This is a genomic window from Streptomyces sp. NPDC045470 (assembly GCF_040646595.1).
Lineage (GTDB): Bacteria > Actinomycetota > Actinomycetes > Streptomycetales > Streptomycetaceae > Streptomyces.
Window position 1 is genome coordinate 1 of record NZ_JBEZAN010000025.1, and the last position, 57,671, is coordinate 57,671.

A 57,671-nucleotide genomic window follows, 5' to 3' on the forward strand; every position below is an offset into this window, starting at 1 on the left:
CACCCGCTACGACAAGACCGCCGAATCCTACCAGGCAGCCGTCACCCTCGCATCGCTCCTGATGTGGGCCTGACATTTGAAGACAACTCCTAGGGGCATACGCGGGCGACTACTCCGCGTCCCCGTCTTCGTCGGACCGCCTGTCCTGCCGTCGGCCTCACTTCGGGGTCGGCTCAGCCGATGCCTGTGGCTGCTTGCCTGCTGGATACGGCGGTCAGGGCACAACCGGGTCTGCCGCGCCGAAGACGGCCCGGTGCGGGCAGCGCAGACGTCGCGCGTCGCGCAACGGATCGTGTTCCTGCGTGCGTTTGAGGGATTCCCAGAGGGTTTCGTCCAGGCCTTCCCACAGTTCGCCCGCCCCGGGCGCCCGGGCTCTCGTGTGTCGCATTGGCCGTATTCGAGGGTGGGGTCTAGAGGTCTCCTGACTGCGCGCCGGGGTGGGTGATCAGTACTGTCGGGTCCGGGCCTGGGGCAGTGGTGGGCGAGCGGGGGGCGCGTGGTGGGTGGCGTCGCTGTGGCCGGCCGGTGCGGTTCGGGCTGGAGGGCTTCGTCGGCCGGTGGATGCCGGGGCGGAGCGGCACCGATGAATCTGGAGTCAGTTGTGCGCATCAGCGTCTGTATCCTGCCCGACCGTCCGTTCCGGGAGGCGGCCGCGACCTGGAGGCGCGCCGAGGAGCTGGGCTTTCACGCCGCCTACAGTTACGACCACATCACCTGGGCGGGGTTGCCGGACAGTGCCTGGTACGGCGCGATGCCCACGTTGGCGGCCGCGGCCGGAGTCACTTCGCGGATCAGGCTCGGCACGTTGGTGACGTCGCCGAACTACCGGCACCCGGTGCCGCTCGCGCACGACGTCATCACGCTGGACGCCATCAGTGAGGGCCGGTTCGTGCTCGGTTTCGGTGCGGGTTCGCCCGATGCCGATGCCTCTGTGCTCGGCCAGGGCGAGCGGGGCAAGGGCTGGTCGGTGCAGGAGCGCGGGGGCCGATACCGCGAGTCGGTGGAGTTGCTGGACCGGCTGCTGACGGGGGCTCCCGACGGGCGCAAGCACACCACCTATCTCGGCCGCTACTACGAGGCGGTCGACGCGCGGCTGGAGCCGGGGTGCGTACAGCGGCCCCGGGTGCCTTTCGCGCTGGCGGCGAACGGTCCGCTGGGGATGCGGACCGTTGCGCGCCACGGCGCGTCGTGGGTCGTCACCGACCAGGGGGACGTGCCGCGGCAGGAGCGGACCGCGGCCTGGACGTGGTCGGTGCTCGCCCGTCGGATGGAGCAGCTCGATGCGGCGTGCGCGCGTGAGGGGCGTGACCCCAAGACCCTGGGGCGGACGCTGCTGACCGGGTTCTCGCTGCTTCCGACGATGGAGTCGGCGCAGGCTTTCGAAGAGGTCGCGGGCCGGTGCGCGGAGCTGGGCTTCACCGAGGTCGTGGTGCATTACCCGCGTGAGTCCGGGTTCTTCGCCACCGGGCGGCATGTCATCGAGGAGATCGCGCCCGCGCGGAGCTGAGAGCCGGCTGCCTCGACGCTGCCCTCGGCACTGTTCGGCCCCGTCCGCAGTTGGCTGTGGACGGGGCCGTCTGTGGCAGGTTCCGCGGGTTCAGAGAAGGTCGTGCAGCTTCAGGTCGGCGACGCACTTGGTGAGGAATTCGGGTGAGAGCGACGGTACGGTTCCCCGGCCCACGCCCAGCCTGCCGACCGCCGCGGTGAACCGCTCGGCCGGTACCGCCGAGCCCGGCCGCGGCTCCCCCGGCCGGGCGTACGCCTGCATCAACGGGAGGAGGGACAGGCGCCGTTGGTGGTCGGGCAGGCCGCGCAGGGCCGCCTCGGTGCGCAGGTGCCACTGGCGGTGGTCGTCGAACCGGGTGATCGGGTGCCCCGCGGCGATCAGCCAGTCCACGAACTCGTCCAGGGAGACGCCGTCGTCGTGGGTGTTGACCGTGTTGTAGGTGAGGTGGTCGTGCGCGTTGTCGGCGGCGAGGGAGGTGATCGCCGCGGCGGTGAAGTCCACCGGCAGGCCGCTGTAGTGCGCCCGTCCGCGGCGGCCGTCCGGGTCGAGCCGGTAGAAGGAGTACGGCGCCATGCCGGTGGTGAGGACGCTGAGCAGCAGCCGGGTGAAGCGGTCGGTCAGGTTCAGCTGGCCGGGCAGACGGCTGTGGGCCAGGATCATGTCCGGCCGCAGGACGGTGACCGGCAGGCCCGTCGCCTCGTGTGCCTGGCGCAGCAGGACTTCGCCGGCCCACTTGCTCGTGGCGTACCCGTTCGCGTCGGAGTCGTCCAGTGGCCGGACGGGGCACACCGTACGGACATCGGCGGTCTCGTCGAGGAACGAGCCGTCGGGCAGCATCGCCGCGGCCACCGTCGAGACGTAGGCGAACCGTTTGACACGGCGGGTGAGCGCCAGCTCGATGAGCTGCGCCGTGGCGGTGACGTTGGGGGTGAACAGCCGGTGGTACGGCAGGACATGGTTGACCAGTGCGGCGGCGTGCACGATCTGGTCGGTCTCGTCAGCCAGTGTCTGCCAGACCGGCTCCCTCAGGCCCAGTCGCGGCGCCGACACGTCAGCGGCCAGGACCGTCAGGTGCCGTGGGGCGACGTCGTCGAACCAGTCGGGCTGGTCGGCCGCCGCGGCGCGCAGGCACTCCAGTACGCGCTGATGTGCGGCGTCGTCGTCGGCGGCCCGGACGAGGCAGGTCAGCCGCCCGCCCGTCGCGGCGACGCGCCGCAGCCATTCGACGGCCAGGAAGCGTCCCAGGTAGCCGGTCGCTCCGGTGAGCAGGACGTTGTGGGCGGGGGCGGTGGCAGTGGTGCTGCCGGGCGCTGCCTGCGGTGCCGCCCGGGTCAGGAGCCGCCGGTCCATGAAGTGGTCGAGTGCCAGGTCGCGGGCCGCGACCTCGCGGGCGTCGCGGCCGTGCACGGAGGCGAAGGTGGGGCGCGATTCCTGGGCGATGTGCGCCGGACCGAGGTGGTCGGCGATGCGCGCCAGCGTCGAGGAGGGCTGGAGGACGACCTGGATGGGCACCTCCACGTCGGTCATCTGTTCCAGGACGGTCGAGAAGGTGTGGGCCGACAGGGAGTCACCTCCCAGGTCGGTGAAGGCGGTCTCGGCCCGGATCAGCGAGGAGGGGCAACCGAGGGTGATCTGGGCCGCGGTGAGCACCGCCTGGAGGGGCGTGACCTGTGAGCCGGCCGCTCTGAGTGCCGCGACCTGGCCGGCCCGTCCGGTCGCGATGTCCGTGTAGAGCTGTTCCAGCCGGGGCCCGTAGTGTTCCTTGAGGGCGGGGCGCAGGTGTTTGCCGGCTCCCGACAGCAGGCCGTTGGCGACGGTGAACGGCTCCCGTTCGACGATGACGTCGTGCGGGATCTCCCAGGCGTGCAGGCCCGCGCCGTGTGCGAGTTCGCGCATCGAGTCCAGGACGCGGCCGCGTACGGTGGCCTCGTCGGCCTGGTGCAGGCGCTCGGCGTCGGGGACCACCACGGCCAGCAGGAACGCCTGCTCGCTGCTGCCGTACACATAGATCTGCGCGATGTCCGGGCTGGTCGCGTACAACGCCTCCAGCGCGGCGACGGTGACGAACTCGCCCTGGGAGAGCTTGACGACGTTGTTGATGCGGTCGACGTAGACCAGGCGGCCGGGGGCGGTCTCGGCGAAGACGTCACCGGTGCGGTAGTAGCCGTCCTCGTCGAAGGCGCGGGCGGTGACCTCGGGCTGTCTGTAGTACCCGGGGAAGAGCCCGATCGACTTGACCCGCAGCTCGCCGCGGGGGTGCGGCTTGTCGGTGGTGAAGTACCCCAGTTCGGGTACGTCGGCCAGCCGGTAGTCGGTCACCGGCGGGCGGCGGACGTGCTGGTCGACGACGATGGCCCGGGTCGTCTCCGTCGACCCGTAGCAGTCGACGATCGGGGTGCCGAGGAGGGCGGCGGTGAAGGTGCGCATCGCCTCGGACAGCGGGGCGCTGCCGCACAGTGCGGTGACGATCCGGCCGCCGAGCATGCCGTCGCGGACCTGGGCGGACGCGGCTGCCTCCGCCTCGGGGCGCGGGACGCCGGTCCGGCCGATGCGGTCGGCTTCGAGCAGATGGCGCTGGTGGACCATGTCGCAGATCCTCGGTACGAGGCTCAGCGCCGTGGGCCGTGCCAGGCGGATGTCGTCGAACAGGGTCGACATGTCGCTGCGGGCGGTGAAGTAGCCGGTGCCGCCGCAGGAGAGGCCGTTGATCAGCCAGGCGCGGCCGTTGACGTGGCTCATCGGCATGTAGTGCACCACGAACACCGGAGTGCCGGCGGCGCCACCGGCGTTGAGACCGCCGCGCGCGTTGTGCCACATCCTCGTGAGCATGGCGGCGGTGTAGATCGCGCCCTTGGGCGTGCCGGTGCTGCCGGAGGTGTAGATCAGGCTGACCAGCCGGTCCGGGTCGTCGTCCTCGTACGGCCGCGCGGGCGGCAGCTCGGCGCCCCGGTCCACGTCGTCCTGGAGCAGGGCCACTTCGGCCCGGCCGGTCAGCGCGGCACCGGCCGCCTCGAAAGCCTCCCGGTGGCCGTCCTCGCGTACGTCGCAGTCGAAGACCACCAGCCGCTCGATGGAGTCGCAGGCCAGGACGGCGCCCACGGCGGCCTCGATCGAGCCGATGTCGGCGGCGAGGACGCGCGGCAGTGTCTCGTCGAGGACCGGTGCCAGCCGTACGGCGGACGCGCCGGTGGGCAGCGGCACCGACACCGCTCCCAGGTGCATGCAGGCCAGGTCGATGGTGGTGTAGTCCATGCCGGTGAAGCCCAGGGTGGCGACGAAGTCTCCGGGGCGCAGGGTGCCGGGGCGGGCGGAGGGACCGGTACCGCTGGTGCCCGAGGCGCTGGTGCCGCCGGTGCCGTCGGTCCAGGCCGTCGCGATGTGGCCGACCCGCTGCCACAGTTCGGCGTAGGACACCGTCTCGAAGGCGGGCAGGAGTTCGCGGGTGCGGCGGCCGGTGGCGGGGTCACGGACGAGGTGTCCGGCCCGGCGGGCGAGGGCCGGGCGGTCCGCGTATCCGTGCATGGCGGCCGCGATGGCGCCGGTGAGGCTGTCGTGTCGGCTGATGGCGTCGGCGACGTCAGGGTCGGGGGCGGCCCGGGCGAACTGGGGGTCGTTCGCGTACAGCGCCGCGATCCTGGACGCGACGTCGTGGTCTGCCTGAGGCTCCGGCATGAGTACTCCGATGTGGGAAGAGTGCGCAGAAGCGGGAAAGCGGAGGAGCGGGAGAAGGAGGGAAGGAAGGAACGGGGCGGCTGAGGCGCGGGGAAGTCGAGCAAGGGGGAAGTTGAGGCACGGGGAAACGGTGCAGCGCTGACTGGCGGCGAGGGCCCGTCAGACAGCGCTGGTGGCCGCAGGCCGGCCGCTCTGCCCGTCAGGCGGCGCCGGTGGGCCGGGCCGGACTGCCGCGCCCGTCAGCCGATGTCTGCGGGCCCGGACCGGCCGGCGTACCCGTCAGCCGGCGTCAGCGGCCTTCGCCCGGCCGCCGCACCCGTCACCCGGTCCCGGCGGGCAGGGCCCGGCCGCCGAGGACCGCGGCCAAGGCCATCAGTACGTAGACGGCGACCAGCGCGATCGCCGGGGCGGTGATGCCGGTCGCGGCCGGGAGGCCGGCGAGCAGGGCGACGCCGATCAGGGAGCCGGTGGAGCGGCCCGCCGACATCAGTCCGGAGGCGATGGCCGAGTGGTGCGCCGGCGCCGCCGCCATGGTCAGGGTGATCTGCGGCACGGTCATCAGGCCGAAGCCCAGGCCGATGAAGACCAGTCCGACGCACGTGCCAAGGGGGGCGTGGCTGCCGATGACGGCCAGCAGCACCCCGCCGAGCAGGGACAGGGCGATTCCGGCGCCCAGGACCGTCCGGGGGCCGAGCTTGGTGCCGAAGCGTCCGGCGAGCAGGGGCATGAAGGTGATGGGCAGGGCGGAGGCCAGGAAGCACAGCCCCACGGTCACCGGGTCGTAGCCGCGTACCTGCTGGAGGAAGACGCTCAGGGTGAACATCAGCCCGTTGTAGCCGACGAAGAGCAGCAGGCCGACCGCCACATAGCTGCGGAAGCCGGGGGCGCGGAACAGGTCTCCCGGGATCATGGGGTAGGCGTAACTGCGCTGCCGGGCGACGAAGACGGCGAAAGCGATCAGGGCGGTCACCGCGGCCGCCACGGGCAGCGGCCGGGTCCAGCCCAGGTCCTGGCCTTCGGCGAGCGCCAGTGCCAGGCCGCCGAGGAAGACGACGGACAGCAACTGGCCCGGGATGTCCTGCGGCTCCCTGTGCGCGGGCTGTTCGTGCCGGGGCATGTGCCGTGCCGAGAGCCACAGGACGGTCAGGGCGACGGGCACGTTGATCAGGAAGATGCTGCGCCAGCCCACCGTCTCCACGAGGGCGCCGCCGAGGGTGGGCCCGAAGGCGACCGGGCTGCCCGCGACCATCGACCATATGGAGACCGCTTTGGCGCGTTGGCCGGGGTCGCGGTAGGTGTCGGTGAGCATCACCAGGGTGGCGGGCATGACCAGCACCGCTCCCAGTCCTTGCGCGGCCCGCATGGCGACGAGCACGGCGCCGTTGGGGGCCAGGCCGCACAGCGCGGACGTCGCCCCGAACAGCACCACGCCGAGCCGGAACATCGGCACCGCGCCGTACCGTTTGACCGCCGCGGCGCCGGCCAGCATCAGGCCGGCGATGACGACCACGTAGGACGTGACGACGAACTGCATCGTCGGCAGGCTCGCGCGGAGGCTGTCCCGGATCGCCGGGATGGCGACGTGGACGATGCTGGTGTCGATGACGATCATGCCGTGTGCCAGGCAGGCCAGCGTCAGAACGCGGCCGGGCCGCAGGGTCGCCCTGCCCCCGTCCGACGTGCGGTGGTCGAGACTGGTGGATTCGGCCATGGCCTGCCATTTCACATGAGGCGGAGAATTGTTTCCGGGCAATACAGCGGAATTCTAGTGCCGAAACGCGCAGCGTCAACAGGTGAGCACACCGGGCAGCCTCGGTGTCCGAATTATCCGATTCCAGGGTCAGGTATAGAGGACGGTCTACTTCCCTGCGGGTCCTGACGCTCCGTAGTCTTCGGGGCGCTGAGAAACGCGATAGAGCGCAGCCTGGAAGTGCAAGGGGGATTACCATTGACTTTTTCCCGAGAGTCTTGGGAAACATTGCAACGTCCGTCGTCCATGCCGTTCCACCGTTATGCGCGGGACGCTGCGGCTCCCACTTCAGGCTGGTCACGGCGGTGGCCGGACAGTACGCTCGATCGCAGTCCGATCTGGGCCTCGGTTGATCTGCGCGACGGCAACCAGGCGCTGGCCGATCCCATGGACACGCGCCGCAAGCAGCGGATGTTCGATCTGCTGGTGGCCACCGGTTTCAAAGACATAGAAATCGGCTATCCGGCGGCCAGCGCGCACGACTTCGATTTCGTACGGAAACTGGTCGTCAAGGAAGGAATTCCGGACGATGTGACGGTGTCGGTTTTCACGCCGGCCCGCGCTGATCTCATCGAGCGGACCTTCGAGGCGATTCGCGGAGCCGAACGCGCCGTGGTGCATTTGTGTCACGCGACGGCGTGCCTGTGGCGCGAGGTCGTGTTCGGCATGTCGGCGCGTGAGGTGGTGGGCATGGCCGTCGAGGGTGCCCGGCACCTGGTGCGGCTGGCGGAGCGCGAACCCGGGAGCGACATCAGGTTCGAGTACTCGCCGGAGACCTTCAACCTGACCGAACCGGAACTCGCGCTGGAGATCGCCAACCGGGTGACGGAGGTCGTCGGCGCCACGGCCGAGCGGCCGCTGGTGCTGAACCTGCCGACGACCGTGGAGACCCACTCGCCGCACGTTTTCGCCGACCAGGTGGAGTGGATGCACCGCAACCTGGACCGGCGTGAGGCCATCGTGCTGTCCGTGCACCCGCACAACGACCGGGGCACCGCCGTCGCGTCGGCGGAGCTGGCCCTGCTGGCCGGGGCCGACCGGGTCGAGGGAACCTTGTTCGGCAACGGTGAACGCACCGGCAACGTCTGCCTGGTGACGCTGGCGCTGAACATGTTCAGCAGCGGCGTCGATCCCCAACTGGACCTGTCCGACATCGACACCGTCCGCGAGATCGTCGAGGACTGCAACCGGCTGCCGGTGCACCCCCGCCACCCGTACGCCGGTGACCTGGTGTACACCGCCTTCTCCGGCACGCACCAGGACGCCATCGCCAAGGGCCTGGCGGCGCTGGCCGACCGGGCCGAACGCGAGGGCAAGGACGTCGGCGAACTGCCCTGGCAGGTTCCGTACCTGCCCATCGACCCGAAGGACGTGGGCCGCGACTACCAGGCGATCATCCGGGTCAACGGCCAGTCCGGCAAGGGCGGCATCAACTATGTGCTCAAGGCCGGCTGGGGCGTCGACCTGCCGGTCGAGCTGCGGCGGGACTTCGCGGCAGTGGTCCAGGCGGCCGCCGACGCCCTGGGGCGGGAGCTGGAGCCGCCGGAGATCTGGCGGCTGCTGCGGGAGACCTACGGCCTCGACGACTCGCCGGCGCTGCCCGCCGGCTCCGACGAGAACGCGGTCCTCGGGCAGCTCGGCGCCGCGCACGGCGTGGCGTTCACCCGGGTGCACTTCACGGGCACGCCCGCGGCGACCGGCGCGCCGGCGACCTGCCTGGTGGCACTGGAGGCGGGCGGCCGGACGCTCTGGGGACTCGGCCAGGCGGCCACCACCGCCGACGCGGCACACCGATCGGCCCGTTCCGCCCTGCGCAGGGCGGGCCTGCACGAAGGAGCACGGTGAAGAACAACTCATTTCTCGCGGTCAGTCCCGGTATCTACCGGGAGGACAGCGGCATGGTCTACGAGGACTACGTCCCCGGCGAGGTCGTCGAGCACCGTCCGGGCCGCACCATCACCATGACCGACAACGTGTGGAGCTCGCTGCTCTGCCTGAACCAGCATCCGCTGCACATCGACGCGGTCTACGCCGAGCAGACCTCGTTCGGCAAGATCGTCGTCTCCAGCCTGGTCACCTTCGGGATCGTCAACGGGATGACCGTCTCCACCATCAGCGCCAAATGCGTCGCCAACCTCGGCTGGGACAAGGTGCGTCTGACCGCTCCGGTGTTCGTGGGCGACACGCTCTACGCGCAGACCCGGATCGTCTCCCGGCGGGGGTCCGAGACGCGGCCCGAGCAGGGCATCGTGACCGTCCACACCACCGGCCGCAATCAGGACGACGTGCCGGTCATCGCATTCGAGCGGACGATTCTCGTCCCCAAGCAGGGAGCAGAGCAATGATTCCGGTCATCGACCTGGAGCCGGGCCGCCCCGACCTGGAGCGCAAGATCGCCGAGGAGATCTCCGAGGCGTGCCGGAACACCGGTTTCTTCGTCGTACGCGGACACGGCATCGCCTCCGAGGTCTTCGACGACGCCTACGCCGCCTCGCTGCGGTTCTTCGCCCTCACGCCGGAGACCAAGGACACGTTCGCGATGCGCACCTCCAACGCGCGGGGCGAGAGCGACTACAGCCCGTACGGCTACAGCGCCCTGCTGTCCGAGAACGCCTTCGCCTACACCGGCAAGCCGGGCATGCCCTCGGACTACGTCGAGAAGTTCAGCGTCGGGCGGCTGATCCTGCACGACGACGAGGAGCTGCCTTTCCCGGCGGACGAGCTGGGGGCGCGGCTGCGCGCGGCGCTGAAACGGTACTTCGCGGCCTGCGAGACGGTGGCGGGCCAGATCGCCGAACTGCTGGCGTTGGCCCTGGACCTGCCCCGGGACTTCTTCGCCACCCGCACGGACACCTCCAACGACTCGCTGCGCTCGCACCTGTACCCCGGCGTCGATCCGCAGTTCCTCAACGACCAGGGCATGGGGCAGCACACCGACGGCACGCTGATCACGCTGCTCACCCAGGACGGCCCCGGGTTGCAGTTGCAGGACCGCTCCGGGCGCTGGCTGGACATCGACGTGCAGGAGCGCGACAGCTTCATCGTCAACATCGGTGACCTGATGGCCCGCTGGTCGAACGACGAGTACGTCTCGACGCCGCACCGGGTGCGGCTCGCCGACCGGCAGCGCCAGTCCATCGTCTTCTTCAAGCTGGCGAACGACGACACCGTCATCGAGTGCTTCCCCAAGTTCGCCGCCGACCGCCCCGCGAAGTACGCACCGATCCGCTACGAGGACTTCTCGCTCCAGAAGATGAACCTGCTGTTCGGGAGGGAAGAGGCGCGATGAAAGCCTACGCGAGCCTGCTCTACACCCCGGCGCTGCTGCTGGCGTCGGTCGCCCGGCCGGGCCGGGTCAAGGCCGACATGCTGGTCCTGGACCTGGAGGACTCCACACATCCGGCCAAGAAGGCCGAGGCCCGCGCCCTGCTGGCGCAGGCCGACCTCACCGGGGCCGGCCTGCCCGCCCTGGGCCTGCGGGTGAACACGATCGCCACACCCGACGGTCTGAAGGACCTCCAGGCGCTGATCGAGATGGACGCCACGATCGGCGGCGTCCCGCTCGACGTGATCTTCATCCCCAAGATCTCCGGCCCCGGCGACGTGGCGGTCTACCGGTCGCTGCTGTCGCACACCTCCAGGCCGCCGCAGATCTGCAGCTTCATCGAGACCGTCGACTCGGTGGAGAACGCCGCCGGCATCGCCGCGGTCAGCGACGGCCTGTGCTTCGGACAGGCCGATCTGACGGCCGAGCTGTACGCCGAGAACGCGTTCTACCTCGATCACGCGCGGGCCCGGCTGTGCGCCGCGGCGGCCAAGTACCGGGTGCCCGCCATCGACACCAACTCCTTCGAGCTGCACGACCTCGACGTGGTCGCGGCGCAGTGCCGGGCGGCCCGGGACGCCGGGTTCACCGGCAAGGCGGCCATCCACCCGCGCCAGGTGGAGGTCATCGCCGAGACGTTCACCGTCGGTCCGGAAGAGATCGCCGACTACCGCAGCGTGGTCGAGGACTACCACTCCACGCCGTACGGCTTCGCGGTCGAGGAAGGCCGGGTGCTCGCCCCGCCGTTCGTGCTGCGGGCCCAGCGCATGCTCCAGCTCCACGCGCCCGAAGCCGCGGCAGCGGCCGCGGCCGCCGTTGTCCACGCCACCGCCACCGAGTAACCAGGAGTTTGTCCCGTGAAGACCCTTCCGCAGCACGTGATGATCGATGTCTCCGCCTACGACAGCGAGCTGGTCGACGGCCGGCTCCAGGCCGCCGACGACCGCCTGGTGTCCGAACTGGTACGTCTGGTGACCGGAGGCGACGGTGTCGCCGTCTGCCACGGTGTCGCCAGGACGCTGACGCGCCACGGCCTGGACGTGGGCAAGGAGCAGGACGCCGCGATCGCCCGCGACTACCTCGAATCGCTGTTCCGCGGCTTCGGCGAGCGGGTGGACGTCGACCGGTTCAGCCCGGTGGCGATGGACTACGACCGTATCGCCGGCATGGACGTCGACGGCTACAACAAGAACACGCACTTCACCCCGAACGGGGACCACACCACCGAGCGCGAGTTCCTGACGACCAAGTGCGTGCACTTCGACGCCGCCACGCCGTTCATCGGCAACATCTACGGTCCGAACACCAACATCGCCGGCGGCACCCCGATGGTCTGCGACACCCGCGCCTACTGCCAGGAGCGGGGCGTCGCCCCGGCCGACCTGCTCGAACTGATGCCGCACAGCTTCAACGTCGCGGTCAAGGAGGAGCACGCCGAGCCGGTGCTGACCGGTTACGCGGCCGCGGTCGACGCCGACCTGTCCGCCGACCTGGTCATGGTCGTCCTGCTCAACGAGGTGGACGGCGGGCTCGCGCACGCCGGTTCCGAGCCCCGTCCGGCCGACCCGGCGCGGCCCGCGCGGCGCCCGATCCGGCACCTGGAGTACCAGTTCGCCGAGGACGTCGAGCTGGCCAAGTGGTACCGGCACTACGAGCTGGCGATCCCCCAGCCCAGCCTGCAGGTGCCGGACGAGGCCGCGCGCGAGCGCTACCACCGCGGCATCGACCCGGTCGGGGCGGGCCAGTGACGACCTCCGCGCAGTACGACGTGCCGCTGATGTCCGACGGCGACCGTGAGGAGCTCGACCGGCTGCTCACGGCCCTCGCCGCGGACGAGTGGCCGGAGGACATCGGTGAGGCCCGGAAGTTCTACGACGCGTGGGGCGTGCCGGTCGCCGACGACATCACGGTCGAGGAGCGGCCCGGCGGCCACCTGCTGACGCCGCCGGAGACCGACGGCTCGCTGACCGGGCTCTACCTGCACGGCGGCGGCTACGTCTACGGCTCGCTGCGCAGCCACGGCCACATGGTCGGGGAGATCGCCCGGGCGGCCCGCTGCCGGATGTTCTTCGCCGACTACCGGCGGGCCCCCGAGCACCCCTACCCCGCGGCACTCGACGACGCGGTGGCCGCTTACCACAGCCTGCTCGCCGAGGGCCGGTCCGCCCGTGAGGTGGTTCTCGTCGGCGACTCGGCGGGCGGCGGCCTGGTGCTCGCGACGCTGCTGAAGCTGCGGAACGCGGGGACGGCGCTCCCGGCCGCCGCGGCCTGCATCTCGCCGTGGACCGACCTGACGGGCAGCGGGGAGACCTACCGCACCCTGGAGCACGAGGACCCCATGCTCACCAAGCCGGTCGTGGAGCTGGTGTCCGCCTCCTACCGGGCGGGCACCCCGGCGAGGGACCCCTACATCTCCCCGCTGTTCGGTGACCTCGCGGGCCTGCCGCCGGTGTTCATGCAGGTCGGCAGCCGCGAGATCCTGCTCAGCGACGCCCAGCGGTTCATCGACGGCGTACGGAGCGCCGGGGGCACCGGGGAGCTGGAGGTCTGGCCCGGCATGGTGCACGTGTGGCACCTGCACCACTCCCGGCTGTCCAAGGCCCGCGAGGCCGTGACCCGGCTCGGGGGCTGGCTGAACGACCAGGCGGCGGGTGCGCGATGAGCGAGGACGTCACGGGGCCCCACCGCTACCGCAACAACCGCAAGATGGTGCCGGCCAGCGAGGCGGCCTGGGGGCTGTCCGTCAAGCACGGGATGCTCGGCCTGGTGGTCGAGGCCGTCGACGGCCAGAACCGGTTGCGCGACGTGCGGACGGGGCACGAGTTCACCAACCTCTCCTCCTGCTCGTACCTGGGCCTCAACAGCCACCCCACGGTGGTCGAGGCCGGGCGCGCCGCCCTGGAGCAGGAGCAGATCACCGGGCTGTCCATGGGCGAGTTCCGCATCCGGCTGGGCATCATGGAGCAACTGGAGCAGGAGCTCTCGGACCACTTCGGCGCCCATGTGCTGCCGTCGGTGTCCTGCGGGGTGCTCAGCGCGGCGATCCTGCCGCTGCTGGCCTCCGGGCATCTGACCGACGGCGAGCCGCTGGTCGTGGTCTTCGACCGGTTCGCGCACTTCTCCATGAACTTCCTCAAGCCCGTCCTGGCCGACGAGACGCTGGTGCTGACCTGTCCGCACAACGACATGGAGTACCTGGAGGACCTCTGCAAGCGCTATCCGCGGGTGGCCTACGTCGGTGAAGGCGTCTACTCCACCGGCGGGCAGGCGGACCTGGAGGGGATCAAGGCCCTCCAGGACCGTTACGGGATGTTCGTCTACCTCGACGACTCGCACGCGCTGTCGGCCGTCGGCGCACGCGGCGAGGGCTACGCGCGCACCGTCTTCGACTCCCTCGACGCCCGGACGATCGTCGTCGCCTCGACCGCCAAGGCGTTCGGCGCCACCGGCGGCATCGCCATGGTCGGTGACCGCGGCGTCTTCGACTTCCTCTACCGGTCCGGGCCGCTGGCCTGGTCCCAGGGGCTGCGGACGGCCGCCATCGGCACCGCGCTGGGCGCCTTGGAGGTCCACCGCGGCCCGGAGCTGGGCCGGCGTCAGCGACAGCTCGCCCGCAACATCGAGCTGTTCGACGAGCGGCTGGACGGACACGGCCTGCGCGGTGCCGGGTCGCACATCAAGTTCGTCACGGTCGGCGACAACGACCGGGCGGTGCGGCTGTCGACCGAGCTGTACCGGCGCGGTTACTACTGCTCCGCGATGTTCTTCCCGATCGTGGCGCAGGGTCAGGCGGGCGTACGGATGATGCTGCGCGGCGACATGCCCACGGAGCTGACCGAACGCTTCGCGGCGGACCTGCTCGACGTGCTGGCGGACCTCGGATGACGGTCATCGGCAAGGAGCACGGGGTGGCCGACGTGACGGCCGTGGCCGCGCTGATGCGAAAGAGCCTGCGCAGCGGCGCGGTGGGCCGGATGAGTGTGCCGCTGCGGCAGGTCGTCGACGAGGGCCACGGCACCAGGTTCCTGTCCATGCCCGCCGTCAGCACCGATCTCGCGCTGTGCGTCAACAAGACCGCCACCATCACCGACGGCCCCGGGCCGACCGTGACCTCCGTGGTCACGGTGTTCTCGGCCAGGACCGGGGACCTGGTGGGGGTGCTGGACGGCGCGGCCGTCACCAATCTCAAGTGCGCGGCCGTCACGGCGCTGGTCACCGACCGCTGCGCGGCCCGTGCCGCCGGTGTGCTGGCGATCGTCGGTTCGGGTGTCCAGGCGTGGCAGCAGTTCCTGGGGGTCTCGGCGGTGCGCGACATCACCGAGGTACGGGTCCACTCCCGTTCCCGGGAGCACGCCGAGGCGCTGTGCGAACGCATCCGGCGGGCGAACGGAACCGTACGGACCGAGGTCAGCGCTACGGCCCGGGAGGCCACCGAGGCGGCGGACGTGATCTCCACGGCGACCACGTCCGTACAGCCGCTGCCGATCGCACCGGAGCTTCCGGAGCACGTGCACATCAACTGCATGGGGGCGCACACCACCGAGTCGCGGGAGCTGTCCCGCTCGCTGCTGGCCGCCGCCACACTCGTCGTCGAGGACATCGAGATCGCCGTGGCCGAGGCGGGCGACATCCACCGCACCGCGATCGGCCTGGAGTCCCTGGAGAGCGGCCGGCACACCGGACTCGAAGACCGCCCGACCGTCTTCAGCTCCACCGGGCACGCCTCGCTGGACCTCATCACCTGTGCCCATCTGGTGGCACAGGAGCACCACTGACCGCAGGGGAAGGAACGACCGTACGTGGCACACGCCGGCACGGAGGAGACAACCGGGCCCCGGGACACCGGGGACCCGCACCACGCGGAAGCGGACCGGGAGTTCGCCGCCGCCCTGGCGGCCCGGGGCATCGAGATGCCGCCGGACCTGGCGCCCGGCGTCCTGGCCGGGCACCGCTCGCTGCGCACGATGAGCCGGCTGCTGCGGGAGGTGGAGTTCAGCGATGACTGACATCGATCTCGCCGGTCCCGGCGCCCTGACCGAGCTGTCCGTCGCCCGGGCCGGAGCGCTGCTGCGCACCGGAGCGCTGACGTCGCTGGAGCTGGTGGAGCACGCGCTGCGGCTGATCGACGCCCACGACGCCGATCTGCACGCGTTCGTGCTCGTCACCCGCGAGGACGCGCTGCGGCGGGCCGCGCGGGCCGACCAGGAGCTGCGCGAGGGCGTCGACCGCGGACCGCTGCACGGCATCCCCTACGCGCTCAAGGACATCCTGGACGCCGAAGGCCTGCCCACCACCAACCATTCGCGGCTGACGCTGGACGCCGTCGCCACGGAGGACAGCGCTGTCGAGGCCCGGCTGCGGGCGGGTGGCGGGGTGCTGCTGGGCAAGCTGGCCACCTACGAGTTCGCCTTCGGCGGGCCGAGCACGGACCTGCCGTTCCCGCCGGCCGGGAATCCCTGGCACCGTGAGCACATTCCCAGCGGGTCCTCCTCGGGAGCGGGGGCCGCGGTGGCGGCCGGGTTCCTGCGCGTCGCCTTCGGCTCCGACACCGCCGGTTCGCTGCGCGGTCCGGCCTTCCACTGCGGGGCCGTCGGGCTGAAGCCGACCTACGGCAGCGTCTCCGGCCACGGGGCCACTCCGCTGGCACCCACCATGGACCACTTCGGGCCGCTGACCTGGACGGTGGCCGACGCCGCCGCCGCGCTCCAGGTCGTCGCGGGGCCCGACCCCCGCGACGCCCGCACCCGTGCGGCTCCGGCGCCCGACTTCCTCGGCTCGCTGACCGGGGACGTGCGGGGACTGCGGGTGGGCTACTCGCGGTCCTGGTACGCCTCGGACCCGGGCACCCTGCCGGAGATCACCGAGGCCATCGACCGGGCTCTGGTCCATCTGGAGGAGCGCGGTGCGGTCGTCGAGGAGTGCGCGCTGCCGCCGTACGAGGTCTTCGACGCCTGCGGCCGGATCATCCTGATCGCGGAGGGCTTCGCCGTGCACGAGGAGAACCTGCGCCGCGCGCCCCGGTCGTTCGGCCGCTACACCTACCAGAAGCTGATGCCCGGCGCGGGGATCACCCCGGACGACCTGACGCGTGCGTACCAGGTGCGTACGGAGCTCGCCGCGGCGCTGGACCGGCGGGTCTTCGCCGGCCACGACGTGCTGATCACGGCGTGCGGCCAGACCACCGCGGCCCGCGTCGACGCCTTCGGCACGGACTGGCCGCCGCCGCGGCTGGCCAACGACATGCAGACCATCCCGTTCGCGGTCACCGGGCACCCGGCCATGTCCCTGCCCCTGGGGTTCGCCGGCAACGGGCTGCCCATCGGGGTGCAGCTCGTGGGGCGCAAGTTCGGCGAGGCGAGCCTGTTCCGGGCCGGACTGGCCCTGGAGGCCGCGTTCGGCCGACGGGAGACGCGGCCCGTACTGCCGTGAGACGGCGTACAAGCCCTGGGCCGCCGGAGTCGGATCCGGCCGGCCCGGGGCCGTGCACGGCGCCCTCGCGCCGCGGCAGCAAGCGGGCGGCGGCCGCCGTCCGCACCAGCCTCCAGCAGGAGTGAAAGATCATGGAACAGACCTCGACGGCGGCGCGGGTGACGGCCGCACGCGGGCCGTACGCGACGGACTCCCGCCACCTGCTCAACGCCTTCGACCACCAGTTCAGGGGCTTCCGGACCTTCTGGTTCGACCGGATCGCCCCCGCCGGGCCCGTCGTACGGCCCGCGGCCCAGGGCGCCGACCTGGAACAGGCGAGCGTCCGCCTGGCCGGACTGCTGCGGCGGGCGGTGCAGGGCCTGGGCGGGGACTCCCTGAGCCGGCACCGCGCCCTGGGGCTCGACGAACGGCTGTCGGAGTTCTACGGGGACGAGGCGTTCGAGAACGCCTACGCGACGCTGATGGGCCGGCCGGACGTCATCTGGACCGCGTCCGGGTGGAAGTTCATCGAGTTCAACTTCTGCTCGTCCACCGGCGGTCAGGTCTACGCCCACCTGCTCAACGAGGTGTGGCGGCAGTTGCTGCCGGGCCCGGCCCTGGACACCCTCACGCTCGCCGACCCTCTCAGGGACCGCAACGACGTACTGCGCACCGTCCTCGACGACCTCGGCCTGGATCCCCGGGTGGCGCTCGTCGGCTATCTCCCGGACGTCTTCCTGTCCGACTCCGGGGGCAGCCGCAGGTATTACGAGATCGAGGTCGAGGCGCTGCGGAAGGCGGGTATCGAGGCGCAGTACTTCGACACGGACGAATTCCTCGAAACGCTCGCCTCCCGAGGCAACGCCTTTCCGATGGTGCTGGAGCGGACGGTGCCGCAGGAGTGGCTCGATGCGGGCCGGGACATCGGGCCGCTGCTGCGCATCAGGAAATGCGGTGCGGCCGTGCTGACGCCGCAGAGTTCCTACCAGGCGGCCAACAAGCAGCTCTTCGCCCTGCTGTCCGCCGGGCAGGACTGGATGACCGAGGACGACCGGGATTTCGTGGCGCGCTACCTCCCCTGGTCGCGCGGGACGTGGGAGGAGGACGTCGAATTCCAGGGCGAGAAATGGAAGCTGCCGGAACTGCTGAGGAAGCGGCGCGCGGATTTCGTCGTGAAGCGTTCCGACGGCGACCAGAATGCCGACGTGCACATCGGCGCCCGGACCGAGGAGTCGGCGTGGGAGGACGTCATCGCCGAAGCGGGCCGGGCCGGAACCTGGATAGCGCAGGAGGCCGCCCACAGCGCCGAGTTCGATGCCGAGGTCTTCGACCGCGACCTGGGCGCGTACCGCGGCATCTCGACGCGTGGGGTGTTCGGTCCGCTGTTCATGGGCGGGCGGATGACCGGCTGTGTGGTGCGTCACGACGTTCCGGCGCCCGGTGACGCGGCCGGGCAGGCCCCCGGGTCGAGCATCCTGGGTACCGTCGGCTGGCAGACGGACTGACCGGTCGGCCAGGCCCGGCCGCGCGGCCGGGCCGGAGTGGCCGGATGACTGGCGGGACGGTGGGCGGCCGCCGTCACCGGCGCGCCAGGTGCCCGTCCTTCTGGACGAGCGCCATCAGCTGGACGCGGGAACGCACTTCGAGCTTGCGGTAGATGCGGGTCAGGGCCGCCTCCACGGTCTTGACGCTGACGTACAGGGTGGCCGCGATGTCGCGGTTGCCGCGCCCCTGGGTGACCAGTTCGGCGACCAGTTGCTCGGCGTCGGTCAATCCGGCCAGCCAGGGCTGTGCCTGGTCCCCCTGCGGCCGGGCCGGCTCCCACAGCGGCGCGCCCGACTTGCGGAAGACCGCCTCGGCCGCGGCCTGCGCCTCGTTGGCGCGGGCCGGGCGCCTGCGGCGATGTTCCAGGCAGGAGCGGGCCAGCAGCACCCGGCCGCGCTGCAACGGGAATCCGAGCCGTTCGAAGGTCCGCGCGGCCCGGTTGAGCAGCTCCTCGGCCGGGCCGAACTCGCCGGCTGCCGCGTGGCACAGCGCCTGGGCCCGGTCGAGCGAGGCCAGTACGCCGCGCCGCCCCAGGTCCTGGGCCCGGCGCCGCGCGCCGGCGAGCGTGTGCCGGGCGGCCGGCAGGTCCCCGGCGGCGACCAGCGCCTCGGCGAGGTCGGCGTCGTAACGGATCTGCGCGGGATCCGCGATGCCCAGCTCCTGCACCAGGTCCTGGACCCTGAGCAGGTCGGCCAGGGCCGCGCCGGTGTCGCGCAGCAGCAGGCGCGTCATGCCCGACACGTGCAGGCAGTGGGCGGCGTAGACGGTGTCCGCGTCCTCCTGCGAGGCCGTCAGGCCCAGGTCCGCGTACATCAGGGCCTGTTCGAGGGTGCCGCCGGCCAGTTCGGCGGCCGCCGCCGCGTACCACGGTGGGCCTGGGGAGGCCCCCAGATCGCGGGTGAGGTCCAGCAGGAGGTGGGCCTTTTCGCGGGCGACCGCCCCCTCGCCGCGGTGGGCGTGGAGGTGGACGGAGTCGGCGAGCAGCCAGAGCCGGTCGGCGGGGCAGGACGCCGGGCCCAGCTCGTCCAGCAGCCGCTCGGCCTGCTCCAGGCCGTCCTCCAGCAGCGCGAAGTGGACGGCGGTACGGCCCGGGTGCCCGGGCATCCGGGCGGCGTCGTCGGCCGTGCCCGTCGCCAGAGCGCGCCGGAGCAGCGCGGTGCGGCCCGGGGAGCCCCGGCCCTGCTCGATCTCCGCGGTCAGGGCCAGCGCCGCCGCGTGGGTCGTGGCGTCACCTGCGCGCTCGGCCCACTCCTCGGCCGCCTGGGCGTGGGCCAGGGCCTCGGCGTGGCATCCCCGGCTGACCCGCAGGCCGTGGGCGAGCCGCAGATGCGCCGCCGAGATCAGGGCCGGCTCGTCGGCGGCGGTGGCCTCGGCCAGGGCCTGCGCCGCCACGTCCGCGACCAAGGCGGCGCCGCGCCCGGCGGCGTCGACGACGGCGAGCCGCGCCTGGGCGCGGGCGGCGGGCACGGCCCGGCTGCGGTCCAGTTGGTCCAGGGCCGTGCAGGCCAGGTCGAAGCGCCCGGCCGCCTCGGCGTCCCGGGCCGCCGCGACCAGCAGGTCGTGGCGGGGGCCGCCGGTCCGGCCGCCGGCCAGCAGGGCGAACTCGGCGGCCCGGGTGTGCTCGCCCCTCTCACGCGCGGCGGTGGCGGCGTCGGCCAGCGCCGGGATGAGATGTGCGGGCAGCTCGGCCGGGGCGAGGGCGCACGCCTCGTGCCACAGGCGGTCGTCGGCCCCGTGAGCCGCCGTGGCCAGGGTCAGATGGGCCTGCCGTACCGCCTCGCCACTGGCCTGGGCGAGGATGCCCTCCTGGATGACCGGGGCCGCGAAGGCCACGGTGGCGGCCACCTTGACGAGTCCGGCGGCCTCGGCGTCGGTCAGGGCCGCGTCGGCGGACGGTCCCGCCGCGCGGCGTACGACGTCGAGCGACGGGTCGGCCGTGAGCGCGGCCAGCAGCAGCACCCAGTGCACCGGTGCGGCCAGTCCGGCCAGCCAGGTGCGCAGGGCCTTGCGCGCATGCGGGGCCAGCGGCTGGGCGTCCAGGACCGCCGGCGGCCCGGTACGGGCCAGGGCGGCGGCGATGTCCCAGACCAGCCGGGGGTTGCCGCCGGTGGCCGTGTGGATGCGCGCGGCGGTGCGCTGCGGGATGTTGAAGGTGCGCACCACGGCTGCCGACTCCTGCGCGCTGAGCGTGGGGAGCGCGATCTCCACGGCGTCGCCGCCCAGGACGTCGTGTGCCAGGGGGCCGTCGGGCCGCAGCGCCGCCAGCAGCGAGACACTCCCGCGGCTGCGGCGTGCGGCGAAGCCGAAGACGTCCAGGCTGTCCGGCCCCCACCAGTGCATGTCGTCGGCGGCCAGCAGCAGCCGGGCCCGGCGCCCCCACGCCTGAAGGCAGGATAGGACGGTCACGCGCAGGAGGGCGGGGTCGGGTTCGGGTCCGGTGACGCGGCGCAGCACCCAGTCGACCGTCGCCCGCTGGATGTCGGAGAGTTCGCCGCTGACGTCCGCCGGGCACACCGTGAACAGGTCCACGAGCGGGACGTAGGGCAGATGGGCGTCGGCGGGTGTCGAGCTGAGTCTGACCACGGGGTCCCCGCCGGACTGCCACTGCGTGCACACCGCGTCCAGCACCGCGGTCTTGCCGAACCCGGTGGGACCGACCACCGCCACCGCGCCGGCCTGTCGGAGCTGTCCGTGGACCTGGTCGACCAGCAGGCTGCGCGCTCTCACAGCAACGCTTCCATCCACGCCTCGACCTCGTCGGCGCCGCGCGGCAGGCCGGACGACAGACACTCGGCGCCGTCGGCGGTGATGACGAAGTCGTCCTCGATGCGCACGCCGATGCCGCGCAGTTCCCGCGGGACCGTCAGGTCGTCGGGCTGGAAGTACAGGCCGGGCTCGACGGTGAGCACATGGCCGGGCCGGAGGATGCCGTCGGTGTACTGCTCGTTGCGGGCGGCGGCGCAGTCGTGGCAGTCCAGGCCGAGCATGTGGCCCGTACCGCAGACGGTGTACCTGCGGTACAGGTCGGCGCTGTGCTCCATGCCCGGGCCCGCGGGCCGCAGGCCCCAGGAGTCGAGACCTTCGGCGATGACACGCGTCGCGGCCTCGTGGAAGTCGCTGTAGCGTGCGCCGGGCCGCAGCGCGGCGATGCCCGCCGCCTGGGCGGCGTGTACCAGGTCGTAGACGCGGCGCTGGACGTCGCTGAAGCGTCCGCCGACCGGCAGGGTACGGGTGATGTCGGCGGTGTAGAAGGAGTCGGCCTCGATACCCGCGTCCAGCAGGAGCAGGTCCCCGTCGCGTACCGGGCCGTCGTTCCGCATCCAGTGCAGCACACACGCGTGGGCGCCGGCCGCGGCGATGGTCTCGAAGCCCAGGCCGTTGCCTTCCAGCCGGGCGCGCCGGTTGAAGGTGCCCTCGATCCAGCGTTCGCCGCGCGCCAGGCGGGTGGCGTGCGGCAGTTCGCCGACGACGTCGCCGAAGGCGGTGACGGTGTGGCCCACGGCAGCGCGTAGCTGGTCGACCTCCCACTCATCCTTGACCAGCCGCAGCTCCGAGAGGAAGGCGAGCAGTTCGGCGTCGGCCGGCGCCGACGGTGCCACCAGCGCGTCGACGAGGGCGTCCTGGCCGCGTACCGTCCGGGTCGGTACGCCGGTGGTCAGGGCGCTTTCGAGGCGGTCGCGGGCGGCCGTCCGGAGGCCGAGGGCGTCGGCGGTCTCGGCGAGCGTACGGCGGCGGCCGACCCAGAACTCGCCGTGCCGCCGGTCGCTGTAGAAGTGCGCGCCGTCCGGCCCGGCGTCGCGCGGCGAGCGCGGCCGGGTGAACAGGGTGACCTCGTGCCCGCTCCCGGTGGGTTCAAAGACCAGCACGCTGTCGGGTACCGCCTGGGTGCCCTGCTCGGCGGTGAGGTGGACGAAGGCGGAGTGCGGGCGGAAGAGGTAGTCGAAGTCGTTGCTGCGGACCTTGAACCCGCCCGACGGGACGACGATCCGTTCGCCGGGAAACCGCTCGGAGAGCGCCGCGCGCCGCTTGGCCGCGCACGCGGCTCCCGAGACGGGCGGCAGTTGCCGGGTCGTGTCGGCCCATCCGTGCCGGAAGGCCTCGGCCACCGCGTCCGGTACCCGGCGGTCGTGGCTCTGCATTCCGCGCGAGCCGTCTGATCGTTCCATCGCACGTTCCCCCTTCGCGTGATGGCCCGCCCTCACCGGGAACGGACCTGTTGTACGCCGCGGCCGGCCGACGGCGCTGTCGGCCGGCCGATGGTGCGGCCGGCGGCGCGAGGCGGCCGGCCGCGGCGGTCGCGGTCAGCCCCGCAGGCGGGCCATCCAGGCTTCGACCTCGTCGGCGGCCCGGGGCAGGGCGGCCGAGAGGTTCTCGTTGCCCTCCTCGGTGACCAGGATGTCGTCCTCGATGCGGATGCCGATGCCGCGCAGTTCCTCGGGAACGGTCAGGTCGTCCGACTGGAAGTACAGGCCCGGCTCGACGGTGAGCACCATGCCCGCCGCCAGGGTGCCGTCCACGTACAGCTCGGTACGGGCCTTGGCGCAGTCGTGCACGTCCAGGCCGATCATGTGGCCGGTGCCGGTCAGCGTCCAGCGGCGGTACAGCCCGAGCTCGTACGCCTCGTCCACCGACCGGTCGCCGAACAGGCCCCAGGCGGCCAGGTGCTCGGTCAGCACCCGCTGGGCGGCGTGGTGGAAGTCGCGGTACTTGGCACCGGGCCGGACCGCGGCGATACCGGCCGACTGCGCCGCGTACACCGCGTCGTAGACCTTGCGCTGGACCGGGGTGAAACGGCCGTCGACGGGCAGGGTGCGGGTGACGTCGGCGGTGTAGAGGTTGCGGCTCTCCACTCCGGCGTCGAGCAGCAGCAGGTCGCCGGGGCGGGCCTCGCCGTCGTTGCGGACCCAGTGCAGGGTCGTGGAGTGCGCTCCCGCGGCACAGACCGACGAGTAGCCGACGTCGTTGCCCTCGATGCGCGCCCGCATGAAGAACGTGCCCTCGATGGCCCGCTCCAGGGTGGGCGTGTCGGTGCCGAGCAGGCGTACGACGTCCTCGAAGCCCCGGATGGTGGCCTGGCAGGCGTGGCGCAGGTCGGCGATCTCGAAATCGTCCTTGACCAGGCGCATTTCGGACAGCGCGACGCGGAACTCGATGTCGCGTTCGGCGGTGACCTTGTCGTGCAGCGCGGTGTCGACCTGCGCGTCGTAGCCGCGCAGCAGGCGGATCGGCCCGGTGGCCGCGGCCAGCCGTTCGCCCAGCGTCCGTACGTCGCGGCAGTCCAGGCCGAGCAGCTTGGCGTTCTCGGTGAGACCGTTGCGGCGGCCGTCCCACAGCTCGCCGTGGTAGTCCAGCCAGAACTCGCCGGAGGCGCGGTCGGAGCCGGGCAGCAGGTAGGCGGCCGCCTGGTGCGTGCCGTCCTGGCCGGGCTCCAGGACGAGTACGCCGTTGGGTGACTGATCACCCGTCAGGTAGACGTAGTCGGAGGACGGCCGGAACGGGTAGTCGGTGTCGTTGGCGCGAACCTTCGGAGTGCCGGAGGGGATGACGAGCAGCTCGCCCGGGAACAGCGCGGAGAGCGCTTCCCGGCGCCGCGCGGTGTGCGCGGCCTGCGCGATGGGCTCGGGGTCGCGCGGCTCGGGGTCGGCCCAGCCCTGCAACATGTTCTCGGCGAGTTCGCTGCTCACGCCCGTATACAGGCCATTCTTGCGGGTCTTGTTCTCGTCTGACTCTTCAGCCACCACAGCCTCCTGAAGTGAATCGCTCACGCACGTTCCTCCTCCACCGCGGACAGCCGACACCCGTCAGGGCCGACCGGCCGGAAACATTTCCAAGAAAGCTGCCGCACCGCCCCGGTTGTCCCCCTCTTCGCAGGTGGACGCCTTGCGCCTGGCCGGCAGCAGCGGCGTGCGGTGAGCCGGGGGCCGCGCCGCTGCGCGCGGGCCGGTACCGCACCTGACGGGTCCTCACCCCCGAGCGGCACGCCTTCTTGCCGCGAACGGCACTCTCGCAGACCCCCACCCCTCTTACGTCATACACGTGTCTGAAAGATCATGGACGGTTTTGTGCCATCTGTCGATGGGCCGACCGTCCCCGACCCGGCTAGGTTCTCCCCGCCGCCCGATACCACAACCCCTCCCGGGGTACGAAGCCCGCGTCCAGGCGAGTCCCGGCAGGGCCCGGCAGGACCCGGTACGGTCCGCGCCCTTCCGCAGGCGCGGCTCAGCCCTCGGCGGCCAGGATCCGGCGGGCGCGTTCCAGCACCGGTTTGTCGACCATGTGCCCGTCCACCACGGTCACGGACTCCCCCGCGGCGACCACGGACCGGGCCCACTCCCGCTCCGCCGCGGTCGGCGCGAACCGCTCCGCCACGACGGCGATCTGCGCGGGATGGACGCACAGCTTCCCGGCGAAGCCGAACCGGCGCGCGCGGACGACGTCCGCGGCGAGGACGTCGACGTCCTTCACGCTGGTCGTGACCCCGTCGACCGGGGCACACAGCCCCGTCGCCGCCGACGCCGAGACCAGCCGGGAACGGGCGTACGCGAGCGCCTCGTGATCGTCGTGGGCGACCCCGAGCTGCCCGGCGAGGTCGACATTGCCCAGGGCGACCCGCACCACACCGGGTGCCGCGCACACCTCGACCGCCCGCTCGATGCCCGCCGCCGTCTCCACCAGCGGCACCACCGGACACTTCCCGCCCGTACGACGGGTGACGTCCGCCAGCACCCCGGGGTCCGCGGCCTTGGGCACCATCACCGGCGCGCCGCAGGCGGCCACCGTCGCACAGTCGTCATCGCTCCAAGGCGTACCGGGCGCGTTGATCCGGACCATGGCGCTGTTGCCCGCGGCGAGCCAGGCGGCGACATGGGCGCGGGCCCGCTCCTTGTCCGCCGCCGCCACCGCGTCCTCAAGATCGACGATGACCACGTCCGCGCCACTGGCCACGGCCTTGTCGAACCGCTCCGGCCGGTCACCCGGCACGAACAGCAAGCTGCGGGCCGTCTCCAGGCGACTCACGGACAGACTCATCCCCGAGCCACCCCCGCCGCCCCGTCACACCACTCCGGGTACCGGCCCGATCCGATGCACGCAGTCCGCACAGCCCCTCCTCCAGGACGGGATCCGACGCCCGCCCCACCGCACGACACAAGATCACGCACGCGGCCGCGCCACAAGCCCCTTTTCGTCTCCCAGGGACGACGTGGGCGGTACGGGGACGGGAGCCCGGACAGCCGGCGCACCGTGGCGCGGTGGCACGACGCGGGCGCACGCGTCCGCACGCGTGATCGTGATGCGGCATGCGCGGCCACGGCACCGGATCCCGACGGCACTTGAGGAGACAGCCATGGTGGATTGCTCACTGGCACACGCCTTTGCCGACGACGGCGCGTTCGGCAACCCCGTACGCGTGGTGTTCGGACGGCGGCGGACCGCCCCAGGACCGGCGGCAGGAACTCGCCGACCGGCTCGGCATCCCCGCGGTCGCCTCCGCGCCCGCGCGGCGCACGGAGAGCGCCATTCACGGGTCCCGCACATCCGGGGCTCGGTCGTCCGCACCAGGCGTGAGTGACGAGGTGGAGCGTGCTTACGCGAAGGCTGCCAGGGGCTGAGGCCCAGGGGCGGGGCCGAGGTCGGGCCGGGGCCGGGGCCGCACCGCACGAAGGACGCCGAGGACTTCGTGCGGCGCGGGCGTTCTCCGGCCCGGACGGGGCTGCTCAGCCGGTGAGTTCGCCGGTGAGTCTGCCGTGGAGGTGGGCGCTCGGGACGTTCAGGCCGGTGATTTCGACGGCCTTGCCGCGCTGCCGGTACTTGGTTTCGATGGCGTCGAGGGCGGCGACGGAGGAAGCGTCCCAGATGTGGGCGGCGGACAGGTCGATGACGACGCGGTCGGGGTCGGTGGTGTAGCGGAACCGGCCGACGAGGTCGTTGGAGGAGGCGAAGAACAGCTCGCCGGTGACGCGGTAGACGACGGTGCCGTCGTCCGGTCCGGTGACCGGCGTGACCTCGGCGAGGTGGGCGACGCGCCGGGCGAAGACGACCATGGCGGTGAGGCAGCCGACGACCACGCCGACGGCGAGGTTGTGACTGGCGACCACGACCGCGACGGTGATCACCATGACGGCGGTCTCGCCGGCCGGCATCCGCTTGAGGGTCCTGGGCGCGACGGAATGCCAGTCGAACGTCGCGAACGACACCATCACCATGACGGCGACGAGGGCGGCCATGGGGATGTCGGAGACGATCGGGCCGAACGCGATGCACAGCACCATCAGGAAGGATCCGGCCAGGAACGTGGACAGGCGGGTGCGGGCGCCGGAGACCTTCACGTTGATCATCGTCTGGCCGATCATGGCGCAGCCGCCCATGCCGCCGAAGAAGCCGGTGACGATGTTGGCGATGCCCTGGCCGATCGACTCGCGGGTCTTGGAAGAGCGGGTGTCGGTGATGTCGTCGACCAACTTGGCGGTCATCAGCGACTCCATCAGGCCGACCAGCGCCATGGCGAGCGCGTAAGGGGCGACGGTGGTCAGGGTGTCCATGGTGAAGGGCACGTCCGGCAGGCCCGGCACCGGCAGCGAGGACGGCAGTTCGCCCTTGCCACCGACGGTCGGCACCGCGATCCCGGCGGCGACCGTGACGGCGGTCAGGACGGCGATGGACACCAGCGGGGCCGGGACCACCTTGGTGACCTTGGGGAAGAGCACCATGAGCGCGAGCCCGCCGACGAGCAGCGGATAGACGGCCCAGGGCACGTCGTGCATCTCGGGCACCTGCGCCATGAAGACCAGGATGGCGAGGGCGTTCACGAAGCCGGTCATCACCGAGCGCGGCACGAACCGCATGAGCCTGGCCACGCCGAGAGCGCCGAGGGCGATCTGGAAGACGCCGGCCAGGATGACGGTGGCGACCAGGTACCCCAGGCCGTGTTCGCGGTTCATGGGAGCGATCACGAGGGCGACGGCACCGGTCGCCGCCGAGATCATCGCCCGGCGCCCGCCGACGAGCGAGATGGTCACGGCCATCGTGAAGGAGGCGAACAGGCCGATCGCCGGGTCGACCCCCGCGATGATCGAGAAGGAGATCGCCTCGGGGATCAGGGCCAGCGCCACGACCAGGCCGCCCAGGATCTCGGTACGCCAGACCTTCGGGTCGGACAGCCAGTCGGGCTTCAGACCGCGCAGGCGCGCGGCCGGGGACGGTGGGGAGGCAGCAGAAGACAAGGGGGAGGAACCTGTCGTACTCGGGCACGCCCCGCGGGGCAGGCCGGGTGTGCGGAAGGACGCGGAGGGCGGTCGGCGCCCCGCGGGCGGCCCTGCGGGCGCAGAGCCGGGAAGTCTGACGGCCGGTGATCGGCGGCCGGCGGCAGCGGAGCCGGGTCCGCCTCAGCAGCCCCGGCTCACGTCACGCCGCGAACGGGCCCGGCGAGGGGTCACGGCGGGCAGGCGGCGGCGCTGGGCGGGATGGGCATGCGCACGCTCTCTCCTGCAGGTTACGGTCTTCGCCGAGGGCATCGTCGGCCCCGACACGGCTGACGGTCACGGGCGCGGCCGCTCCCGCGTCGCGGGGTCGAAGACGGCAGGGAGCCGGTACCGGCGCCTCCCTACTCTACCCTGACGTTAGGGTAGAGATCGGCGTGGGCCGTCCATGGCCCCGCGACGTGGCCTCGGCCGCACAGAGAGGACGGGCGCCGCGTGAGCAGCGAGCACATGCAGATCGGCGAGGTCGCCGCACGGACCGGGCTGTCCCTGCGTACCATCCGGCACTACGAGGAGACCGGCCTGGTCGCTCCTTCGGCCCGCTCCCAGGGCGGCTTCCGCCTGTACACCGAGGCCGACGTCGCCCGCCTGACGGTCGTCCGCCGGATGAAACCGCTCGGCTTCACGCTCGACCAGATGCGCGACCTGCTGGACGCCACCGACCGGCTCGACGCCGCCGGGACGCTTCCGGCCTCCGAGCGGGAGGCTCTGCTGGAGCGGATCCGGGGATACGAGCGGGACGCGGCCGAGCAGGTGGAAAAGCTCCGCACCCAACTGGCGCGGGCCGAGGAGTTCGCCGCCACCCTGCGCACCCGCCTCTCCCCGGCTCCCACCTCCGCCCCGTAGCCGGGGGCGCACCGGTCAGGTGCCGCTGTCGCCACGTTCGAGGATCTCCTTGGCCAGCCGCAGTTCGCGCGCGACCGAACCGGGCAGCGTGCGGGCGAGAAGCGGGCCGAGCAGGCGGCCCGGCCCGGGACGGAACCGGAATTCGATCATGCGGGTGACGCGGACTGCCCCGTCCACCGGATCGCAGGTGAAGCACGCGGCGAAGCGGGCCATACGGTGGTTGACCTTGTTCAGGGGCAAGGGGGCCAGCCGGATGTCGATCCGTTCCCCCGGGGTCAGCCGCATCCGGGCCACCGCCTTCGGCTGCGGGAAGGGCAACCCGGGCAGCGCGGGCCGGAACGCGAACTCGGTCAGGTCGCCGTCCCGGCGTACCCAGTAGACCGTGCGGAGCTTGTCGTCGACCTCGGCGTACCGTTCGACGTCCATGACGAAGCCGAGAAAGGCTTCCGCCGTGCAGCCGATGGTCAGTTGTTCTTCGACCCTGGTCATCACGCCTCCCCGCGCCACCTCTCGTACGCCGGCCCGTGGGCCTCGCGTGGTGCCGCACCGCACCACCTGCCCCCGGGGCAGGTGTCTCAGCCCTTGTTCAGGGTGCGGTCCAGCAGGGGAAGCAGGCGGTCCCAGTGGCGCTGGAGGCCGGCGGGGCTGAAGGCCGCGGTGTCGGACATGGTGAAGCCGTGGACGGTGTCGGGGTAGGTCTCGGTGGTGTGGACGACCCCGGCGGTGTCCAGTGCCCGGGTGAACTCGCTGAGGGCCTCGGGCGTCATGTCGCCTTCGGCGAGACCGATGTGGACCTCGGCGGTGAGTTCGGACACCAGGCGGTGCGGGCTGTCGGGCGCGTCGGTGACCAGGGCGGCGGGGTGGAAGCCGGCGACGGCGGCCACCCGGCCGGGGTGGGCGGTCGCGGTGCGCATCGCCAGGACGGCGCCCAGGCAGTAGCCCAGCACGGCGACCGGCCCGGCACCGACCTCGGGCTGGGCGGTGAGGAACCGGAGGTAGGCGTCGGCGTCGCGCAGGACGCGCTCGGTGGTGTGTTCCTCGATCAGCGGCATCACCTGGGCGAAGACCGCGGGGCGCGCCTCCTCCCCGATGTGCTCGGGGAGGTCGATCACCGGGGCCGGGCCACGCCGGTAGTAGAGGTTGGGGACGAGCACGTAGTACCCGTGCCCGGCCAGTTCGCGGGCCTTCCGCTCCAGCTCGGGCCGTACGCCGAAGGCGTCCGGGTACAGCAGCACCCCCGGGTGCCGCTCGCCGTGGTCGGGGAAGGCGGCGAAAGCGTCGGCCCGGCCGTCCGGGGTGGGAATCTGCAGGGTCTTGGTGGGCACGGTCTTCCTTCCGCTGAGTGCGCTCGGGCGACGTCGGGCGTGCCGACGTTCCCGGCGCGAACGAACGTATATCGTTAGTCTGCCTAACGCAATGGGGAGGATGGGCGCCATGACCGGAGCCGAAGCCGCGGACCTGCCCGACGACGGCGCGGTCCGGACGCCCGGCCGACTGCGCAGCCAGGCGGGCTGGCTGCTGTCGAAGCTGTCGGCGCGGTCGGACCGGCTGCTGACCGAAGGGCTGGCCCGGACCGACGCCCGCAAGTGGCACTACGCCGTACTCGCCTCCTTGCAGGACCACGGTCCGGGCAGCCAGGCGGCCCTCAGCGGACGCACCGGCATCTACCGCAGTGACATGGTCGGCGTGCTCAACGAGCTGGCCGAGCGCGGTCTCGTCGAGCGGGCCCCGGACCCCGACGACCGGCGCCGCAACATCATCACGATCTCCGTCCGGGGCCGCCGCCGTCTGCACCGTCTCGACACGGTCCTGGACGCCCTCCACGACGAACTGCTCGCACCGCTGAGTCCGGCCGAGCGCGAACAGTTCGTGCGGTTGCTCAGCCGTTTGCTGGACCACCACACCCGGGCTCCCTGACCCCGCGCTCGTACGGGCCGTCACGTCACCGGGCCACCGCGGCACCGGCTCACCAGGCCACCGGGACCTCGGCAGGCATGATGGCCATACGGTTCGGGTGCCAGGGAACCTCGGCCGGCGGTACGGCCAGACGGATGCCGGGCAGCCGGTCGAGCAGGACGCGGAAGGCGACCTCGGACTGGCGGCGGACCAGGTGGGCCCCGGGGCAGTGGTGGCGTCCGTAACCGAAGCGCAGATGCGGGTTGGGGGTGCGGGTGGGGGTGAAGGACTTGGGGTCGCGGAAGGCGGCGGAGTCGTAGTTGACCGCGTCCAGGGAGAGCAGGATCATCTCGCCCTCCTTCACCCGGGCCGGGCCGAGTTCCGCGTCCTTGGTGACGAAGCGGGGAATCGCGTTGCCCAGGACGACGCTGCACCGCAGCAGTTCTTCCACGCACTGCGGCATCGTCTCCGGCCCGGCCCGCACCGCGCTCATGACCTCGGGCCGCTGGAGCAGATTGAACGCCGCGACCCCGAGGAAGCTCGCGAAGTCCTCGTACCCGCTGACGAACAGGACGGAGACGATGTTGGAGAGCTGGCGCCGCGTCAGCCCTTGGTGCTCGGCGTTGAGGTCGGCGAGGCGGTCGATGAGGCCGCGCGGCTCGCCGGGGCGCCGGGCGGTCACGTGCGCTTCCATGTACGCGCGGATCTCCTCCCAGTTGCGGGCGAGTTCCTCGGGGGTCGGAGTGACCATGGTCAGGTCCAGGTCGGCCCGTGCGGAGAGCCAGTCGCGGTCCGCGAACGGCAGTCCGAGCAGCCGGCACATGCACTGGGCGGCGACCCACTCCGCGAAGTGCCGCTGGAGGTCGCCGGGGCTGCCGTCCCGGACCATGGTGTCCAGGCCCTCGGCGGTGACCTCCGCGACCCAGGCGGCGGGCAGGTCGGGCTGGTCGCGGCCGAGCGCCTTGAGTACTTCGTCGCGCAGTCCGGCCTGCTGGAGGTGGTTCATGGCGTCGAGCAGCTCGGGCGCCAGGATCTGGGCGTCCTGGGTGGGGCTGCCCGCCTCGCCCAGCACGGAGCGGGCGAACGAGCGGTCCCGCAGCACGTGCCGGGCCAGCTCGTAACCGGTCACCAGCCACGCCTGTTCACCGGAGTTGGTGTGCACCCGCGCCACGGGACAGCGGTCGCGCAGCTCGTCGAGTTCGGGGGCGAGCCGGTCGCCGCGGGTGCTGAAGGGGTAGTGCGGGAGGGGCTCGTGGTGGGCGGCCTGTCCTGACGCGGGCGCTTGCGGTGGTGTGGACACGGGAGATGGGCCTCTTTCTCGTTGCTGTGGCGATGTCGCGGTCACGGCCCCGTCCGAGCCCCGGTGGGGGTCCGGGCGGGGCCGTTCTCACCAGCGCACGGGGAGCCGGGCCGGCGCACGCAGCGGGGTGGACTCGTCCCAGTCGATGCTCTCGGCCGGGACGGCGAGTTCGATGTCCGGGAGCCGTTCCAGCAGCACCTGGATCGCGAGGGACAGTTGCATGCGGGTCAGGTTCCCGCCGGTGCACGCGTGCGGGCCGTGCCCGAAGGCGATGTGCGCGTTCGGGGTCCGGGCCAGGTCGAGGCGGTCGGGTTCGGCGAACGCCGCCGGGTCCCGGTTGGCGGACGCCGGTACGGGCACCACCGCGTCACCGGCACGGATGTGCTGCCCGTGCAGGGTGAAGTCCTCGGTCGCCACGAGGATGTTGATGGCGTTCATCAGCGGGACGTAGCGCAGCAGTTCCTCGACCGCGGTGGCGGTCCGCTCGGGCGCCGCGCGCAGCGTGCGCAACTGCTCGGGGTGGGTGAGCAACGCGAGCAGGGCGTTGCCCGTGTGCTGGATGTTGGTCTTGTAGCCGGCCATGAGCATGGTGACGACAAAGCTCACCACGTCGTCCCGGGTGATCTCACTGTCCGGCCGGCGGGCCCGGTCCAGCAGGAGCCGGATGTAGTCCTCGCCGTCGCCGTCCCGCTCCTTGCGGGCGATGAGGTCGCCGGCGTAGTCCTGCAGGGCGTACAGGGCGGCGAGCACCTCCTCCATCGTCAGTCCCGCGGCGCCCAGGAGTGCGAGGGTGTGCGGCAGGTAGACCTCACGGTCCTCGTACGGCAGGCCGACGGTCTCGCACAGCACCCGCAGGGGCAGCGGCTCGGCGTAGGAGGCGACGAGGTCCGCGGTGCCGTTCTCCGCCCCGGCCACCATCGTGTCGACGAGTTCCCCGGCCATCGCGCGGATCCGGGGTTCCATGAAGGACAACTGCCGACGGCCGAACATCGGCAGGACGGTACGCCGTACGCGCTCGTGGTGCGCGCCCGTCATCTCCAGGAAGGTCGGCAGGCACGGCGGCGGGGCGTCGGCCCCTTCGCGGGGCGGCCAGGCCGACAGCAGGGGCCGGACCAGTCGCGGGTCGGCGAACGCGGCGCGCGCGTCCTCGTAGCGGCTGATGAGCCAGCCCGTCTCGCCGTTCGGGAGCCGGGCCTTGACGACGGGGGCTTCGGTGCGCAGGCGGGCGTAGGCGCACGGCGGCCCGGCGGTGCCGGGGGCGGTCTCCGGGACGGGGATGAGGGCCTCGGGGGCGGCGGTGCCCGAGGCGGCGGCTTCGGGGCGGCTCATCGACTGTCCTCCGTACGCGGTGCGGCTGTGCTCGGTGGGACGAGGTGGGCGGGTCCGGGCGCGGGTGCGGGTGCTGTTCCGGATCCGGAGGCGGTCCTGGGTTCGGGGGCGGTCCCGGACCCGGAGGCGGTCCTGGATCCGGAGGCGGTCCCGGATATCGGCTCGGCCGCGGATATCTGCTCGGTCCCCGGTATCGGCTCGGTCCCGGATGCGGGCCCGGGGCCTGCTGTCGGGCGTACGAGGTAGCCGGAGGTGAAGAAGTACTCCAGGTAGCGGTCCAGCAGCGCGGCGTCGACCGGTGGGCAGTGCAGCCCGCTGCCGGCCAGCGCCTCCTCGGCGTTGCGCCGCCCCAGGACCGGGAAGGTCCCCTTGAGGTACATCTCCTTGACGGACATGTCGGCGGCGCGGCTGCGGTCCACGCACAGGGACACGAACGGCGCCGTGGCGCTCGTCGGGTTCTCGGCGACGTGCCGGACGAGTTCGCCGACCCATGCGTCGTACGGCAGGGTGCGCAGGGTGAAGCCCGCCGCGCGCATCCGGTCGAGGACGTCCGACAGCATCGCCGGGCGCGGGTTGGTCAGGTGGTAGACCCGGCCGTCGGCCGGCCGGTGCGTGGCGATGTGCACCAGGGACTCGGCGAGATGGTCGACGGGCACGAAGTCCATCGGCAGCTCGATGTCGGGGGCCAGTCCCGTGTCGGCGATCATCTTGAACAGCGAGCAGATGGCCGTCTCGGTGTTGCACGCGCCGTGCGTGCGGTCGCCCGTGACCTCGTACGGCCGGTAGACGGCCACCGGCAGGCCCTGCTCCGCCGCCCGCCGCAGCACCCCTTCGGCGACCCACTTGCTCTCCGCGTAGCCCATGGTCAGCCCGTCGGCGTGGGCCGGCGGCAGGTCTTCGGACACCTCGCGCACCCCGGCGGTGCCGAAGCCCGCGACGACCGCGACGGTGGACACGAAGTGCACCGGCACCCGGCGCCGCGCGGCGATGCGGACGACCTCACGGGTCCCGTCGACGTTCGCCGGGCGCAACTGCTGGTAGGGGTAGAGGAAGTTGACCCGGGCACCGTTGTGCACGATCAGATCCAGGCGCTGGGCCAGCGCGTCGGCGCGCTCGGCGTCGAGTCCCAGCCGCGGCTGGGTCAGGTCCCCGGGGAAGCACTCCACGCGCTGCCAGTCGGCCTCGTCGAGGTGCAGCCCGTAGCGGGTGAGGGCGGTGCGGACCCGCTGCCGGGCGTGGGCGGGGCTCGTCGCCCGTACGGGGCAGTGGACGCGGGCGGCCGTCGCGCGCAGCAGACGGTGCAGCAGGAATCCGCCGACGAATCCGGAAGCGCCCGTGAGCAGGACGTCCTGCGGGTCGTGCGGGCGTGGTACCGGGCCTTCGGCCGACGGGAGGGCGAAGCCGAGTCCGGTCTCCGCGGCGAAGTCGACGGCCGGCTCCTGGCCACCGGCCGGCCCGCCGGTGCCGCCGCGGACCTTGTGGACGGCGGCGGTGAAGCTTTCGAGGGTGGGCGCGGCCAGCAGCGCCCTGATGAGGGTGGAGCCCAGGGCCGCGTCGAGGCCGAGTGCGGCGAGCGTGCGGGTGACGGCCTCCGAGGCGAGCAGGGAGTCCCCGCCGAGGAGGAAGAAGTCGTCCTGGGGCGTGGGCCGGACGCGCAGCACCTGGTGCCACACTTCCGTGAGGAGGCCGGGCAGACCGTCGGTGGCCTCCGGCGCCTCCGGCGCCTCCGGGCGCCGCGCGGCCTGCGGGGCGTCCGCGGGGCCGGGCGGTGGCGCGGTCGGCTTCAGACGGCTGCGGTCGATCTTGCCGCCGCTGGTGACCGGGAAGCGGTCGAGGGGCACCAGGGCCGGGACGGCCTGCGGGGGCAGCCACGTGGCGCAGTACGCGCGCAGGTCGGGCATCGACAGCGGGCGGCCGGGGGCGGTGGCCGTGACGTAGGCGGTCAGGGTGTGCGCGTCGACCTCGACGGCCGCTTCGCCGACCTCGGGGTGGGCTCGTAGGCGCGTCTCCACCTCGTCCAGCTCGATGCGTGCGCCGCGCAGCTTGACCTGGCGGTCGAGCCGCCCGCGGTACTCCAGCAGCCCGTCGGCGTGCCGAACGACGCGGTCGCCGGTCCGGTACAGCGGTCCGCCCGGCTCGATCGCGGGCAGCGTCACGAACCGCTCGGCGGTCAGCTGCGGGTCGCCGAGGTAGCCCAGCGCCAGCCCGTCCCCGCCGACGTACAGCTCCCCTTCCTCGCCCGGCCGCGCGGGAGAGCCGTCGGCCCGCAGGACGTGGCAGGTGGAAGCGCCGAAGGGGCGGCCCAGGGGGACGTGCGCGGCGTTCTCGGGGAGGGGGGCGAGCACATGGGCGGTGGAGACCACGGCGTTCTCGGTCGGGCCGTAGAAGTTGACCACCGTGGTACGAGGGCAGGCCGCCAGGACGGCGTTCGCGAGGCGCGGGTCCATCGCCTCCCCGCCGGCGGAGACGAACCGCAGGCCGGCCAGCGCCTCTGGGCGGGTCCGGGCGACGAGGTGGAAGACGCTCGTCGTCAGGTACGCCACGGTGACGCCGCCCGCGTGCACCAGCCGCTCCAAGGCGGTGGGCGAGAGCAGTTCCTCGCGGTCGGCGACGACCAGGCAGGCGCCGGTCAGCAGCGCGCCCCAGATCTCGATGGTCGAGGCGTCGGAGGACAGGCCGTAGGCGTGCAGCACTCCGTCACCCGGGGCGGGCGGTGCGAGGCCGGGGTCGGACAGCACGAGGCGGACCACGCCGCGGTGGGACAGCGCGACGGGCTTGGGCCGGCCGGTCGTGCCGGAAGTGAAGGCGACGTAGGCGCAGTCGGTGGCGGAGCCGGTGGCCCGGTCGGTGGCGGGGCCGGTCGCGCGGACGGGGGCGGAGCCGGTCGCGCGATCAGGGACGGGCTCGTCGAGGGAGCCGACCTCGACCGACACGCGTAGACCGCGCACCCGGCGCGTGCTGCCCGGCAGGACGACCGCCGCGCCGATGCCCGCGTCCTCGGCCATGGCCCGCAGCCGGGCCGGCGGAAGGTCCTCGTCGAGCGGTACGTACGCGCAGCCGGCCTTGAGGATGCCCAGCAGCGCCACCAGCGCCTCCAGGGAGCGGCTGCCGCACACGCCGATCAGGTCACCTGGCCGGACCCCGGCCGCGGCCAGCCGAGCCGCCAACGCGTCGGCGTGGGCGTCGAGTTGGCCGTAGGTCAGGGTGCGCTCCCCGTGCCGGGCCGCCGGGGCGTGCGGCAGCGCCGCTGCCTGCGCCTCGAACAGCTCCGGTATGCGGCTGTCCCGTGGGTAGCCGGGTGCCGGTGTGCGGGCGCCCGGGGCCTGGGGCCGCCTGGCTAACGGGCGTGAAGAAACGTACGTGTCGGTCATGTGGTCTCTCTCGCTCCAACGGCTTGCGTGCGGTACGGCGGTGCGCGGGCGGTCCGCTCAGCGCGGGAGGGCTTCCTCCCCGGCACCCCCTTCGGCGAAGTCGGCCGCGAAGGCCGCGAAGTCGGCGCTGCGCCAGTGCTGCGGGCGCATCCGGAAGGCGATGTCCTCCGTGAGCTGGCCGGAGGTCGCCGCCAGGTATCCGCGGGCCTCCTCGGCGTCCAGGTAGCGGTGGGCCAGGGCCTCGCGCAGGGCCGGGTCCAGCGGGTCGTCGATCGCGGTCACGGGCCCTTCGACGCTGACGTAGCGGTACGGCCGTCCCTCGTCCTGCGCACAGAGGCTGAACCGCCCGGCGGCGCGCAGGAGCTGGGCCTTGACGGTCTGCCGACCGGTCTCGACGACGACCTCGCCCCCGGGCTCGTAGCTGTACCAGACCGGCACGATCAGAGGCCCCCGGTCGCCCCCTCTGGAGTCCGTCACACCCAGGACCCCCACCCGCGGCTCGGCGAGGAAGCGTTCACGGTCGGGGCGCGACATGGTGGGCAGCATGGGCGGACTCCTGTCTGGGCACTGCGGCTGAAGAGGTGGTGTTGCGGCAAGCTCGCCGCGATAACAATCTTGGGAACGAGGAGATCACTCCCCTGCCGAATGACGGGCAAACATACCCTTTAGGCGGTTTTGAGCCGCTTGCAGCAGGGCACGGCGGGGGCTCCCTGGGGGGCCTCCCCCGCCGAAAACCCCGGCCACCGCGCCCGCTTGGCGTCCCGTCACGCGCGACACCTCGGCTTACCGACCGTAACGCGCGAACACCGTACGGAGCCGATGCGGCACCACCTCACGCCCGCGCCGCCCCGGCAGGCCTTCTTGAAGGAGATGCACGCGCGGCAGCCCGCCATCGCGAACGGGCAGCGGAACTTCTTCGCCAGCACGCACGGGATGCGGGCGAACAGCAGGGACACCCAGGCGCGATGACGCGCTTCACGGCGCGCGGCGACGGGCTCCACAGCAACCCCCGGGGCAGCGCCTTTCGCCTCCGTGAATACGAATACCGAGCCTTCGGCCGCCCCACAGGGGACGCGTCACCCAGCCTGCGGAAACGGTCCGCCGAGGCCAGCGACCGCGCGCGAGCCCTGTCCACTTCCAGCCGGCCCCGCCCGAACCACACCGAAGCGACCCCGAGCCGCACGGAAGGTCTTGACACGCGGCGACGCATCAACGCAACGGGCCGCCCTGGAGGTCCGCGAGGCCGCACAGCCGGAGGGCGACCGACCGGCCGGGCCGACGGTGCACCCCTCGGACCGGGCGCGCAGAGGGAAAGCCCGCGCCCCGCACCCCGAACCCCACCCCAGCCAGATCCAGTTGGAAGCTCTCACCAAACCCTTGCCCCCTCACCCCCTCACGGTTATAACTTATAACTAGCGCAAGAGCTTCTAGCCCAGTGGAGCGGGCGTACGCCGCGGCTGCGCGCCCCGCGCCGCGCTCCACCGAACCGAGGGATCCGCATGACCACCACACTTGAGCCACCCCGCGCCCGCTCAGCCCGACGCGTGCCGCTGTCGTCGGCCCTCTCCTCCTGGGCGGTCCCCGTCATGGTCGTCGGTCAGTTCGCCCTGCTGTCGGGCATCCCGGTCGTGATCGCGCTGGCCGGTGTCTTCCGGCAGGTGCGGGACCGGACGGTGCGCTGGGCCGCGGTCCTGCTCGCCGTCACGTACGCCGTCCCGCTCACCGTCTGGCTGACGCGGGCCGACCCCGCGCAGAGCCTGTCCAAGGACATGCACCCCGCGTTCGCCGTGCTGATGGTCGTCGCGTCCGCCGCGCTCATCGTCACCCTCCACCGGGCCCGCACCCGGCGCCCGACCGCACGGTGACACCCACCGCCCGGACCTGACCGCGCACCCGCCCGACCGTCGACCGACACCCCACGCCCCCAACGACCCGACGCCACCGCCACCGCCACCGCCAAGGGGAACACCATGCCCGCCATTCGCAGCACCAGCGCCCGAGCCGCCCTGCTCACCGTCCCGCTCGCCCTCGGTCTCCTCGGAACCGGCGCCGTACCCGCCGGGGCCGCCCCCTCGCACCCCGCCAAGCCCCTCACCTGCCGCGGCGAAGGCGTCGACCCGGACGCGGCCGTCCGCCACCGCACCGAGACCGTGATCCAAGCGCCGCTGCACACCCTGTGGGAGTTGCAGACCGATGTGGCGCGCTGGCCCGCCTGGCAGTCCTCCGTCGAGACCGCGGAACGCCTCGACCACGGACCGCTCCGCAAGGGCTCGGCGTTCCGGTGGACGACCCCGATTCCCCCCAACCCCGCGACCCCCGCCACCGACCTGGAGATCACTTCCACCGTCGAGCAGATCAAGCGCGGCTCCTGCCTGCGCTGGTCCGGGCCGGCGTCCGCCGAAGGGCTGCGTATCGACGGTGTCCACGTATGGAACTTCACCGAGGTCCGCGGCGGCGTCCGGGTGAGCACCGAAGAGACGCACACCGGCGACCAGGTCGAGGCGAACGTCCCCGCCGCGACCCGAATTCTTGGCGAAGGCCTCGAAAAGTGGCTGCGCGAGCTGAAGGCCGCCGCCGAAGCCTGCGCCCACCACCAGGCCGGGTAGGACCGGGCCCGGCCATGCAGGAGGCGGCTCCGGCGGCACGGCCGGGGCTGCCTCCTTCGCGGTGTGCGGCCGGGGTCAGACGTACGACTGGAGCGTGCCGCACCGCCGGACGTCGAGGGTCGCGCAGTGGAACGACCCGCCGAACGGCGCGTAGTGCAGCAGGTCGCACGGGATGGGCTCGAATCCCCACTTCTCCAGCGCGCGCAGCATCCCGGTGTGGTGCCGTTCCGCGATCACCCGCTTCTCGTCGACCATGAGGACGTTCATGCTGAGCCACTTGCCGCACAGCGAGGTGAGTTTGAGCAGCCGGCCGTCGACCGGGGTGGGTTCCGGGGCGACCAGGACGTCCCACGAGGACAGCACGTCGGGCAGCCGGTCCACATCGACGTATTCGGGGTTGACCAGCACCTTGCCGGGTGCGAGCAGCACGAAGGTGGTGTCGATGTGCATCGGGGTGCGGCAGCGGCTCTCGATCTCGTGGATGCGGTAGCCGGGGCCGAGGTGGCGGCGCAGCCAGTCGATGCCCATCCGGTTGGTGACATTGCTCCGGGTGACGAACAGGTCGCGTCCCGCGCGGACGAAGTCCGCCGCGTCGAACACCGGCTCGAACTCGGTGAGGATGTAGCGCATCGGCTCGCCCGCCTCGGGGACGCGGAACTCCGCGTCGAACAGTTCGTCCGTGAGCTGCGGTCTCGGCGCCGCCGTCCAGCGCGCGCCCCGCCGGAAGTAGTCCTTGACGACCGTGCGGTAGGAGTGCGACTCGAAGTACCGGCACGGCCAGGCCATCGGCGTCTCGATGATCTCGTCGCCGATCACCAGCAGGCTGTCGCGGGGGCAGGTGTTGCAGAATCCACGGGACGACCAGTCGGGGGTGCCGAAGCGCTGCCGGTGGTCGACCACGTCCGGGCGCCGGACGGTGACGTCGAGCGACTCCAGGAGGGCGATGAACCCGTCGAGTTCCCGCTGGGCCCGCTCGACCAGCACGCGGGGGTACTTGTAGCCGGCGGCGAGCCCTTGGAGGCGTGCCGCCCATGGCGGGATGTTGCAGGTCACGACCGGGTGGTGGGACGGGATCGTCGCGCCGTCGAGGCGGCCTACGACGATCTCCTCCAGCGGGTCCCACTCGTTGTGGGAATTGACCGGCGGAGCCGGGCTCTCCTCGGTGTCGGGCGCCGCGGCCGAGGGGGCCGTCACCTCGCGTGGCCCACGGCCCGTGCGCGGGCGTCGCCGCCCGCCGCCGTCAGGACGCCGGGTGTCCGCACTGCCACCGCCATGCTCGACCGCCTCCGATCGTGGACGCCAGTTCCCCCCAAGTGAACGTGGGAGACAGGTTCGCGTCAACGAACAGGGCCGTGGCCGTCGCTCACCTCGTGGGCCGCGGGACCGGCAACTGGGCCCAGACCGTCTTGCCCGTGTGGTCCGGGCGGGTCCAGCCCCAGGACTCGCTGAGCCGGTCGATGATCCACAGGCCCCGTCCCTCCTCCGCCATGAGGTCCGGAGCCGCGAGGGCCGGGACGGCACGGCTGGAGTCGGAGACGGCGCACAGGACGCCGGCCTCCTGGTGCGCCAGTGCCAGCCAGGCCGCGCACACCAGGTCCGGCCGGGACTCTGCGGCGTCCGGGCCCCTGGGGGCGGCGTGGCGCAGGGCGTTGCCGGTAAGTTCCGAGACCACCAGGACCGCGTCCGAGACGACCGGCGCGCACACGCCCCACCCTTCGAGGGTGGCGGCGGTGAAACGGCGGGCTTCCGCGACGGCGCTGTAGGCGCCGCTGAGCGCGCACACGGCGAAGGCGTCGAGGCCGGTCGTCGGCTGTCCCTCCCCCGTTTCCTCGTGGCGCACGTCGTGCACGGTGGGTGCCGGATGTGTAGTCATCACGATCTCCGCCATGGGGCATTTCGGGGGCTGGGCCGCGCAGTTCAGGAGGGCTAATATCCTCGTCGGCCGCCTTTCGCTGCAAGTACATCTGCAATTGCAGCGGTAAGTACGGCCGCGTGGGGGCCCGTTTCACGCCACCGTACGTACGGGGCCGTACCGGGCGGAGCCAGATCGTCCAGTAAGGAGACAAGGGTATGGAGTCATTGCCCAACGGCATATGCGCCAGTGCCATCGAGGGTGCGGTGTGGCGCAAGAGTTCCCGCAGCAACCCCAACGGGAACTGTGTCGAGCTGGCCGTTCTCGCCGACGGCGGGGTGGCGGTACGCAACTCCCGGCACACGGGAGGGCCCGCACTGGTCTACACCCGTGACGAGATGGCGGCCTTCGTCCAGGGAGCCAAGGACGGCGATTTCGACGACCTGGCCGGGGCCGGCTGACGCATATGTCGGCTGGATAGTCACCTCCGCTGTACGAACAGTTGAGGCGATGGGACACTGAGCGTTCACCCGACCAACAGGGGAGTCACCATGGTCGCCGCGCAGCCGGGGCGCATCCCGCCCCCGCGCCGTCACATCGAACATCCCCGGGGCGGACCGACAGTCCTGCGGATCATTCTGGGAACGCAGTTGCGCCGGCTGCGAGAGGCGGCGGGCGTCACCCGTGAGGCGGCCGGCGACGCCATCCGCGGGTCACACGCCAAGATCAGCCGGCTGGAGCTGGGCCGCGTCGGCTGCAAGGAACGCGACGTGGCCGACCTGCTGACGCTCTACCGGGTCACGGACGAGCAGGAGCGCGCCGAGTTCCTGGCGCTGGCCCGCGGGACCAGCACACCCGGGTGGTGGCACCGCTACAACGACGTACTGCCCACGTGGTTCGAGACACTCATCGGCCTGGAGGAGGCCGCCTCCGTCATCCGCACCTACGAAGTGCAGTTCGTGCCCGGGCTGTTGCAGACGCCGGAGTACGCCCATGCGGTCTGCCGCCTCGGCAATCCGCAGGCGTCCAGGAAGGAGATCGAACGGCGGGTGGAACTGCGCCTGCGACGGCAGGCGCTGCTCACCGCGCCCGGCGCGCCCCGGGTGTGGGCGGTGCTGGACGAGGCGTCCCTGCGACGCCCGCTCGGCGGCCCGGACATCATGGCGGGCCAGTTGCGGCATCTGCTGGCCATGTCGCAGTTGCCCAACGTCACCGTGCAGGTCGCCCCGTTCCATCTCGGCGGGCACGCGGCGGCGGGCGGGCCGATCACGATTCTGCGCTTCCTGGAGCCGGACCTGCCGGACATCGTCTATCTGGAGCAACTGACCAGTGCGCTCTACCTGGACAAGCGCGACGACGTGGACCACTACCTCGCGGTGATGGACCGGCTCAGCGCCCAGGCCGAGTCCCCTCGCGGAACCCAGGCCATCCTGGAGGAGCTCATCGGGGGCTCGGAGGAGGACTGACCCGGACGGGGCACCGGGCGTCGACGGTGCCCCGGGCGGGGGCCGGGGCGGAAGAGGGCAGCGTCCCCGCCGGGAAGGCCGGGCGAAGACACCGTCGCCCCTACCGCTTGCGGGCGACCCCGCCGTACTCGATCCACTCCATGGTGAGCTGCTTGGGCCCGATGTCCGCGTCCGGCTTCCAGGTCGACACCTCCACCAGGCCCGGTTCGAGGACCTCCAACCCGTCCAGGAACGAGGCCAGTTCGGCCGCCGTGCGCACCCGGCCCCACTGGCCCTGGGTGCTGACCCGCATGAACTCGGTGACGAAGTCACGGGTTTCCTGGTCCTCGCTGACCAACTGGCACACGACCAGGAAGCTGCCCGGCACCAGGCGTTCCGCGACCCGCCTGATCAGGCCGGCGGGGTCGTCGTCGTCGGGGATGCAGTGCAGCACGGACACGAACAGCGCGGCCACCGGCTGGTCGAAGTCGATCAGCCGTTCCACCTCGGGGTGGCTCAGGATGCCTTCGGTGTCGCGCATGTCGGCCTGGATGACCGCGGTGTTGCGGTTCTCCTCCAGCAGCGCACGGCCGTGGGCCAGCACGATGGGGTCGTTGTCCACGTAGACCACCCGCGACTCCGGGGCGACCCGCTGGGCGACCTGGTGGACGTTGTCCTGGGTCGGCAGACCGGACCCGTGGTCGATGAACTGCCGTACGCCCTGCTCCTGTGCCAGCCAGTGGACCACCCGCCGAAGGAACCGGCGGTTGTTGACCGCCAGGACCCGCGTGCTCGGCACGACCTTGTCCAGCTCCTCGCACGCCTCGCGGTCCACGGCGTAGTTGTCCTTGCCGCCGAGGTAGTAGTCGTACATCCGCGCCACGCTCGGAACGCTGACGTCGACGGTGCCGGACTGTGGTCGCACTTCCTGGCTCATTCGCTGCTCTCCCGTCGCTCAGGCACCCCGCTGAGGCACCACGACCGGCCGTCTCACGGGATGTGACCGTGCCGGTACGGCGTCCAACATACCCAGCTCGGGGCGGCTGTTGCAGGTGCACGGGCCCGGTCCGTCACGCACCGGGCCGACGGGCGGGGGTAACGGCCGGGCCGGTGACCAGGGCCGAACGGCCCCTCCTTCTCCTCCCGGTTTTCTTCGGAGCGTCTCCGGGCCGTACGGATCCGGCCGGTCCGGCTCCGGGGCGGCCGCGGGCGCGCGAGGCACCGGGACGTCCGGTCGGGAGGAGGAGCTGCGCCGGCACCGTTCCGCCCAGTCGGCACGGCGAGTTGACCGGCGGTCAGCGGGCGCCCACCGCCCGAACCAGGCGTCACCCACCCCATCGCCCGCTTTAGTTGACAAGCGCCCCACAACCTGGCGTACGCTCCCCGGGCACTTCATTCGCTGGAGCGGACGCTACTCGTGACGCCCGGCATCCGCCCGGTCCCGTGACACGGAGGTCTGCACGATGAAAGCCTTGATGTTCAAAGCTCCCCTGCAGGCCGTGCTCACCGAGCGCGACGTGCCGGAGCCCGCGCCCGGCGAGGCGCTCGTACGGCTCGCCTACAACTCGATCTGCGGCAGCGACCTCTCCTTCTACAAGGGGGTCTGGCACGGCTTCACCTACCCCGTGGTGCCGGGGCACGAGTGGAGCGGAACCGTGGTCGAGGCCGGCGGGGCCGCCGCCGACCTGGTCGGCCAGAACGTGGTCGGCGACCTCACCGTCGCCTGCGGAAGCTGCCGGCACTGCACCGTCGGCAAGCCCACCCTCTGCGCCGACCTGCAAGAACTCGGGTTCACCCGGGACGGCGCGTGCGCCGAGTACATGACCGTGCCGACGGGCAACCTGCACCGGCTGCCCGAGGGCCTCTCGCTGCGCGAGGCCTCCCAGGTGGAACCCCTCGCCGTGGCGCTGAACGCGGTCGACCGGCTCGCGGTCACGGCCGGCGAGAAGGTGGCGATCACCGGCGCCGGCGGCATCGGCCTGCTGCTCGCCCAGGCCGTACGGCTGCGCGGCGGCGAAGTCACCGTCCTCGCCGAGCCGGTGACCGAGCGGCGCCAGGCGGCCCACGCGCTGGGGGTGCCGCACACCGTCGGCGGCGACCCCGGCGAGCTGGTCGGGTTCGTCGAGAAGCACCCCGAGCTGACTCCGGACGTGGTGCTGGAGGCGTCCGGCTACCCCCTCGCCGTGCAGGAAGCGGTGGAGGCTGTCCGCTCTGGCGGACGCATCGGTCTGATCGGCTACCGCATCGAGGAAGCCGCGCCGATGGCCCCCCACCACATCGTGGTGAAGGTCCTCTCCCTCCAGGCATCGATGGGACCGGGGGACCGGTTCGGCGAGGCCATCGAGCTGCTGGCCGCCGGGGCGGTCGACGTGGACGCGCTGCTGAGCCACGAGTTCGGCCTGGCCGACCACGCCCGGGCGCTGGACGTGGCGCTGCGCCGCGCCGACGGCAACACCCGCTCGTACTTCAACCTCCGCGCCTGACCGCCCGGCCGTTCTCCCCCACTCCCCCAGCCCCGTGCTCAGGAAGGACGATCAGATGACCCGGTCCCTGGCCGTGCAAGGCGGCAGTCCGGTACGTACCCGCCCCTGGCCCCTGTGGCCGCAGCCGGCTCCCGGCGCGGTCCGGGCGCTGGAGGGGGTGCTCACCTCCGGCCGCTGGTCGATCAGCGGCCCCTACCGGGGCGCCGCGTCCCAGGAGCGGCGCTTCGCGCAGGCGTTCGCCGCGTACAACGGGGTCGAGCACTGCGTACCCGCGGCCAGCGGCACCGCCAGCCTGATGCTCGCCATGGAGGCGTGCGGCATCGGCGCCGGCGACGAGGTCATCGTCCCCGGGCTGTCCTGGGTGGCGTCCGGTTCGACCGTGCTCGGCATCAACGCGGTCCCGGTCTTCTGCGACGTGGACCCCGACACGCTGTGCCTGGACCCCGCCGCCGTGGAGAGCGCGCTGACCGAACGCACCAAGGCGATCGTCGTCGTCCACCTGTACTCGGCGGTCGCCGCCATGGACGCGCTGCGCACCCTGGCCGACCGGCACGGGCTGCCGCTGCTGGAGGACTGCGCGCAGGCGCACGGCGCGGAGTACCGCGGCGTCAAGGTCGGCGCGCTGGCCACCGCCGGGACCTTCAGCATGCAGCACAGCAAGGTGCTCACCAGCGGTGAGGGCGGCGCCGTCATCACCCGGGACGCGGAGTTCGCGCGCCGGGTGGAGCACCTGCGCGCCGACGGGCGCTGCCTGGCCGGGCAGCCCGTCGGCGACGGGCGGATGGAGCTGGTGGAGACCGGTGAACTGATGGGTTCGAACCGGTGTGTGTCGGAGTTCCAGGCGGCACTGCTCGTCGAGCAGCTCGGGGTGCTGGACGAGCAGAACGAGCGGCGGCGGCGCAACGCCGCGCTCCTGGACAAGCTGCTGGCCGACGCCGGTTACCGGCCGCAGACGACGTCCGAGGGCACCAGTACCCGTACGTACTACACCTATGCCGCCCGGCTGCCCGAGGGCGAGCTGACCCACGTGGACGCGGCGGCCGTCGCCGAGGCGCTCACCGCCGAACTCGGCTTCCCCGTCGCCCCGTGCTACGCGCCGATCACCCGCAACCGCCTGTACGACCCCAGGAGCCGTGGCCGCTTCGCGCTGGGTGTCCAGCACGAGAGCCGTATCGATCCCAAGCGCTTCGAGCTGCCCGTGTGCGAGGAAGCGGCCCGGCGCACCGTCACCGTGCACCACGCCGCCCTGCTCGGGGACGAGAACGACATGCATGACATCGCGACGGCCTTCGGCAAGGTCGTGCGGCACGGCGCCCTGCTGACCGGCTGAAGGCGGCGGGCCGCAGCCGGCCCGCCCGAGCAACCGTCCCGCGACCCGCCCACGAAATCGGGGAGACCATGCACGTCACGGCCATCACCATGGAAGACACCAGCTTTCCCTACCGGCTCGGTACCGAGTGCGCCGAGGAGATCGTCGCGCGCCTCGGCGCCCGCGCGGCCAGCCGCTACCTCGTGGTGTGCGACACCACGGTGGCCGCGCTCTACGGACGCGACCTGGTCGCCCGGCTGGAGAAGGACGCCGGTCCCGCCGTCCTGCTGACCCACCCGGCGGGCGAGGTCCACAAGCGCATCGGCACCGTCGGCGACCTCGCCGAGCAGGCCCTGGCCGAGGGCGCCGACCGGCGCAGCGTCGTGGTGGCGCTGGGCGGCGGCATCACCGGCAACATCGCCGGGCTGCTGGCCTCCCTGCTGTTCCGCGGCATCACCCTGGTGCACGTGCCCACCACCGTGGTGGCGATGCTGGACTCGGTGCTGTCGCTGAAGCAGGCGGTCAACGCGAGTTTCGGCAAGAACCTCGTCGGCACCTTCTACCAGCCGGCCGAGGTGCTCGCCGACACGGCGATGCTGCGCACGCTCCCGGCGCGGGAACTGCGGTCGGGCATGGGCGAGGTGGTCAAGAACGCGCTGGCCATCCGCCCGTCGATGATCGAGCGGCTCTCCGCGGAGCTGCGGCCGGACGCGCACTACGAGGACGGCGCGATGCGGTGGATCATCGAGGAGAGCGTGGCCGCCAAGGCGCAGGTGACCGGTGCGGACAAGCACGAGCGCCGGGACGGTCTGGTGCTGGAGTACGGGCACACCACCGGGCACGCCATCGAGCACGCCGCGCGGGGCGAGGTCGCGCACGGCGCGGGGGTGGCCATCGGGATGATCGTGGCCGCCGAGGTGTCCCGGCTGCTCGGGCACGCCTCCGGCGACCTGGTCGGTCTGCACCGCGAACTGGTCGCCAAGGCAGGACTGGAGGGGTCCGTCCCGGCACTGGTGGACCCGGCGGACGTCAAGAACTGGCTGACCTACGACAACAAGCGCGGCTATCTGCCCTGCCCGCCCGCCTCCACCCCGATGGTGCTGCTGTCCGCTCCCGGCCAGGTGCTGCGCAGCGGCCCGCTGCCGCTGGTGCCCGTGCCGCTGGAGCTGCTGGGCCGCGCCGTCGACGCGCTGGCGGCACCCGCCGGGCAGTCGGCCGGCGCGGAGCGCCTGTCCCCCGCCCCGGCTTGACCTGCGGCAGGCCAACGCCCCCGTCCCTGTTCCCGCCGTCCGTTCCGTCCCGTGTGGAGTTCTAGTGCGTGTGCTGCGGCTGACCCCGTTCTTCCACCACGACCAGGTCGAGAGCTGGCCCGCCGAGTACGACGCCGTCGGCGGGATGCAGGTGCAGATCCTGCGGCTGTCGCGTGAGCTGGCGGCGCGCGGCGTCGAGCAGCAGGTGCTGACCGTCGGCTTCCCCGGCCTGCCGAAGCGGCGTCTGGACCGGCCGGGGCTGGTGGTGCGGGTGACCCGCGCGCCGCTGCCCCCGATCCGGTCGCAGCTCACCGGGCTCGTCGGCCTCAACCAGGCATGGCTGGCCGGGGCGTTGGCCGCCTGTGTGCGGCTGCGCCGGCGGTGGCGTCCCGACCTGATCCATGTGCATGCCGACGGGCAGTTGTGGGCACTGCTGGCCGGGCCGCTGGCGGCCCGGGTGATGGGTGTGCCGTACTGCCTGACGCTGCACTGTTCACGGCTGTCGGTCTACGAGCCGATGTCCCGGGTCGACCACTTCCAGCACCGGCTGGTGCGCGCCGTCGAAAGTCACGCGGTGCGGCGCGCGGCCCGGGTGTCCGCCCTGACCTCCCGTACCGCGGGTGTCGTCGCCCGGGCCCTGTCGATGGACCCCGCGTCCATCGACATCGTGCCCGACTCGGTAGGCGACCTGTCGCCCCGGCCCGCCGGGGAGGTGGCCGGGCTGCGGCGTTCGCTGGAGATCGCGGACGGGACCGCCCTGGTCGGTTACGTGGGGCGGGTGGCGCACGAGAAGGGGTGGCGGGACTTCGTCGCCCTGGCCCGCCGTTGGCAGTCGCTGCCGGGGACACCGCCCGCGGTGTTCCTGGTGGTCGGGGACGGGCCGCAGCGCGAGCGGATGGGCAAGGCCGTCGCCGACGCGGGGCTGACCGACCGGTTCCGCTTCACCGGCTTCCTGCCGCACGCCGACATCCCGGCGGTGATGACCGCGCTGGACGTGCTGGTCATGCCGTCGGCCCACGAGGAGCTGGGCGGCAGCGCCATCGAGGCCATGATGTGCGGCACGCCGGTCGCCGGTTACTCGGTGGGCGGGCTGCGGGAGACCGTGGGCACGGTCACGCCGGGTCTCCTGGTGCCGCGCGGGGACGTGGCCGCCCTCACCGACGCCGTACGCGGCGTCGTGGAGGAGCCCGCGGGCCCCCGGGGGCGGGTGACCGGTGCCCGGGAGCGGCTGCGTACGGCGTACGGCAGCGGGTCGGCCACCGACCGGGCGCTGGAGCACTACGCCCATGCGCTGCGTGCCGCGGGAAGCGCGCGATGAGCGCCCCGCCCGCCCGTACCGGGTCGCTGTGGCGCTGTGCCCGCCATCTCCGGCCGCACCGCTGGCTGATGGCGGGGGCCTGCGCCGCCGCCCTCGGCTCGATGCTCGCCGGGCTGTCCATGCCGCTGGTCCTCCAGCGGCTGGTGGACGGTCCCGTCGCGCACAAGGACATGGCGGCGCTGCCGTGGACCCTCATCGGCTTCACGGTGCTGGGGTGCCTGGAGGCCGTACTGCTGGGGGCCCGCCGGCTGCTGGTCGTCCGGCCGTCGACACGGCTGGAGACGACGCTGCGGGCGGACCTGTTCCGCCATGTGCAGCGGCTGCCCTCCTCGTTCCACACCCGTTGGAGTTCGGGGCAGTTGCTGTCCCGAACGGTTTCCGACATCGCCGAGCTGGGCCGGTTCTTCGCGTTCTCCGCGGTGTATCTGCTGGTCAACACGGCGGCGTTGGTGGCGGGCCTGGCCGTGCTGGCATACCTGTCGCCGTTCCTCGCGCTGATCGTGCTGGTGACGTATCTGCCGATGGTGCTCGCCACCATCCTCTTCGAGAAGCGCTTCCACGTGGCGGCCCGCTCCGCGCAGGACCAGAGCGGTGATCTCACCACCACCGTGGAGGAGTCGGTGCTGGGCATCCGCGTGCTGAAGGCGTTCGGCCGCGGCCCGGAGACCGTACGCCGCTACACCGCGCAGGCCCGCGCGCTGCGCCGTACCGAACTGCGCAAGATCTCCCTGACCGCCGCCCTGTGGTGGCTGATCACCGCCCTGCCCGAGGTGGGCATCGTCGCCCTGATGGGATTCGGCGGCTACGGCACCGCCACCGGCAGTCTGACCCTGGGCACCCTGATGGCGGCGATCACCGTCGCCACCTACCTGCGCTGGCCCGCCGACACACTGGGCTGGCTGATCGCCGACGCCAGCACCGCGGCGTCCGCCGCCGACCGCTACTGGCAGCTACGGGACGTCCCGCTCGCCGTGCGCGAACCGGCCGCCCCCCGCCCGCTGGCGAGTCCGGTGCGCGGCGAGCTGCGCGTCGAGGACGTGCACTACCGGCTGCCGGACGCCGGCGAAGCGGTACTGCGCGGCATCGACCTCACGGTGCGCCCCGGCACCACCCTCGCCCTCGTCGGTGCCACCGGCTCGGGCAAGTCCACCCTCGTCTCGCTGCTGTCCCGGCTGGACGACCCCACCCACGGCCGGATCACGCTGGACGGCACCGATCTGCGCGATCTCTCCCTGGACGCGCTGCGTTCGGTGGTGACCTGCGCGTTCGACGATCCCGTGCTGTTCTCGGGGACCGTACGGGACAACGTCGCCCTCGGCCTGCCCCCCGAGGAGCGCGACGACGCCCGGATCTGGGAGGCACTGCGGCTGGCGCACGCCGCCGACTTCGTCGCGGCCCTGCCCGACCAGCTCGCCACCCGGGTCGGCGAGGAGGGGGTGGGCCTGTCCGGCGGGCAGCGGCAGCGGCTGGCGCTCGCCCGCGCCGTACTGCCCCGCCCCGCCGTCCTGGTCCTGGACAACGCGCTGTCCGCGCTCGACGTGCACACCGAGCGGGAGGTGGAGGCGGCGTTGCGCACCGTGATGGCGAACGTCACCACCGTCCTCGTCGCCCACCGTCCGGCCACCCTGCGCGCGGCGGACCGGGTCGCGCTGATCGCCGACGGGCGGGTGGCCGCGACCGGCACCCACGACGAACTCATGGCCACCGACCGGCGCTACCGCCACCTGCTGCGGTCCCCGGTCAACGACCTGGTGCCGGACGGGCCGCAGGGCCCGCCGTCCCCGGACCCCGCACGGAAGGTACGCGCCTGATGCCCGAGGACCGGCAGGAGAACGACCCGGCCGCCCCGCTGTCGGGCGCCCCCGGGCCGGACGTGGACCGCGCGGCGGACGAGGCCGACGGCAGGCCGGACGACCGGCGGCTGCGGGAGCGCCGCAACCAGTTGCTGCGCACCCTGCTCGCGCCCGAGCGACGCCGGCTGACCCGCGCCGTCGCCCTGGCGCTGCTGGAGAACGTCTGCGCGCTCGTCACCCCGCTGCTGATCGCCGCCGCCATCGACCGGGGCGTGCCCGCGGCGGCGGACGGCCGCTGGGGTCCGCTGACCGCCTACGCGGCTCTCGCGCTGACGGCCGGGACGGCCACCGCCACCCTGCGGTACGGCTTCCTGCGCTACTCCGGGAACATCGCGCAGACCCTGCTGTTCCGGCTGCGCTGCCGCACCTTCGCGCACGCCGTGCGGCTGCCGCTGTCCTACCACGAGTCCGCGCCCTCGGGCAGCGTCGTCGCCCGGCTCTCCAGCGACGTGGAGTCGGTCGAGGAGGTGCTGGAGATGGGCCTGGACGGCCTGTTCTCCGCCCTGTTCTCGATGGTCGGGACGGTGGCCGTGATGCTCTGGCTCGACCTGCCGATGGCCGCCGTCGTGCTCGCCCTGTTCGTCCCGCTGTACCTGCTCACCCGCTGGTTCCGGGACCGCTCGCGCCGCGCCTACCGGCGCACCCGGGGCGCCACCGAGCGGATCGTGCAGCACACCGGCGAGACGTACAACGGCATCCGCGCCGTGCAGGCGTTCCGCAAGGAGGACGAGAACACCGCGCGGCTGCGGGAGACGGACGCCGCCTACGCCACGGCGCGGGCCGCCTCGGGACGGGTCAGTGCCTGCTTCAGCGGCGGCGTCAAGCTGATCGGCAACCTCTCGCTGGCCCTGCTGCTGGCCCTCGGCGCGTTCCGTATCGCGAGCGGCCATCTCGAAGCGGGCGCGCTGACCGCGTTCCTGCTCTACGTGCACCGGCTGTACGACCCGATCGACGAACTCGCCTCGTTCGCCAACGCGTTCTCCGCCGCCTCGGCCGGACTGGAGCGGATCGGCGTCCTCTTCCACGCGCCCGACGCGCTGCCCGAGCCCGCCGACCCCAGGCCGCTGCCCACGGTGTCCGCCCCCGGCCGCGTCCGCTTCGAGGACGTGCGCTTCCGCTACGGCGCCGCCTCCCCGCACGTACTGGCCGGGCTGGACCTGGACCTCGCGCCCGCGGAGACCGTGGCCCTGGTCGGCACGACCGGGGCGGGCAAGTCGACGCTGGCCAAGCTGCTGGCGCGGCTGTACGACCCGACGGGCGGCCGGATCACCCTGGACGGGGCCGACCTGCGCGAGGTGGCCGACGCCGAACTGCGCTCCGCCGTCTGCATGGTCACCCAGGAACCGTTCCTCTTCTCCGGTTCCGTGGCGGACAACATCGCCCTGGGCCGGCCGGACGCCACCCGCGAGGACATCGTCGCGGCGGCCGAGGCCGTCGGCGCGCACGGTTTCGTCAGCGCGCTGCCGGAGGGGTACGACAGCGACGTCCACAAGCGCGGCGCCGGTCTGTCGGCCGGCCAGCGGCAACTCGTCGCGCTGGCCCGGGTGATGCTGGCCGCGCCCCGCGTCCTGATCCTCGACGAGGCCACCTCCAGCATGGACGCCCCCACCGAGCGGGCCGTGCACACGGCCCTGCACCGGGTGCTGGCCGGCCGCACCGCCCTGATCATCGCCCACAGCCTGACCACGGCCGCCATCGCCGACCGGGTGCTGGTCCTGGAGAACGGCGTGGTCGTGGAGGACGGGCCGCCGGCCGTACTGGCGGCGGGCGACGGGCCGTTCGCGGGCCTGTACCGCGGCTGGCTGTCCGCGACCGACGGGCGCACCCACCACCCCGCGCACCACTGACCGCCGCCGATCACCGACCGCCGCCCATCACCGACCGAAAGGCAAGCACGCCATGGAGCACCTACGGGGACCCTCGCCGCTGGCGAATCCCGGCGCCCGGCACCCGGAACTCCTGGGGCCCGCGCACCGCGACGGTTTCGGCGACGAGGCCGCGGACCGCGTGTGGGACGTCTGCGTCATCGGCAGCGGGGCGAGCGGGGCCGTCGCCGCGGACCGGCTGGTCCGTCAGGGGCTCGACGTCCTGATGGTCGAGGAGGGCTTCCGGCTCGCCGAGCACGTGGACCTCGACGAGGCCGAGACCCTGTGCCGGCAGGCCGTCGCCCGCGACGACGAGGGCAACTGGACCGACGAGGGCTGGCCGTGGACCACCTCCAACCTCGGCGGCGGCACCGTCTTCTACGGCGGTGCCTCGTTCCGCTACCAGCCCTTCGACTTCGACCCGGGCACCCGCATCGACACCGGCACCACCGAAGTGCGCTGGCCGTACACCCTCGCGGAACTGGCGCCCTACTACGAGGTGCTGGAGCGGCGCCTGGGGGTGTGCGGCGGCCCGCCGGCCGAGGGCGCGAACGGCGCGCGGCACAGCCGCGGCCCCGCCCACGAGCCGTCCGCCGCCGCGCGGGTGCTGTACACGGCCGGTGAGTCGCTGGGCTACCGGCCCTTCCCCACGCCGCTGGCCATCAACCGTGACCCGTACCAGGGCCGCGCCGGATGCGACCGGGTCTCGCTGTGCGTCAGCCACGCGTGCCCCACCGGCGCCAAGGGTGATGTCGTCGCGGTCTTCCTGGCGCCGCTGGCCGCCCACCCCAACTTCACGCTGCGCACCGGCGTCCGCGCCGTGCGCCTGGAGCAGGACCGCACCGGGGAGGTCTCCGCGCTGCGCTGCCTGGACCGGGTGAGCGGGCAGTCGAGGGGGGTGCGCGCCCGCGCGTTCGTCCTGGCGTGCAACGCGATCCAGACGGCGGCCCTGCTGCTGCGGTCCCGTACGACGTACTCCCCCACCGGTGTCGGCAACCACTCCGGCATGGTGGGGCGGGGCCTGTGCGTCAAGCTGAGCGAGTACGTCAGCGGTGTCGTGCGGGCCGCGCCGGAGGTCCTGGCGGACCCGGACGTCCACAAGGGCCCGTTCTCCACCGTGGCGTTCCTGGACCACTACCTGGACGAGGACTGCCCCACGGGAGTGGGCGGCCTGATCTACGAGTCCAAGCGGGACCGGGCGCCCAAGCTCGTCCGGGACGCGCTGGAACTGCGGATCGAGACGATCCTGTCCGACCACCCCAACCTGGACAACCGCGTCGGACTGTCCCGCCACGTCGACGAGGACGGCCTGCCCGCCGTCGTCCTCGACTACCGCACCGACCCGCGCGACCAGGCCCGGCTGCGCTACATGACCGGACGCTGCGAGCGGCTGCTGCGCGCCGCCGGGGCGGGCGGCATCCGCCGCAAGGCCACCGGTTTCGCGCAGGGCAGCTCCCATCTGCACGGCACCTGCCGGGCCGGTGACGACCCGGCCCGTTCGGTGGTGGACGGCTGGGGCCGGGTGCACTCGGCGGACAACGTCTACGTCGTCGACGGCAGCTTCATGCCGTACCCCGGCGGCCTCAACCCCACTCTGACCATCCAGGCCCACGCCCTGCGCACCAGCAAGGCCGTCGCTTCCGAGCTGGCGGCACCGCGCGCCGCCCATGTGTGAACCGTACGAGAGGACACCCCGATCATGACCACCGTGCAATGGCCGCCGCGTACCCGGCGCGTCCGCGCCTACCGCAACATCGTCATCGACGGCGCCTGCAACCTGCGCTGCACCTACTGCGAAGTCAAGGCGATCAAGGTCGACCAGCCGGCCACCAACGCCTCGCTGGACCGGATCTTCGCCGAGTACGAACAGGACAACGTGCTGTTCCGGGTGGAGTCCAACGGTGAGATCTGCCTCTACCCGAAGATCCTGGACCACCTCCAGCAGCGCGCCGCCGAGGGCTGGCAGATCGAGGTGCTGAGCAACGGCACCCGCCTGCCGCGGTGCCTGGCGGGCCGGGAGAACCTGATGTGGGTCTTCTCCGTCGACGGCCACACCGCCCGGATGAACGACAAGCGCGGCCTGAGCCAGGAACAGGTGGACCGCATCATCGACACGGCGGTGGAGCTGGACGCCGAACTCCAGGCGGTCTACCACGACCAGACCATCGACGAGGTGAACGCCTTCATCGACCTGCTGTCCGCCCGCGGCTACAAGGGCCTGCTGCACTTCATGCCGCTGCTCGCCTTCAAGGGGCAGCCGCTGGAGGTCAACCTGCGCTACGAGGACCTGCACCCGGCGGAGTTCCTCGCCCCGCCGGAGTACTTCCGGCGCTGGAACCACATCTTCGAGACGGGCAAGCGCGACGCGGTCTGCGACCAGATCACCAACGGCTACAACTACTCGGTGGCCGACGACAAGATCCAGATGGTCAAGTGCGACTGCTACTCGGTGCCGAAGCACCTGTACCACGACTTCGGCCCCGTCCGGGAGTTCGACAACTGGCCGTGCGGCACCTGCATCGCCAACCAGGAGTTCAACAGCTCCCGGCCGCGCATGCTGGCGCCCGAGGGCCGCATCCCGCTGCCCCTCGTATGACGGGCGGCACCGGTACGCCCGTCACCCGGCGGTTCCTGCTCGTACGGCACGCCCAGGCCGAGGTCAACGTCCTGGCGGACGACGACCTGATGGCGGGGTACGACCCCGACGCGGACCTCACGCCGCTCGGGCGGGAACAGGCGCGGGCGCTGGCCGGGCACCTGGCCGGGGACCGCGCGTCCTGGCCGGGCCCGGCCGGGCCGGGCGGTTACCGGCTCCGCACCAGCCCGCTGCGGCGGGCCGTGCGCACCGCGGAGGCGCTGGCCGGTGCGCTGGGGCTGACGGCCGTCAGCGACGCGCGGCTGGCCGAGGTGCGGGCGCCGCGCAGGTTCCCGCGCCCGCTGGCGGTGCGGGAGTGGGACGCCCTGCTGGAGGAGCGGCTGCGGCACCCGGAGCGGGAGTTCGCCGGGGTGGAGAGCTGGGCGGCGCAGCGCGCCCGCGCCCGGGAGTTCCTGCGCGAGTGCCTGTCCGGCCCGCCGGCGGCGGGCTTCGTGCTCGTCTCGCACGCCGAGACGATCCAGGCGCTGCTGATGGAACTGCTGGACCTCGGCGACGGGATGCTGCGCTCGGCCCGCTTCAAGGTCAGCAACACCGGCGTCTTCATCGTGGACCGAACCCTGTACGGAACGGAGGAGCCATGCAGTTCCCTGGTGGTGGCCAACTCGAAGAGCCACCTGGCCCGCACGGCGTGACGGGCGCCCCGCTCGCCGGCGCGGCCGGGGACCGCGTCCGGCTGCTGGTGGTCAAGTGCCTCAGCGACGAGACCGGTGAGGACGCCGACGCGATCGTCGCCCGTGGCCACCTCGACGTGGGCGACCGCGACTACGCCAACATCGTCAACCGGCTGGAGTCGTACTTCGACTGTTCGCTGGACCTGCTGGCCGGCGGCAACCGGCGGCTCGTCGTGGACGACCTGTGCGCCCGGCTCGGCCTGCTGCCCTTGGAGGCGGTCCATGTCTGAGCCGCCGGCCGCAGCCCTGGACGCGCCGCTGGACCCGCCGGGTCCGCTCCGGGCGCTGCTGGAGATCTACGACGAGGGATTCACCTGCGACACCTGGGGCGGGGTGGAGACCGCCCTGTGGCACCTGGCCGAAGGGCTGCGGGAGCGCGGTGTCGAGGCGGAGTTCTACCGCTCCACGGAGGGCGCCGACCTCGGCGCGCTGGCCGGGCGGGTGGTGCGGGAACGGGTGGACGCGGTGTTCCCGCTGGTGGAGAGCCCGTTGTTCGCGGGCGGAGCGGGCACCGGGGACGGGGCCGGCGCGGCGGCGGACGAGGAGCGGCCGGACGTGCGGGAGCTGCGGCGTCGCGTGGTGCGCATCTGGCACGACGTGAGCCGCCTGTCGCCCGGCCTGGCCACCCCGGCGCCCTGCCCGGTGCACAGGCCCGGCGCGGCCGCCCCGTCCGGCGGGGTCTGCGCGGCGGCGGGAGTGTTCCCCGACGGCCCGGCGCGGGAGGTGTTCCTGCGCGACCTGCCGTGGACCCGCTGTTTCGGCTCCCGTACGTACATTCCGTGGGCCGTCGACCATCTGCCGCCGGCGGATCTGCGCGACCCGTTCGGCCCGGTGCTGCTCCAGCTCGGCAAGACCTCCGTGGACCAGGCCCGGGTGTGCCTGGATCGGCTCACCGGCGCCGGGCTGCCGGTCCGCGTGGTGTTCGCGACCTGGTCGAAGGAGGGGCGGGCCGCGCGCGAACTGGTCGCGCCGTACGCCGCGTACGGCACGGTCGAGGTGCTGGACTCCTACGACATCCGCACCGAGTGGAAGCGGGTGTACGCGGGGGCGCGGCTGTTCGTGCTGCCCTCCGTCTTCCACGAGACGTTCAACTTCGCGGCGGCGGAAGCGCTCCAGCTCGGCCTGCCGGTCGCCACACTCGGCGACTGCGGGGCCCTGGCCGACTTCGCGTCGCTGCGGGCGGAGACGGTGGCGGAGCTGATGGACGCGGTCGTCGCGCGCGGCGAGTCGGTCCGTCCGGCGCGGCGTCCGTGGACCGGCTGGCGCGAGGTCGCCCACCGGTACGCGACGCTCATCGCCGCACCGCGCCGCGCACCGGCGTCGGGGGTGTGAGGCCGTGACCGGTCTGATCGAGGAACTCCGGGACCACACCACGCTGTGGATCTCGCCCCACCCCGACGACGTGGCCTACTCCTGCGGCGGTGCGCTGGCCGCGTGCGCGGGTTCCGCGCCGGGGCTGCTGCTGACCGTCTTCACCCGGTCCGCGTGGGCGCTGCCCAAGCGGCTGCGGGCCGCGGGCCCCGGGGTGATCAGCGCCCGCCGTGCGGAGGAGGAGCGGCGTTACTGCCGGGCACGCGGCCTGGCGCGGTACGTACCGCTGGGCTTCGACGACGCGAGCCTGCGCGGCTACGACGACGACACGGAGCTGACGGCGGACCCGGCCGCCGACCCGCTGCGCGACCGGATCGCCGAGGCTGTGGCGGAGGCGGTGGCGGAGCTGCGCCCCACCCTGGTGCTCGCCCCGGCGGCCGTGGGCGGGCACGTGGACCACCGGCTGGTGCACGAGGCCGTACGGCGGTCGGCCGGTGACGGCGTGCGGCGGCTGTACTACGAGGACCTGCCCTACGCCGCGCACCATCCGCGCGCCGCCACGGAGAAGGCGCTGGGCGCGGAGGGGCTGTCCCTGTACGCCGTCACCGGCATCGGGTCCGTCCTCCAGGACAAGGTGCGCGGCATGTACATCTACGGCTGCCAGACCGACGACGAGTGCGTCCAGGAGGTGACCGGGTACGCCCGTGCGGCGGCCGGTCCCGGGGACGGCACCCACGTGGAGCGGGTGTGGGCGCCGTCGCCGTCCGCGGCCGGCCGGGCCGGATGAGCCGCTACCGGCCGTCCCGCGCGGCGGCCCGGTCAGCGCAGCCCGGTCACGTACCGGGC

General features: G+C 72.6%; 48 protein-coding genes (1 of these 48 running past the window's edge). 30 read left to right on the forward strand and 18 right to left on the reverse strand.

Annotation, left to right across the window (positions count from 1 at the left end; translation table 11 throughout):
* Positions 1 to 214 precede the first annotated feature (214 nt).
* Entirely contained in the window at positions 215 to 388 is a 174-nt protein-coding gene (locus AB0A97_RS37255; protein WP_361159082.1) for a hypothetical protein, read from the reverse strand.
* Positions 389 to 583: 195 nt separating this feature from the next.
* On the opposite strand from AB0A97_RS37255, the gene AB0A97_RS37260 reads away from it, so the two are divergent.
* Positions 584 to 1,507: an LLM class flavin-dependent oxidoreductase gene (locus AB0A97_RS37260; RefSeq protein ID WP_361159085.1), complete on the forward strand. Its 924-nt coding sequence runs from the start codon at positions 584 to 586 to the stop codon at positions 1,505 to 1,507.
* A 90-nt stretch (positions 1,508 to 1,597) separates the two neighbouring features.
* Here the strand turns inward: AB0A97_RS37260 and car are convergent, their stop codons facing one another.
* A complete protein-coding gene (car, locus tag AB0A97_RS37265; protein ID WP_361159088.1) occupies positions 1,598 to 5,179 on the reverse strand; it encodes a carboxylic acid reductase in 3,582 nt (1,193 codons plus the stop codon).
* A gap of 319 nt (positions 5,180 to 5,498) precedes the next feature.
* Positions 5,499 to 6,890, reverse strand: a complete 1,392-nt coding sequence (locus tag AB0A97_RS37270; RefSeq protein WP_361159091.1) for an MFS transporter — start codon at positions 6,888 to 6,890, stop codon at positions 5,499 to 5,501.
* A 285-nt stretch (positions 6,891 to 7,175) separates the two neighbouring features.
* On the opposite strand from AB0A97_RS37270, the gene AB0A97_RS37275 reads away from it, so the two are divergent.
* The 11 genes from AB0A97_RS37275 (at position 7,176) to AB0A97_RS37325 (ending at position 18,167) form a co-directional block, all read left to right on the forward strand.
* On the forward strand, positions 7,176 to 8,774 hold the full coding sequence (locus AB0A97_RS37275) for a 2-isopropylmalate synthase (protein ID WP_361159094.1): 1,599 nt from the start codon (positions 7,176 to 7,178) through the stop codon (positions 8,772 to 8,774).
* Positions 8,771 to 9,274 (forward strand): MaoC family dehydratase, encoded by a 504-nt coding sequence (locus AB0A97_RS37280; RefSeq protein ID WP_361159096.1) that lies wholly within the window; start codon positions 8,771 to 8,773, stop codon positions 9,272 to 9,274. Before AB0A97_RS37275 ends, AB0A97_RS37280 begins: the two co-directional genes overlap by 4 nt.
* Positions 9,271 to 10,218 (forward strand): 2-oxoglutarate and iron-dependent oxygenase domain-containing protein, encoded by a 948-nt coding sequence (locus AB0A97_RS37285; RefSeq protein WP_361159099.1) that lies wholly within the window; start codon positions 9,271 to 9,273, stop codon positions 10,216 to 10,218. The genes AB0A97_RS37280 and AB0A97_RS37285 overlap by 4 nt, the downstream gene beginning before the upstream one ends.
* Complete coding sequence (locus AB0A97_RS37290; protein WP_361159102.1) at positions 10,215 to 11,096, forward strand: aldolase/citrate lyase family protein; 882 nt, start codon at positions 10,215 to 10,217, stop codon at positions 11,094 to 11,096. Before AB0A97_RS37285 ends, AB0A97_RS37290 begins: the two co-directional genes overlap by 4 nt.
* A gap of 15 nt (positions 11,097 to 11,111) precedes the next feature.
* Positions 11,112 to 12,002, forward strand: a complete 891-nt coding sequence (locus AB0A97_RS37295; RefSeq protein WP_361159105.1) for a hypothetical protein — start codon at positions 11,112 to 11,114, stop codon at positions 12,000 to 12,002.
* A complete protein-coding gene (locus AB0A97_RS37300) occupies positions 11,999 to 12,916 on the forward strand; it encodes an alpha/beta hydrolase (RefSeq protein ID WP_361159108.1) in 918 nt (305 codons plus the stop codon). Before AB0A97_RS37295 ends, AB0A97_RS37300 begins: the two co-directional genes overlap by 4 nt.
* Positions 12,913 to 14,139, forward strand: coding sequence for an aminotransferase class I/II-fold pyridoxal phosphate-dependent enzyme (locus AB0A97_RS37305; RefSeq protein WP_361159111.1), 1,227 nt, complete (start codon positions 12,913 to 12,915; stop codon positions 14,137 to 14,139). Before AB0A97_RS37300 ends, AB0A97_RS37305 begins: the two co-directional genes overlap by 4 nt.
* On the forward strand, positions 14,136 to 15,029 hold the full coding sequence (locus AB0A97_RS37310; protein ID WP_361159114.1) for an ornithine cyclodeaminase family protein: 894 nt from the start codon (positions 14,136 to 14,138) through the stop codon (positions 15,027 to 15,029). The genes AB0A97_RS37305 and AB0A97_RS37310 overlap by 4 nt, the downstream gene beginning before the upstream one ends.
* A gap of 24 nt (positions 15,030 to 15,053) precedes the next feature.
* Positions 15,054 to 15,260 (forward strand): hypothetical protein, encoded by a 207-nt coding sequence (locus tag AB0A97_RS37315; protein WP_361159117.1) that lies wholly within the window; start codon positions 15,054 to 15,056, stop codon positions 15,258 to 15,260.
* Complete coding sequence (locus AB0A97_RS37320) at positions 15,253 to 16,683, forward strand: amidase (RefSeq protein WP_361159120.1); 1,431 nt, start codon at positions 15,253 to 15,255, stop codon at positions 16,681 to 16,683. The genes AB0A97_RS37315 and AB0A97_RS37320 overlap by 8 nt, the downstream gene beginning before the upstream one ends.
* Positions 16,684 to 16,814: 131 nt before the next feature.
* Positions 16,815 to 18,167 (forward strand): hypothetical protein, encoded by a 1,353-nt coding sequence (locus AB0A97_RS37325; protein WP_361159122.1) that lies wholly within the window; start codon positions 16,815 to 16,817, stop codon positions 18,165 to 18,167.
* A 73-nt stretch (positions 18,168 to 18,240) separates the two neighbouring features.
* Here the strand turns inward: AB0A97_RS37325 and AB0A97_RS37330 are convergent, their stop codons facing one another.
* From AB0A97_RS37330 to AB0A97_RS37350, 5 genes are all read right to left on the reverse strand, one after another.
* Complete coding sequence (locus tag AB0A97_RS37330; protein WP_361159124.1) at positions 18,241 to 20,934, reverse strand: LuxR family transcriptional regulator; 2,694 nt, start codon at positions 20,932 to 20,934, stop codon at positions 18,241 to 18,243.
* A complete protein-coding gene (locus AB0A97_RS37335) occupies positions 20,931 to 22,373 on the reverse strand; it encodes an aminopeptidase P family protein (protein WP_361159127.1) in 1,443 nt (480 codons plus the stop codon). The genes AB0A97_RS37330 and AB0A97_RS37335 overlap by 4 nt, the downstream gene beginning before the upstream one ends.
* Before the next feature lie 135 nt (positions 22,374 to 22,508).
* Positions 22,509 to 23,945 carry an aminopeptidase P family protein gene (locus AB0A97_RS37340; RefSeq protein WP_361159131.1) on the reverse strand — a complete coding sequence of 479 codons (1,437 nt, stop codon included), beginning with the start codon at positions 23,943 to 23,945 and terminating at the stop codon, positions 22,509 to 22,511.
* 481 nt (positions 23,946 to 24,426) lie between these two features.
* The gene (locus AB0A97_RS37345) at positions 24,427 to 25,236 is read right to left on the reverse strand and encodes a CoA ester lyase (RefSeq protein WP_361159134.1); all 810 of its coding nucleotides are present in this window, start codon (positions 25,234 to 25,236) and stop codon (positions 24,427 to 24,429) included.
* Between the two features lie 686 nt (positions 25,237 to 25,922).
* On the reverse strand, positions 25,923 to 27,428 hold the full coding sequence (locus tag AB0A97_RS37350) for a SulP family inorganic anion transporter (protein WP_361159137.1): 1,506 nt from the start codon (positions 27,426 to 27,428) through the stop codon (positions 25,923 to 25,925).
* Between the two features lie 471 nt (positions 27,429 to 27,899).
* Between AB0A97_RS37350 and AB0A97_RS37355 the strand changes: the two genes are divergently transcribed.
* Complete coding sequence (locus AB0A97_RS37355) at positions 27,900 to 28,310, forward strand: MerR family transcriptional regulator (RefSeq protein ID WP_361159140.1); 411 nt, start codon at positions 27,900 to 27,902, stop codon at positions 28,308 to 28,310.
* Positions 28,311 to 28,325: 15 nt separating this feature from the next.
* Here the strand turns inward: AB0A97_RS37355 and AB0A97_RS37360 are convergent, their stop codons facing one another.
* Positions 28,326 to 28,799: an SRPBCC family protein gene (locus AB0A97_RS37360; RefSeq protein ID WP_361159143.1), complete on the reverse strand. Its 474-nt coding sequence runs from the start codon at positions 28,797 to 28,799 to the stop codon at positions 28,326 to 28,328.
* A gap of 86 nt (positions 28,800 to 28,885) precedes the next feature.
* A complete protein-coding gene (locus tag AB0A97_RS37365) occupies positions 28,886 to 29,635 on the reverse strand; it encodes a dienelactone hydrolase family protein (protein ID WP_361159145.1) in 750 nt (249 codons plus the stop codon).
* A 109-nt stretch (positions 29,636 to 29,744) separates the two neighbouring features.
* On the opposite strand from AB0A97_RS37365, the gene AB0A97_RS37370 reads away from it, so the two are divergent.
* Positions 29,745 to 30,227, forward strand: coding sequence for a MarR family winged helix-turn-helix transcriptional regulator (locus AB0A97_RS37370; protein ID WP_361159148.1), 483 nt, complete (start codon positions 29,745 to 29,747; stop codon positions 30,225 to 30,227).
* Positions 30,228 to 30,276: 49 nt separating this feature from the next.
* On the opposite strand, the gene AB0A97_RS37375 is transcribed toward AB0A97_RS37370, so the two are convergent.
* The 4 genes from AB0A97_RS37375 to AB0A97_RS37390 all read right to left on the reverse strand — a co-directional run bounded on the left by AB0A97_RS37375 (position 30,277) and on the right by AB0A97_RS37390 (position 36,752).
* Entirely contained in the window at positions 30,277 to 31,506 is a 1,230-nt protein-coding gene (locus AB0A97_RS37375) for a cytochrome P450 (RefSeq protein WP_361159150.1), read from the reverse strand.
* Between the two features lie 87 nt (positions 31,507 to 31,593).
* Positions 31,594 to 32,835, reverse strand: coding sequence for a cytochrome P450 (locus tag AB0A97_RS37380; RefSeq protein ID WP_361159152.1), 1,242 nt, complete (start codon positions 32,833 to 32,835; stop codon positions 31,594 to 31,596).
* Complete coding sequence (locus AB0A97_RS37385; RefSeq protein ID WP_361159154.1) at positions 32,832 to 36,206, reverse strand: amino acid adenylation domain-containing protein; 3,375 nt, start codon at positions 36,204 to 36,206, stop codon at positions 32,832 to 32,834. The genes AB0A97_RS37380 and AB0A97_RS37385 overlap by 4 nt, the downstream gene beginning before the upstream one ends.
* A gap of 57 nt (positions 36,207 to 36,263) precedes the next feature.
* Entirely contained in the window at positions 36,264 to 36,752 is a 489-nt protein-coding gene (locus tag AB0A97_RS37390) for a pyridoxamine 5'-phosphate oxidase family protein (protein WP_361159157.1), read from the reverse strand.
* A gap of 953 nt (positions 36,753 to 37,705) precedes the next feature.
* Between AB0A97_RS37390 and AB0A97_RS37395 the strand changes: the two genes are divergently transcribed.
* Both AB0A97_RS37395 and AB0A97_RS37400 read left to right on the forward strand, forming a co-directional pair.
* The gene (locus AB0A97_RS37395) at positions 37,706 to 38,071 is read left to right on the forward strand and encodes a hypothetical protein (protein WP_361159160.1); all 366 of its coding nucleotides are present in this window, start codon (positions 37,706 to 37,708) and stop codon (positions 38,069 to 38,071) included.
* Between the two features lie 105 nt (positions 38,072 to 38,176).
* Positions 38,177 to 38,812 (forward strand): SRPBCC family protein, encoded by a 636-nt coding sequence (locus AB0A97_RS37400; RefSeq protein WP_361159163.1) that lies wholly within the window; start codon positions 38,177 to 38,179, stop codon positions 38,810 to 38,812.
* Positions 38,813 to 38,887: 75 nt separating this feature from the next.
* Here AB0A97_RS37400 and AB0A97_RS37405 read toward each other — a convergent pair whose 3' ends face one another.
* Complete coding sequence (locus AB0A97_RS37405) at positions 38,888 to 40,006, reverse strand: amidinotransferase (protein WP_361159165.1); 1,119 nt, start codon at positions 40,004 to 40,006, stop codon at positions 38,888 to 38,890.
* Between the two features lie 169 nt (positions 40,007 to 40,175).
* Positions 40,176 to 40,685 (reverse strand): ATP-binding protein, encoded by a 510-nt coding sequence (locus AB0A97_RS37410; protein WP_361159168.1) that lies wholly within the window; start codon positions 40,683 to 40,685, stop codon positions 40,176 to 40,178.
* Positions 40,686 to 40,882: 197 nt separating this feature from the next.
* On the opposite strand from AB0A97_RS37410, the gene AB0A97_RS37415 reads away from it, so the two are divergent.
* Complete coding sequence (locus tag AB0A97_RS37415) at positions 40,883 to 41,125, forward strand: DUF397 domain-containing protein (protein WP_361159171.1); 243 nt, start codon at positions 40,883 to 40,885, stop codon at positions 41,123 to 41,125.
* A gap of 90 nt (positions 41,126 to 41,215) precedes the next feature.
* Positions 41,216 to 42,130: a helix-turn-helix transcriptional regulator gene (locus tag AB0A97_RS37420; RefSeq protein WP_361159174.1), complete on the forward strand. Its 915-nt coding sequence runs from the start codon at positions 41,216 to 41,218 to the stop codon at positions 42,128 to 42,130.
* 100 nt (positions 42,131 to 42,230) lie between these two features.
* Here the strand turns inward: AB0A97_RS37420 and AB0A97_RS37425 are convergent, their stop codons facing one another.
* Complete coding sequence (locus AB0A97_RS37425; RefSeq protein WP_361159176.1) at positions 42,231 to 43,046, reverse strand: SAM-dependent methyltransferase; 816 nt, start codon at positions 43,044 to 43,046, stop codon at positions 42,231 to 42,233.
* A gap of 538 nt (positions 43,047 to 43,584) precedes the next feature.
* On the opposite strand from AB0A97_RS37425, the gene AB0A97_RS37430 reads away from it, so the two are divergent.
* The 12 genes from AB0A97_RS37430 to AB0A97_RS37485 all read left to right on the forward strand — a co-directional run bounded on the left by AB0A97_RS37430 (position 43,585) and on the right by AB0A97_RS37485 (position 57,612).
* On the forward strand, positions 43,585 to 44,592 hold the full coding sequence (locus AB0A97_RS37430; protein WP_361159179.1) for an alcohol dehydrogenase catalytic domain-containing protein: 1,008 nt from the start codon (positions 43,585 to 43,587) through the stop codon (positions 44,590 to 44,592).
* A 55-nt stretch (positions 44,593 to 44,647) separates the two neighbouring features.
* Positions 44,648 to 45,922 carry a DegT/DnrJ/EryC1/StrS family aminotransferase gene (locus AB0A97_RS37435; protein ID WP_361159182.1) on the forward strand — a complete coding sequence of 425 codons (1,275 nt, stop codon included), beginning with the start codon at positions 44,648 to 44,650 and terminating at the stop codon, positions 45,920 to 45,922.
* Positions 45,923 to 45,990: 68 nt separating this feature from the next.
* Entirely contained in the window at positions 45,991 to 47,151 is a 1,161-nt protein-coding gene (locus AB0A97_RS37440) for a 2-deoxy-scyllo-inosose synthase (protein WP_361159184.1), read from the forward strand.
* Positions 47,152 to 47,221: 70 nt separating this feature from the next.
* Positions 47,222 to 48,469 carry a glycosyltransferase family 4 protein gene (locus AB0A97_RS37445; protein WP_361159187.1) on the forward strand — a complete coding sequence of 416 codons (1,248 nt, stop codon included), beginning with the start codon at positions 47,222 to 47,224 and terminating at the stop codon, positions 48,467 to 48,469.
* Positions 48,466 to 50,280, forward strand: a complete 1,815-nt coding sequence (locus AB0A97_RS37450) for an ABC transporter ATP-binding protein (protein WP_361159189.1) — start codon at positions 48,466 to 48,468, stop codon at positions 50,278 to 50,280. The genes AB0A97_RS37445 and AB0A97_RS37450 overlap by 4 nt, the downstream gene beginning before the upstream one ends.
* Positions 50,280 to 52,169: an ABC transporter ATP-binding protein gene (locus tag AB0A97_RS37455; RefSeq protein ID WP_361159192.1), complete on the forward strand. Its 1,890-nt coding sequence runs from the start codon at positions 50,280 to 50,282 to the stop codon at positions 52,167 to 52,169. The genes AB0A97_RS37450 and AB0A97_RS37455 overlap by 1 nt, the downstream gene beginning before the upstream one ends.
* Before the next feature lie 52 nt (positions 52,170 to 52,221).
* On the forward strand, positions 52,222 to 53,862 hold the full coding sequence (locus AB0A97_RS37460; RefSeq protein WP_361159195.1) for a GMC family oxidoreductase: 1,641 nt from the start codon (positions 52,222 to 52,224) through the stop codon (positions 53,860 to 53,862).
* Positions 53,863 to 53,886: 24 nt separating this feature from the next.
* Entirely contained in the window at positions 53,887 to 54,783 is an 897-nt protein-coding gene (locus AB0A97_RS37465; RefSeq protein ID WP_361159198.1) for a radical SAM protein, read from the forward strand.
* Positions 54,780 to 55,475: a histidine phosphatase family protein gene (locus AB0A97_RS37470; RefSeq protein WP_361159201.1), complete on the forward strand. Its 696-nt coding sequence runs from the start codon at positions 54,780 to 54,782 to the stop codon at positions 55,473 to 55,475. Before AB0A97_RS37465 ends, AB0A97_RS37470 begins: the two co-directional genes overlap by 4 nt.
* A complete protein-coding gene (locus AB0A97_RS37475; RefSeq protein WP_361159203.1) occupies positions 55,472 to 55,744 on the forward strand; it encodes a DUF6137 domain-containing protein in 273 nt (90 codons plus the stop codon). The genes AB0A97_RS37470 and AB0A97_RS37475 overlap by 4 nt, the downstream gene beginning before the upstream one ends.
* The gene (locus AB0A97_RS37480; protein WP_361159205.1) at positions 55,737 to 56,846 is read left to right on the forward strand and encodes a hypothetical protein; all 1,110 of its coding nucleotides are present in this window, start codon (positions 55,737 to 55,739) and stop codon (positions 56,844 to 56,846) included. The genes AB0A97_RS37475 and AB0A97_RS37480 overlap by 8 nt, the downstream gene beginning before the upstream one ends.
* 4 nt (positions 56,847 to 56,850) lie before the next feature.
* Positions 56,851 to 57,612, forward strand: a complete 762-nt coding sequence (locus AB0A97_RS37485) for a PIG-L family deacetylase (RefSeq protein WP_361159208.1) — start codon at positions 56,851 to 56,853, stop codon at positions 57,610 to 57,612.
* 32 nt (positions 57,613 to 57,644) lie between these two features.
* Here AB0A97_RS37485 and AB0A97_RS37490 read toward each other — a convergent pair whose 3' ends face one another.
* Positions 57,645 to 57,671 carry the 3' end of a hypothetical protein gene (locus tag AB0A97_RS37490; protein WP_361159211.1) on the reverse strand. It continues 2,031 nt past the right edge of the window, so only the last 27 of its 2,058 coding nucleotides appear in the window; its start codon lies beyond the right edge, outside the window; its stop codon occupies positions 57,645 to 57,647.

Coding starts and splice junctions, on each gene's coding strand:
- AB0A97_RS37255 (WP_361159082.1), bottom strand. CDS start 388: ATGCGACACACGAGAGCCCGGGCGCCCGGGGCGGGCGAACTGTGGGAA.
- AB0A97_RS37260 (WP_361159085.1), top strand. CDS start 584: ATGAATCTGGAGTCAGTTGTGCGCATCAGCGTCTGTATCCTGCCCGAC.
- car (WP_361159088.1), bottom strand. CDS start 5,179: ATGCCGGAGCCTCAGGCAGACCACGACGTCGCGTCCAGGATCGCGGCG.
- AB0A97_RS37270 (WP_361159091.1), bottom strand. CDS start 6,890: ATGGCCGAATCCACCAGTCTCGACCACCGCACGTCGGACGGGGGCAGG.
- AB0A97_RS37275 (WP_361159094.1), top strand. CDS start 7,176: ATGCCGTTCCACCGTTATGCGCGGGACGCTGCGGCTCCCACTTCAGGC.
- AB0A97_RS37285 (WP_361159099.1), top strand. CDS start 9,271: ATGATTCCGGTCATCGACCTGGAGCCGGGCCGCCCCGACCTGGAGCGC.
- AB0A97_RS37290 (WP_361159102.1), top strand. CDS start 10,215: ATGAAAGCCTACGCGAGCCTGCTCTACACCCCGGCGCTGCTGCTGGCG.
- AB0A97_RS37305 (WP_361159111.1), top strand. CDS start 12,913: ATGAGCGAGGACGTCACGGGGCCCCACCGCTACCGCAACAACCGCAAG.
- AB0A97_RS37310 (WP_361159114.1), top strand. CDS start 14,136: ATGACGGTCATCGGCAAGGAGCACGGGGTGGCCGACGTGACGGCCGTG.
- AB0A97_RS37320 (WP_361159120.1), top strand. CDS start 15,253: ATGACTGACATCGATCTCGCCGGTCCCGGCGCCCTGACCGAGCTGTCC.
- AB0A97_RS37325 (WP_361159122.1), top strand. CDS start 16,815: ATGGAACAGACCTCGACGGCGGCGCGGGTGACGGCCGCACGCGGGCCG.
- AB0A97_RS37335 (WP_361159127.1), bottom strand. CDS start 22,373: ATGGAACGATCAGACGGCTCGCGCGGAATGCAGAGCCACGACCGCCGG.
- AB0A97_RS37345 (WP_361159134.1), bottom strand. CDS start 25,236: ATGAGTCTGTCCGTGAGTCGCCTGGAGACGGCCCGCAGCTTGCTGTTC.
- AB0A97_RS37360 (WP_361159143.1), bottom strand. CDS start 28,799: ATGACCAGGGTCGAAGAACAACTGACCATCGGCTGCACGGCGGAAGCC.
- AB0A97_RS37370 (WP_361159148.1), top strand. CDS start 29,745: ATGACCGGAGCCGAAGCCGCGGACCTGCCCGACGACGGCGCGGTCCGG.
- AB0A97_RS37380 (WP_361159152.1), bottom strand. CDS start 32,835: ATGAGCCGCCCCGAAGCCGCCGCCTCGGGCACCGCCGCCCCCGAGGCC.
- AB0A97_RS37385 (WP_361159154.1), bottom strand. CDS start 36,206: ATGACCGACACGTACGTTTCTTCACGCCCGTTAGCCAGGCGGCCCCAG.
- AB0A97_RS37390 (WP_361159157.1), bottom strand. CDS start 36,752: ATGCTGCCCACCATGTCGCGCCCCGACCGTGAACGCTTCCTCGCCGAG.
- AB0A97_RS37395 (WP_361159160.1), top strand. CDS start 37,706: ATGACCACCACACTTGAGCCACCCCGCGCCCGCTCAGCCCGACGCGTG.
- AB0A97_RS37400 (WP_361159163.1), top strand. CDS start 38,177: ATGCCCGCCATTCGCAGCACCAGCGCCCGAGCCGCCCTGCTCACCGTC.
- AB0A97_RS37410 (WP_361159168.1), bottom strand. CDS start 40,685: ATGACTACACATCCGGCACCCACCGTGCACGACGTGCGCCACGAGGAA.
- AB0A97_RS37415 (WP_361159171.1), top strand. CDS start 40,883: ATGGAGTCATTGCCCAACGGCATATGCGCCAGTGCCATCGAGGGTGCG.
- AB0A97_RS37420 (WP_361159174.1), top strand. CDS start 41,216: ATGGTCGCCGCGCAGCCGGGGCGCATCCCGCCCCCGCGCCGTCACATC.
- AB0A97_RS37425 (WP_361159176.1), bottom strand. CDS start 43,046: ATGAGCCAGGAAGTGCGACCACAGTCCGGCACCGTCGACGTCAGCGTT.
- AB0A97_RS37430 (WP_361159179.1), top strand. CDS start 43,585: ATGTTCAAAGCTCCCCTGCAGGCCGTGCTCACCGAGCGCGACGTGCCG.
- AB0A97_RS37435 (WP_361159182.1), top strand. CDS start 44,648: ATGACCCGGTCCCTGGCCGTGCAAGGCGGCAGTCCGGTACGTACCCGC.
- AB0A97_RS37440 (WP_361159184.1), top strand. CDS start 45,991: ATGCACGTCACGGCCATCACCATGGAAGACACCAGCTTTCCCTACCGG.
- AB0A97_RS37450 (WP_361159189.1), top strand. CDS start 48,466: ATGAGCGCCCCGCCCGCCCGTACCGGGTCGCTGTGGCGCTGTGCCCGC.
- AB0A97_RS37455 (WP_361159192.1), top strand. CDS start 50,280: ATGCCCGAGGACCGGCAGGAGAACGACCCGGCCGCCCCGCTGTCGGGC.
- AB0A97_RS37460 (WP_361159195.1), top strand. CDS start 52,222: ATGGAGCACCTACGGGGACCCTCGCCGCTGGCGAATCCCGGCGCCCGG.
- AB0A97_RS37465 (WP_361159198.1), top strand. CDS start 53,887: ATGACCACCGTGCAATGGCCGCCGCGTACCCGGCGCGTCCGCGCCTAC.
- AB0A97_RS37470 (WP_361159201.1), top strand. CDS start 54,780: ATGACGGGCGGCACCGGTACGCCCGTCACCCGGCGGTTCCTGCTCGTA.
- AB0A97_RS37480 (WP_361159205.1), top strand. CDS start 55,737: ATGTCTGAGCCGCCGGCCGCAGCCCTGGACGCGCCGCTGGACCCGCCG.